At 47.7% G+C, this 57,671-nt stretch carries 48 protein-coding genes, 1 tRNA gene, 1 other RNA gene and 6 pseudogenes (2 of these 56 cut by a window edge); 29 read left to right on the top strand and 27 right to left on the bottom strand.

The window, feature by feature from the left end; genetic code table 11:
- From nuoI to K6J74_RS00505, 8 genes and pseudogenes are all read right to left on the bottom strand, one after another.
- Positions 1–406, bottom strand: a pseudogene (nuoI, locus tag K6J74_RS00540) (NADH-quinone oxidoreductase subunit NuoI) (its annotated part extends 245 nt beyond the left edge of the window); the annotation flags it as partial.
- Between the two features lie 4 nt (positions 407–410).
- Complete coding sequence (gene nuoH / locus K6J74_RS00535) at positions 411–1,403, bottom strand: NADH-quinone oxidoreductase subunit NuoH (RefSeq protein ID WP_221272009.1); 993 nt, start codon at positions 1,401–1,403, stop codon at positions 411–413.
- Positions 1,400–3,786 (bottom strand): annotated as a pseudogene (locus K6J74_RS00530) (NADH-quinone oxidoreductase subunit G). Before K6J74_RS00530 ends, nuoH begins: the two are co-directional and overlap by 4 nt.
- On the bottom strand, positions 3,774–4,028 hold the full coding sequence (locus tag K6J74_RS00525) for an NADH-ubiquinone oxidoreductase subunit E family protein (protein WP_221272008.1): 255 nt from the start codon (positions 4,026–4,028) through the stop codon (positions 3,774–3,776). The pseudogene K6J74_RS00530 and the gene K6J74_RS00525 overlap by 13 nt, the downstream one beginning before the upstream one ends.
- On the bottom strand, positions 4,025–5,254 hold the full coding sequence (nuoD, locus tag K6J74_RS00520) for an NADH dehydrogenase (quinone) subunit D (RefSeq protein WP_221272007.1): 1,230 nt from the start codon (positions 5,252–5,254) through the stop codon (positions 4,025–4,027). Before nuoD ends, K6J74_RS00525 begins: the two co-directional genes overlap by 4 nt.
- Positions 5,254–6,051, bottom strand: coding sequence for an NADH-quinone oxidoreductase subunit C (locus K6J74_RS00515; RefSeq protein WP_221272006.1), 798 nt, complete (start codon positions 6,049–6,051; stop codon positions 5,254–5,256). Before K6J74_RS00515 ends, nuoD begins: the two co-directional genes overlap by 1 nt.
- Positions 6,052–6,060: 9 nt before the next feature.
- Positions 6,061–6,570: a NuoB/complex I 20 kDa subunit family protein gene (locus tag K6J74_RS00510; RefSeq protein ID WP_221272005.1), complete on the bottom strand. Its 510-nt coding sequence runs from the start codon at positions 6,568–6,570 to the stop codon at positions 6,061–6,063.
- Entirely contained in the window at positions 6,552–6,944 is a 393-nt protein-coding gene (locus K6J74_RS00505; RefSeq protein ID WP_221272004.1) for an NAD(P)H-quinone oxidoreductase subunit 3, read from the bottom strand. Before K6J74_RS00505 ends, K6J74_RS00510 begins: the two co-directional genes overlap by 19 nt.
- Before the next feature lie 188 nt (positions 6,945–7,132).
- On the opposite strand from K6J74_RS00505, the gene K6J74_RS00500 reads away from it, so the two are divergent.
- From K6J74_RS00500 to K6J74_RS00475, 6 genes are all read left to right on the top strand, one after another.
- Positions 7,133–7,900 (top strand): PP-loop family protein, encoded by a 768-nt coding sequence (locus K6J74_RS00500; protein WP_221272003.1) that lies wholly within the window; start codon positions 7,133–7,135, stop codon positions 7,898–7,900.
- Entirely contained in the window at positions 7,901–9,082 is a 1,182-nt protein-coding gene (locus K6J74_RS00495) for a TerC/Alx family metal homeostasis membrane protein (RefSeq protein WP_221272002.1), read from the top strand.
- Positions 9,083–9,164: 82 nt separating this feature from the next.
- A complete protein-coding gene (locus K6J74_RS00490) occupies positions 9,165–9,911 on the top strand; it encodes an outer membrane protein (RefSeq protein ID WP_221272001.1) in 747 nt (248 codons plus the stop codon).
- 11 nt (positions 9,912–9,922) lie between these two features.
- A complete protein-coding gene (locus tag K6J74_RS00485; RefSeq protein WP_260321610.1) occupies positions 9,923–10,879 on the top strand; it encodes a catalase family peroxidase in 957 nt (318 codons plus the stop codon).
- On the top strand, positions 10,876–11,271 hold the full coding sequence (locus K6J74_RS00480) for a hypothetical protein (RefSeq protein ID WP_221271999.1): 396 nt from the start codon (positions 10,876–10,878) through the stop codon (positions 11,269–11,271). The genes K6J74_RS00485 and K6J74_RS00480 overlap by 4 nt, the downstream gene beginning before the upstream one ends.
- Positions 11,271–11,945 (top strand): RsmE family RNA methyltransferase, encoded by a 675-nt coding sequence (locus tag K6J74_RS00475; RefSeq protein ID WP_221272531.1) that lies wholly within the window; start codon positions 11,271–11,273, stop codon positions 11,943–11,945. Before K6J74_RS00480 ends, K6J74_RS00475 begins: the two co-directional genes overlap by 1 nt.
- A gap of 17 nt (positions 11,946–11,962) precedes the next feature.
- Here K6J74_RS00475 and K6J74_RS00470 read toward each other — a convergent pair whose 3' ends face one another.
- The 3 genes from K6J74_RS00470 to K6J74_RS00460 all read right to left on the bottom strand — a co-directional run bounded on the left by K6J74_RS00470 (position 11,963) and on the right by K6J74_RS00460 (position 14,981).
- Positions 11,963–13,348: a COG3014 family protein gene (locus K6J74_RS00470; protein WP_221271998.1), complete on the bottom strand. Its 1,386-nt coding sequence runs from the start codon at positions 13,346–13,348 to the stop codon at positions 11,963–11,965.
- Between the two features lie 65 nt (positions 13,349–13,413).
- Positions 13,414–14,760 (bottom strand): MFS transporter, encoded by a 1,347-nt coding sequence (locus K6J74_RS00465; RefSeq protein WP_221271997.1) that lies wholly within the window; start codon positions 14,758–14,760, stop codon positions 13,414–13,416.
- 23 nt (positions 14,761–14,783) lie between these two features.
- Positions 14,784–14,981, bottom strand: coding sequence for a hypothetical protein (locus tag K6J74_RS00460; protein WP_221271996.1), 198 nt, complete (start codon positions 14,979–14,981; stop codon positions 14,784–14,786).
- A gap of 81 nt (positions 14,982–15,062) precedes the next feature.
- Here K6J74_RS00460 and sppA point away from each other — a divergent pair, with 81 nt between their 5' ends.
- The 5 genes from sppA (at position 15,063) to K6J74_RS00435 (ending at position 21,298) form a co-directional block, all read left to right on the top strand.
- A complete protein-coding gene (gene sppA, locus K6J74_RS00455) occupies positions 15,063–15,923 on the top strand; it encodes a signal peptide peptidase SppA (RefSeq protein WP_221272530.1) in 861 nt (286 codons plus the stop codon).
- Between the two features lie 48 nt (positions 15,924–15,971).
- A complete protein-coding gene (locus K6J74_RS00450; RefSeq protein ID WP_221271995.1) occupies positions 15,972–16,409 on the top strand; it encodes a CopD family copper resistance protein in 438 nt (145 codons plus the stop codon).
- Positions 16,410–16,579: 170 nt separating this feature from the next.
- The gene (locus K6J74_RS00445; protein ID WP_221272529.1) at positions 16,580–17,947 is read left to right on the top strand and encodes an amino acid permease; all 1,368 of its coding nucleotides are present in this window, start codon (positions 16,580–16,582) and stop codon (positions 17,945–17,947) included.
- 49 nt (positions 17,948–17,996) lie between these two features.
- A complete protein-coding gene (locus K6J74_RS00440) occupies positions 17,997–19,424 on the top strand; it encodes a Do family serine endopeptidase (RefSeq protein ID WP_221271994.1) in 1,428 nt (475 codons plus the stop codon).
- A 5-nt stretch (positions 19,425–19,429) separates the two neighbouring features.
- On the top strand, positions 19,430–21,298 hold the full coding sequence (locus tag K6J74_RS00435; protein WP_221271993.1) for a motility associated factor glycosyltransferase family protein: 1,869 nt from the start codon (positions 19,430–19,432) through the stop codon (positions 21,296–21,298).
- A 323-nt stretch (positions 21,299–21,621) separates the two neighbouring features.
- On the opposite strand, the gene K6J74_RS00430 is transcribed toward K6J74_RS00435, so the two are convergent.
- The 3 genes from K6J74_RS00430 to rnpB all read right to left on the bottom strand — a co-directional run bounded on the left by K6J74_RS00430 (position 21,622) and on the right by rnpB (position 23,123).
- The gene (locus K6J74_RS00430; protein ID WP_221271992.1) at positions 21,622–21,945 is read right to left on the bottom strand and encodes a hypothetical protein; all 324 of its coding nucleotides are present in this window, start codon (positions 21,943–21,945) and stop codon (positions 21,622–21,624) included.
- Positions 21,945–22,796: a 16S rRNA (cytosine(1402)-N(4))-methyltransferase RsmH gene (gene rsmH, locus K6J74_RS00425; RefSeq protein WP_221271991.1), complete on the bottom strand. Its 852-nt coding sequence runs from the start codon at positions 22,794–22,796 to the stop codon at positions 21,945–21,947. Before rsmH ends, K6J74_RS00430 begins: the two co-directional genes overlap by 1 nt.
- A gap of 6 nt (positions 22,797–22,802) precedes the next feature.
- An RNA gene (gene rnpB, locus K6J74_RS00420) (RNase P RNA component class A) lies at positions 22,803–23,123 on the bottom strand.
- Between the two features lie 763 nt (positions 23,124–23,886).
- Here rnpB and K6J74_RS00415 point away from each other — a divergent pair.
- From K6J74_RS00415 to metK, 4 genes are all read left to right on the top strand, one after another.
- Positions 23,887–24,762, top strand: coding sequence for a HugZ family heme oxygenase (locus K6J74_RS00415; RefSeq protein ID WP_221271990.1), 876 nt, complete (start codon positions 23,887–23,889; stop codon positions 24,760–24,762).
- Positions 24,763–24,922: 160 nt separating this feature from the next.
- Positions 24,923–25,705 carry a 30S ribosomal protein S2 gene (gene rpsB, locus K6J74_RS00410; RefSeq protein WP_221271989.1) on the top strand — a complete coding sequence of 261 codons (783 nt, stop codon included), beginning with the start codon at positions 24,923–24,925 and terminating at the stop codon, positions 25,703–25,705.
- The gene (gene tsf, locus K6J74_RS00405; RefSeq protein WP_221271988.1) at positions 25,698–26,759 is read left to right on the top strand and encodes a translation elongation factor Ts; all 1,062 of its coding nucleotides are present in this window, start codon (positions 25,698–25,700) and stop codon (positions 26,757–26,759) included. The genes rpsB and tsf overlap by 8 nt, the downstream gene beginning before the upstream one ends.
- Before the next feature lie 34 nt (positions 26,760–26,793).
- Complete coding sequence (gene metK, locus K6J74_RS00400; RefSeq protein WP_221271987.1) at positions 26,794–27,942, top strand: methionine adenosyltransferase; 1,149 nt, start codon at positions 26,794–26,796, stop codon at positions 27,940–27,942.
- 24 nt (positions 27,943–27,966) lie between these two features.
- On the opposite strand, the gene K6J74_RS00395 is transcribed toward metK, so the two are convergent.
- The 4 genes and pseudogenes from K6J74_RS00395 to K6J74_RS00380 form a co-directional block, all read right to left on the bottom strand.
- Positions 27,967–28,042: transfer RNA gene (locus K6J74_RS00395), tRNA-Ala, on the bottom strand.
- 41 nt (positions 28,043–28,083) lie between these two features.
- On the bottom strand, positions 28,084–28,779 hold the full coding sequence (locus K6J74_RS00390; RefSeq protein WP_221271986.1) for a 1-acylglycerol-3-phosphate O-acyltransferase: 696 nt from the start codon (positions 28,777–28,779) through the stop codon (positions 28,084–28,086).
- Positions 28,769–29,794, bottom strand: a complete 1,026-nt coding sequence (locus K6J74_RS00385) for a hypothetical protein (RefSeq protein ID WP_260321609.1) — start codon at positions 29,792–29,794, stop codon at positions 28,769–28,771. The genes K6J74_RS00390 and K6J74_RS00385 overlap by 11 nt, the downstream gene beginning before the upstream one ends.
- A 72-nt stretch (positions 29,795–29,866) precedes the next feature.
- A pseudogene (locus K6J74_RS00380) lies at positions 29,867–31,246 on the bottom strand (S41 family peptidase).
- A gap of 370 nt (positions 31,247–31,616) precedes the next feature.
- Here K6J74_RS00380 and K6J74_RS00375 point away from each other — a divergent pair.
- From K6J74_RS00375 to K6J74_RS00350, 6 genes and pseudogenes are all read left to right on the top strand, one after another.
- Entirely contained in the window at positions 31,617–32,999 is a 1,383-nt protein-coding gene (locus K6J74_RS00375) for an outer membrane family protein (RefSeq protein ID WP_221272528.1), read from the top strand.
- Positions 33,000–33,349: 350 nt separating this feature from the next.
- Complete coding sequence (locus K6J74_RS00370) at positions 33,350–34,879, top strand: outer membrane family protein (protein WP_221271984.1); 1,530 nt, start codon at positions 33,350–33,352, stop codon at positions 34,877–34,879.
- A gap of 41 nt (positions 34,880–34,920) precedes the next feature.
- Positions 34,921–36,266: pseudogene (locus tag K6J74_RS08940) on the top strand (outer membrane family protein).
- Between the two features lie 108 nt (positions 36,267–36,374).
- Positions 36,375–37,859 (top strand): outer membrane family protein, encoded by a 1,485-nt coding sequence (locus K6J74_RS00360; RefSeq protein WP_221271983.1) that lies wholly within the window; start codon positions 36,375–36,377, stop codon positions 37,857–37,859.
- A 254-nt stretch (positions 37,860–38,113) separates the two neighbouring features.
- Complete coding sequence (locus K6J74_RS00355) at positions 38,114–39,775, top strand: outer membrane family protein (protein WP_260321607.1); 1,662 nt, start codon at positions 38,114–38,116, stop codon at positions 39,773–39,775.
- 143 nt (positions 39,776–39,918) lie between these two features.
- Complete coding sequence (locus K6J74_RS00350; RefSeq protein WP_260321738.1) at positions 39,919–41,289, top strand: outer membrane family protein; 1,371 nt, start codon at positions 39,919–39,921, stop codon at positions 41,287–41,289.
- Here K6J74_RS00350 and K6J74_RS00345 read toward each other — a convergent pair.
- Both K6J74_RS00345 and fliR read right to left on the bottom strand, forming a co-directional pair.
- Positions 41,286–42,452 carry a molybdopterin molybdotransferase MoeA gene (locus K6J74_RS00345; RefSeq protein ID WP_221271981.1) on the bottom strand — a complete coding sequence of 389 codons (1,167 nt, stop codon included), beginning with the start codon at positions 42,450–42,452 and terminating at the stop codon, positions 41,286–41,288. The genes K6J74_RS00350 and K6J74_RS00345 overlap by 4 nt on opposite strands.
- A gap of 9 nt (positions 42,453–42,461) precedes the next feature.
- Positions 42,462–43,229, bottom strand: coding sequence for a flagellar biosynthetic protein FliR (gene fliR / locus K6J74_RS00340; protein WP_221271980.1), 768 nt, complete (start codon positions 43,227–43,229; stop codon positions 42,462–42,464).
- 86 nt (positions 43,230–43,315) lie between these two features.
- Here fliR and K6J74_RS00335 point away from each other — a divergent pair, with 86 nt between their 5' ends.
- Complete coding sequence (locus K6J74_RS00335) at positions 43,316–44,077, top strand: DsbA family protein (RefSeq protein WP_221271979.1); 762 nt, start codon at positions 43,316–43,318, stop codon at positions 44,075–44,077.
- Here K6J74_RS00335 and K6J74_RS00330 read toward each other — a convergent pair whose 3' ends face one another.
- Both K6J74_RS00330 and K6J74_RS00325 read right to left on the bottom strand, forming a co-directional pair.
- Positions 44,078–45,415, bottom strand: a complete 1,338-nt coding sequence (locus K6J74_RS00330; RefSeq protein WP_221271978.1) for a Na+/H+ antiporter NhaC family protein — start codon at positions 45,413–45,415, stop codon at positions 44,078–44,080.
- Positions 45,408–45,959, bottom strand: coding sequence for a phosphorylase family protein (locus tag K6J74_RS00325; protein ID WP_221271977.1), 552 nt, complete (start codon positions 45,957–45,959; stop codon positions 45,408–45,410). Before K6J74_RS00325 ends, K6J74_RS00330 begins: the two co-directional genes overlap by 8 nt.
- Before the next feature lie 76 nt (positions 45,960–46,035).
- Between K6J74_RS00325 and rsmA the strand changes: the two genes are divergently transcribed.
- The 7 genes and pseudogenes from rsmA (at position 46,036) to K6J74_RS00290 (ending at position 53,814) form a co-directional block, all read left to right on the top strand.
- The gene (gene rsmA / locus K6J74_RS00320; RefSeq protein WP_221271976.1) at positions 46,036–46,920 is read left to right on the top strand and encodes a 16S rRNA (adenine(1518)-N(6)/adenine(1519)-N(6))-dimethyltransferase RsmA; all 885 of its coding nucleotides are present in this window, start codon (positions 46,036–46,038) and stop codon (positions 46,918–46,920) included.
- On the top strand, positions 46,901–48,919 hold the full coding sequence (locus tag K6J74_RS00315) for a ribonuclease J (protein WP_221271975.1): 2,019 nt from the start codon (positions 46,901–46,903) through the stop codon (positions 48,917–48,919). Before rsmA ends, K6J74_RS00315 begins: the two co-directional genes overlap by 20 nt.
- A gap of 59 nt (positions 48,920–48,978) precedes the next feature.
- Positions 48,979–49,944: a peptide-methionine (R)-S-oxide reductase MsrB gene (gene msrB, locus K6J74_RS00310; RefSeq protein WP_260321737.1), complete on the top strand. Its 966-nt coding sequence runs from the start codon at positions 48,979–48,981 to the stop codon at positions 49,942–49,944.
- Positions 49,944–50,906 carry a KpsF/GutQ family sugar-phosphate isomerase gene (locus tag K6J74_RS00305; RefSeq protein ID WP_221271973.1) on the top strand — a complete coding sequence of 321 codons (963 nt, stop codon included), beginning with the start codon at positions 49,944–49,946 and terminating at the stop codon, positions 50,904–50,906. The genes msrB and K6J74_RS00305 overlap by 1 nt, the downstream gene beginning before the upstream one ends.
- Position 50,907: 1 nt before the next feature.
- On the top strand, positions 50,908–51,147 hold the full coding sequence (locus K6J74_RS00300; RefSeq protein WP_221271972.1) for a DUF2443 family protein: 240 nt from the start codon (positions 50,908–50,910) through the stop codon (positions 51,145–51,147).
- A gap of 9 nt (positions 51,148–51,156) precedes the next feature.
- Positions 51,157–52,970, top strand: a pseudogene (glmS, locus tag K6J74_RS00295) (glutamine--fructose-6-phosphate transaminase (isomerizing)).
- On the top strand, positions 52,963–53,814 hold the full coding sequence (locus K6J74_RS00290) for a glycosyltransferase family 25 protein (RefSeq protein ID WP_221271971.1): 852 nt from the start codon (positions 52,963–52,965) through the stop codon (positions 53,812–53,814). Before glmS ends, K6J74_RS00290 begins: the two are co-directional and overlap by 8 nt.
- Here the strand turns inward: K6J74_RS00290 and K6J74_RS08280 are convergent.
- The 5 genes and pseudogenes from K6J74_RS08280 to K6J74_RS00270 all read right to left on the bottom strand — a co-directional run.
- Positions 53,811–53,960 carry a hypothetical protein gene (locus K6J74_RS08280; protein WP_260321606.1) on the bottom strand — a complete coding sequence of 50 codons (150 nt, stop codon included), beginning with the start codon at positions 53,958–53,960 and terminating at the stop codon, positions 53,811–53,813. The genes K6J74_RS00290 and K6J74_RS08280 overlap by 4 nt on opposite strands.
- Positions 53,957–54,511: a hypothetical protein gene (locus tag K6J74_RS00285; protein ID WP_260321605.1), complete on the bottom strand. Its 555-nt coding sequence runs from the start codon at positions 54,509–54,511 to the stop codon at positions 53,957–53,959. Before K6J74_RS00285 ends, K6J74_RS08280 begins: the two co-directional genes overlap by 4 nt.
- 15 nt (positions 54,512–54,526) lie before the next feature.
- The gene (locus K6J74_RS00280; protein WP_221271970.1) at positions 54,527–55,660 is read right to left on the bottom strand and encodes a methyl-accepting chemotaxis protein; all 1,134 of its coding nucleotides are present in this window, start codon (positions 55,658–55,660) and stop codon (positions 54,527–54,529) included.
- An 8-nt stretch (positions 55,661–55,668) separates the two neighbouring features.
- Positions 55,669–56,156 (bottom strand): annotated as a pseudogene (locus K6J74_RS00275) (PAS domain-containing protein).
- Between the two features lie 41 nt (positions 56,157–56,197).
- A protein-coding gene (locus K6J74_RS00270) for an ATP-dependent helicase (RefSeq protein ID WP_221271969.1) crosses the window boundary here: on the bottom strand, positions 56,198–57,671 show its 3' portion. Its footprint extends 521 nt past the window's final position; only the last 1,474 of its 1,995 coding nucleotides appear in the window; the start codon falls outside the window, past its right edge — the gene reads right to left on this strand; the stop codon is at positions 56,198–56,200.

Below are 57,671 nucleotides of genomic sequence, written 5' to 3'. Positions count from 1 at the left end.
CCATCACAATGGCAAGCTCGGGGCAAACCTCCGCACACAAGCCGCAATAAATGCAGCGTCCTAAATTGATGGTGTAGCTGTCTATGTATTTTCTCTCGTCCTCGCCCTTGTGGGTGATGATACGGATGCAATTACTCGTGCAAATCTTTTCACACAATCCACAGCCGATACACCGCTCACTGCCCGACTCCAAAAGCCTTTGTAGGTGATGCACTGCCCTATATCTAGGGCTTAAGGGCAACACCTCCATAGGGTAGTGTATGGTAACTTCTTTGCTGAAAAACTCTTTAATGGTGAGCCCCAAGCCCTTAAACAACTCTAGCCCAAAGCTGGTTTTGAGCGTGTCTAAGAGTTTGGGGCTTGGCTTCTTGGGGTCTAGCCACTTGTAGTTTTGTCCCACAAGCACCTCCTTAAAAAAGTAAAATGACTAGCCCAGTGGCTAGGATATTGACTAGGGCTAAAGGGAGCATGATCTTCCAACACAAACGCATGAGCTGGTCGGGGCGGACATGGGGGAAGGTCGCTCGCGCCCACATGGATAAAAACACAAAGAAACAGACTTTAATCAAAATTGCAATCCCCCCCGGGATAAAGCCCCACGCATTGTAACCCCCAAAGAAAATGAGAGAAATCACAAAGCAAAAGGCGAATAAATGGGCGTATTCGGCTAAGAAAAACATGCCCCAACGCAAGCCACTATACTCCGTGCAAAAGCCCGCCACGATCTCCGCCTCGTGCTCTAGTAAGTCGAAAGGGGTGCGGTTTAACTCGGCATAGCTAGAAATTAAGAATAAAAAGAAGGCTAAGGGCTGTTTAAACACTAACCAGTGCAACATGCCCCCCTCTTGGTATTGGTTGATTTCTACTAAAGAGAGCGAGCCTACTACCATAATAGGGGCTAAAATCGTTAAAGTACTCACCACTTCAAAGCTTAAAAGCTGTATGGTCGCCCTTGCCGCCCCGATTAAAGAATACTTGCTGTTAGACGCAAGCCCGGCTAAAAGGGGGGCGTAAATGCTCGCTGAGCCCACCGCTAAGAAAAACAAAAGCCCGACATTAATGTCGGAGATGATGGGCTTAATGGTGTGCCCGAAGACTTTAAAGTCGCCAAAGAAAGGGATGGGTGCCATGCTCACAAAGGCACTCACCATCGCAATCACGGGAGCGATAGAGAAAATCAAGCGGTTGGCATGTTGGGGGATAATGTCCTCTTTGGTGAAAAGCTTGATCGCATCGGCGATCACTTGTAACAGCCCAAAGGGGCCCACATAAGTAGGGCCTAAACGCCTTTGAAAATAAGCCAAGACTTTGCGTTCTAAATAAGTCCCAAACGCCCCTAGCCCAGAGAACACTAGCACCACCACTAAGATTTTAATGATGGTTTCTACAATTTCAGCACTCATGCACGCTCCCACTCTAAAGTTTCAAAGGGGCTAGCAAACACCCCTTCAGTGTCTAGGCTAGGGCTTGCCATAAACACGCTGCTTTTTAGGCTGTGATCGATATACACCTTGCCTGTGAGTGTATGCCCCTCTCTTTTTAGGCTAATGGTTGTGCCCTCCTCTAGCCCCAAACTCTCTAAATGTGCCTTAGAAGTGTAAATGCCCTCTTTGAGCTGTAGATTTTGGCTCTTTAGAGTGTGGGTGTTAAACTGCGTTTCGGCAAATTGCAAATAGGCGTTGAACTCTAGGGCACTTTCTAGGGGGGTTATGGCTTGGCTTTCTTCTGTGCTTTCTTTGGGGCTTGTGTTAAGTTTATAGCCCCTGTGGTTGCTCTTGTCATTGGCGTAAAAGTTTGTCAAATCATCATACGCCACGCCTAAAAAGCCCTTTTCTGTAGGCAATTCGTGGGTGTATTCGGCTAGCGTTTCGCCATAAAAGCCAAAATGCTGGGCAATGTCGGCAAAGTCTAGCCCCTCATAGGCTAAAGCGGGGCGTAAAGGTAACACCCGCCCCTCTAAATTTACCATGCTCGCCTCCATTTGGTTGAAGCTAGGCAAAATAAAATCCACGGGGCTTTGGGCGACTTTATTGCTATCCACGCAATCGCTATCGATCACAAAATCCCCTTTAGTCCGCACCCCCACACTAGGGCTAGCTTTGCTGTCCTTTTCTAAAGTGCAAAGCGACACAATGCCTAAAGCGTTGCTTGTGGGGGGGATTAAAAAGATTTTGAGTTTGTCTAATTTGCTTGCTTCTTGCAGCATTAAAGCGATGTTTTTAGCTTTGGGGTGGGCGTAAATCTCAGGCCCGATTAAAAGAGCTATGCTAGGGGCTTTTTCTATAAGGGCTTTGATTTTCTCATAGGTGGGGCTGTCTAATTTAACGCCCTCTAGCATGGCATACACGGGGGGTATGGGCTCGGCTTTTTTGGGCTCGGGCTTTGCTGCACCCTCTGCGACTTCTGTAGGCTCAGGCCCAGGCCCAGGCTCAGGCTCGATAATAGCACTCGCCTTTAAACTTTCTAAGCTCGGGCTATTAATGCCTAGAGCCATTAAAAACGCCCCTAAAATGATCTCCTCCGCCCCCACAGCGTGGCACACGCTCACCACGCTACGGCTGATTTTCTCTACCGCCATGTCCTCTAGGGGGTGGGCGTAAATAAGGCTCGTGCCTTTATTCACCTTTAAGGCGTTGGCGATGGCATATCTAAGTAGGGGGTTTTCATTTTTTAGCCTTGAGCCCAAACTTAGCACACAATTAGAGCTTTTTAAATCTTTTAAGTCGTGGGGCGTGGGGCTAAAAGTCTTTAAAAACTCTTGGTAAGCGTAAAGTTTATCGTTATGCAGGCTAAAACCACAAATTTGACGCATTTGCTCCAACAAATACGCCTCTTCATTTGTCATGTCCCCCCCGATATACACTGCCTTTGCCTCTTTAAACTTCTGCACCGCTTGCTCTATGTTGCGACTCCCCCCCCTTGAAGCGTGCAAATCAAAAGCAAAGCGTCCAGCCCCACAAATGGGGTTGTGGTAAAAGTCGTTGCCGACTCTAAAGATTTTTGCTCTTCGCCCAAAGTGTCAAAATGGCGGACTTGATAATCCAATAAGCACCCTGCCGCACAATGCATGCAAGTCGAATCGATGTGCTTTAACTCCCACGCATTGGCTTTGTAGCTAAAGTCCTTATAGACAATCGCCCCCACCGGGCACACGGCGATACACTCCCCACAATCATAGCAAGGCGTGTCGCCCACGAAGGCGATCATGCCCTTTTGTTTGCGGCTCCACACGCTAAAGGGGTCTTTAGGCATGCTCTCTTTGAATTTGTCGGGGGCGTGTAAATTCGCCTTGCTTGCCTTTAAATTGCTATCGCCTATGTTGTCGCTACAAGTGGTAACACAGCGTTCGCACATGATGCATAAATTCGGGTCGTAAGACGCTTGTGCCCAAAAGGCGAAGGGCTTTAAATTGTCCCTCACGCTAAAGGGTTGCCGATCCACTAGGGTGCGGTGTGTCATGTCTTGCAGTTCGCACTCCCCGCTTTTGTCGCACACCCCACACTCTAGGGGGTGATTGACATCGTAGGTTTGCATGATCATTTGGCGTTCTGCCACTAAAGTGGGCGTCATTGTGGCGACTTTGGTGTTGGCTTTGGGCTTGGTGTTGCACGCATACACCCTCTTGCCCTCCACCTCTACCATGCACATTTTGCAAGCCACCGTGGGCGAGCACCCGCTCAAATAGCAAATGGCAGGGATATACACCCCAGCACTTCGTGCCGCCTCTAGGACTGTCTGCCCCTCGCTAAATTCTACTTGTTGCCCGTCTATTTCTATGCTTGGCATGCATTTGCCCTTTTCACCACTAAAGTCCAATCCACCCGATTAAAACGCAATGAGTTCATCAAAATATCCCCCCGATCTCTAATCGCCTCTGCACTCTGCTCCACAATGCCAAAATCCACCACTTCAAACATGAAAATCGCCACCTCCCCGGGACGTACACTCTGATCTAAAATTGCCCCCATACGCTCAATCACAGCACTATTAGGCTCATTTCTTAAATGCCTCAAGTCAAAGCGTTTCATCGATCCACCTCCCCAAAGACGGCATTGCTTGAGCCAATGATCGTTACAGCGTCTGCTAGATACTGCCCCACTAAAATATCTTGCATCGAGCCTATGTGAAAAAAGCTCGGGGCACGGATTTTTAAGCGGTAGGGGTAGGGCTCGCCCTGTGAGTGGATAAAAAAGCCTAATTCGCCTTTGGGCGACTCGGTGGGGGCATACACCTCGCCTCTTGGCGGACGCATGCCTTGCGTTACTAGGACGAAGTGTTGCATTAAGGCGTAATTTTGGCTCATGATGTCCTCTTTGGGGGCGCTGAAGTATTGCGGGGCATGTGCCATTATGCTAGGCTCTGTGGGGGCGTACATGGGGATTAATTGCTCTAAAATGCGTAAGGACTCTAAAATCTCAAGCATGTAGAGTTGGTAGCGATCGTAACTATCCCCATAATTGCCTACGGGTATGTCAAAGTCTAGCTCAGGGTAAAGCTCATAGGGCTCTTCTTTACGCACATCATAGGCGATCCCAGTGCCCCTTAACATGATCCCACTCGCCCCCCACGATTTGGCTTGCTCTTTGGTGATTGTGCCGACATTTTCTAAGCGGGCTTTCCAAATGCGGTTGCTATCTAACAAGCCGCCCACAAGTTTATGCAAATCCCTCACTTCTTGCATGAATTTTTTAAGCCCCTCAAGCCAGTTAGGTGGCAAGTCTAAGGGCACGCCCCCGATCCTAATGGCATTATGCGTAAGCCTTGCCCCACAATAATCCTCCATCAAATCTAGCCCATATTCACGGGTTTTAAAGCAATACAAGAACACAGACATCGCCCCGACATCTAAGGCATGCACGCTTAAAAAGAAAATGTGCGAGATCACACGATTAAGCTCTAAAAGCAAAGTGCGGATCACTTGGGCACGCCTAGGGATTGTAACGCCTAAAAGCATCTCTACCGCATGGGCGAAAGCGTAGTTATTGCTCGTAGAAGAAGTGTAGTCTAGGCGGTCGGTGGTGGGCATATACTCGTTATAGGTCATGTTCTCGCCCAGCTTTTCACAGCCTCGATGCAAGTAGCCGATCTCGGGTGTGGCTTTGGTGATTTTCTCGCCCTCTAGCTCTAAAATGAGACGCAACTGCCCGTGTGAAGACGGGTGTTGGGGACCAAAGTTAATCACCATTTGCTTATCGTCTCTCTCAAACAAGACATTTTCAAATTGCGGTTTGAGTTTGGTGAAAATCTGTGCCATTAGGGGCGATCCTTTAACTCTGTGGGCTCTTGGCTGTGTAGGTCTTTGACGAACGCCGACTTTTCAAAGGCGTATTTGCCCGCCTTGTCCTCTAGGGGCAAGCCTTTTTCTTGCGTGTGCCCCACTTTAGAGAAGTTGAAGGTGTCCTTTTCATCTACCCTTGCACTATCCCTTTGCTCAGGACCTATGATTTCTCTATACTCTTTGCCAAAAATCTTATCCACCTCATACCATGCGGCATGTTCATCGCCTTTGAGCGGATAGGATTTTAAAAGGGGGTGTCCCACCCAATCATCGGGCATTAAAATGCGTTTTAAATGTTTATGCCCCTCAAAGACAATGCCAAACATGTCATATGCCTCCCTTTCGCTCCACACAGCCGAGCGGTATAAGTGGCTTAAAGTGGGGGGGTTGTCGCCTTTTTTCAACACCGCTTTTAGGCGTAATCGGCGTTTGGTGGCATAGCCGGGCAGGTAGGATAAAAACTGATAAAACAGCTCAAACTCCCCCCTTTTTTCTAAAAAGTCGATCGCACTCATTTCGCTTAAAGATTCATAGCCCAAATTCTTTAATCGTTCAGCGACTTTATCCACTTCGCTAACTTCGATCACAAACACCGCTGTGCCTAGCTCAATGAAGCTTGCTAGCACCTTGTGGTAGTAGCTGATATGGTTGTAAATCACTTCATAGGGCGAGCCGATAATGGCAACTTTGGGCGTTTTAGGCACGACATAGAAGCGATCGGAGTAATGGACTTGCTTTTGGATATTGGCGTTAGGGCGTTGTTTTCTAACCATATGAAGCCTTTAGACTAAGCGTTTCGTGTTGGTTTCAGGCAACGCCTTTTGGCGGCGGATTTTATCCTGCAGCACCATTAAGGCGTATTGCAGGGTTTCAGGGCGGGGGGCACAGCCGGGCAGGTAAATATCCACAGGGATCACCCGATCCACCCCCTGCACGGTGGCGTAAGTGTTAAACATCCCCCCCGTGTTGGCACAAGAGCCCATAGAGATCACCCATTTAGGCTCGGGCATTTGGTCGTAAAGCCGCCTTGTAAATTCGGCGTGCTTTTTGGTAAGCGTGCCAGCGATAATCATCACATCCGATTGTCTAGGCGAAGCCCTAAAGATCGTGCCAAAGCGATCAAAGTCAAAACGCGAACCCCCCGTTGCCATCATCTCAATCGCACAGCACGCCAGCCCATAAGTCAAAGGCCATAATGAGTTGCTACGCCCCCAATTCAACAACTTATCTAGCGTTGTCAAGGCAATGGGTAGCCCCCCGTTTTTTAAATAACTCACTGCATGCTGTGCCATTCTAGCGCTCCTCTCTTTAGGGCATAAACAAAGCCCACCACCAACAAGAAAATAAAACTTGCCATCTCAAAAAAGCCCAAAAAGCCCAATTCTTTAAAATCCAAAGCCCAAGGGAACATAAACACAATCTCCACATCAAAGAGGATGAACAACACCGCCATCGCATAGAATTGGTGGCTCAAGCGGTTTTGTTGCTTTAAAGCGAGCGGACCGCACTCATAGGCGGCAAGTTTTAACTTCTCGTTTTGCTTGCGCGCCAACTTGCGGCTGATGAACCTTTGTATCCGCAAAGTCCAATTAAAGACTAGAAAACTAAAGACTAGTAAAACAAACGCCCCAAAGTAGGGGTGCTCGGCGACATTTTCTACGCCCATCGTCATCTCCCACAAACTAAGATAAACCAAAGCATTAAACCCAACTATTAAACCCAACTATTAAAGCATATTTTCATTAATCCTAACTTTTGGCAAGAGGATAAATGGAGGTAAGTGTGTCGTTTTGTGCTATAATACCCCTTTCTTGCCCCATACTTTGCGGTGCAAACCATTGATAGGGACAGCCAATGTACACAATCAGTAAAAAAATCTTAAATGTCGTGGGGCGTACAAACGCCGCTTACAATCTCATCAGCGAAGGCGATAAAGTGCTTGTGGGGCTTAGTGGGGGCAAGGATTCGATTTTGCTCTCTTGCATTCTAGCACGCATGCAAGCGCATGCCCCCTTTGACTTCAGTTTTAAAGCCACCACCGTGCATTATGGGCTGAATGAAGATTTGGCGTGGCTTACTAAGCTCTGTGCTGAACAAAACATCCCCCATGAAATCCTACACACCAACATCGCCCAAACGATTAGAGAGAAACGGCGGGAGCAAAGCTCTTACTGCAGTTTCTGCTCGCGTATGCGCCGTGGGGTGCTTTATAATTACGCCTTAGAGAATGGCTTTAACAAACTTGCCATCGCCCACCATTTAGACGATGCTGTGGAGAGTTTTTTCATGAACTTCACTTACAACGGCAGTTTGCGTAGCATGCCCCCCATTTATAAGGCAGAAAATGGGCTATTTGTGATCCGCCCTTTAATCCACATAAGAGAACGCCAAAGCATCGACTTTGTCAAATCCCAAAACATCCCCACCGCCCCCGATTGCAACTGCCCGGCTAAACAACCCGACTCGGACAAGCCCCCCATTGCACGGCTTGCTACTAAGAATTTTTTAAAAGAAATGGAGCAGAACAACCCTCGTCTTTTTACATCGCTCAAAAACGCCTTTTGCAACTTGCACGCCAATAGCTTTAGCGATCACGCCTTTTTGGACGCACAGGGGGCGTAAATGGGGCTTGATTTAATCGTTTTCTTGCTTTTCATGGCTTTGGCGTTGTTGATTGACTTTAAGGCACACAGCCAAGACAAGGCTATGGGGCTAAAAAGTGCCATAGGGTGGTCGCTCTTTTGGGTCGCCACCGCCCTGCTCTTTGCTGCCTATTTGTATTGGCATGACGGCTCTGTTAGTATGTCGCTCTTTTTAACGGGCTATGTGTTAGAAAAAGCCTTGTCTGTGGATAATCTCTTTGTGATGATGGCGATTTTTGCGTGGTTTAAAGTACCCGAGATTTACCGCCATAGAGTGCTTTACTATGGCATCATCGGGGCGATCGTCTTTAGGCTCATTTTTGTGCTGGTGGGCAGTGGTCTTATGCACCTATCCGCCTATGTAGAAATTATCTTTGGCTTGCTGGTGGGCTATAGCTGTGTGGTGATGGTGAAAAACCAAGATAAAGAGGAGAGCGAGGGCGAAGAGGACTACTCCAAACACCTAGCCTACCGCCTTGTTTATAAGTTTTTCCCCGTCTATCCTAAGCTAGTCGGGCATGATTTTTTCATCAAAAAAGAGCAATTAAGCACTTTAGAACAAGATTTAAAGGGGCAGGAGGCAAGCGCGCTGCACCACCAAAGCGCCTTTGCCAAGGCTAAGATTATCGCCACGCCTTTGTTTTTATGCCTTGCGGTGATTGAACTTAGCGATGTGATGTTTGCCTTTGATAGTGTGCCGGCGGTGATTGCCGTGAGTAAAGAGCCCTTGATTATTTATAGTGCGATGATGTTTGCCATTTTGGGGCTTAGAAGTTTGTATTTTGTGCTTGAGGTGCTCAAAGGGCATTTGATCTACCTAGAAAAAAGCGTGATTGTGGTTTTAGCCTTCATCAGCTTAAAACTCATCTTAGCCGCCACCGATCAGCTCTTTGGCGTGGGTGTGGACATTAGCCCCACCATCAGCCTTTACATCGTGCTAGGCGTGCTGGGAGCGGGTGTGCTCTTGAGCCTATTCAAGGGCAAAGAAGAAAGTGTCCCTAACACCCAAAATAGCCCCGATCAATTTGAAGAGCCAAGCACCCAAGCACCCAAACAAGGAGTGGCGGACTTCATCAACGCAAGGCTCAACAACTGCGAGCACAAACTGCAAGAGCTCGAAGATCGGGTCAGCAGACTTGAAGGAGGGCAAAATAAGCCCTAAAATGGACTTAGTGGGTTAAAGTAGAGCCGATAGGGTTAAATTTTGCTAGAATAGTGTTCTTATTCCATAGTAAGGAGTTTGCTTGTTTAAAAAAGTGGTTTGCCAAATGGTGGGCTTTGGAGCTCTCTTGGGTTGCTTGCCTTTAGAGGCAGCTAAAGATGGTTGGTATGTGCAAGCGGGGGTGGATTACGCCCACGCAGCGGGGTCGAGCGCGACACGCACCCCTAACAGCACTTCTTCAAGTCCTTGGTCTGGAAATCTAGGTGGAGTAGACTTTGTGGGTGGTTACAAACAATTCTTTGGCAAAAAAAGGCATTGGGGTGTGCGCTACTATGGGCTCATCAATTTACAAGGCGGAGGTTTCTCACAAAAAACGGGGAATAAATACCCCACACAGGGACCCGTGGGGAATTTCTTCTATGGTGTGGGTATAGATGCGCTTTGGACTTTCTACCACAACAAGGGAAGTGAGTTTGGGGTCTTTGTGGGCATGGCAGTTGGAGGGAGCAGCTGGGCTTTAGGGGCAGGTAAGGCTAATGATGTATGCCAGACACGAGTGAATGGCGTTAATTGTGTGAGCACAAGCAATTTTTACTTCCAACAAGCCATTGGAAACCCAAGTGTCGTCTATTCTCCCACCTTTGTGCAGTGGATGTTTAACTTTGGGATGCGGGCTAACCTCGGGGCACATAATGGCATTGAAGTGGGCTTTAGAGTCCCTGCTATTAACGATCCCTATTACACACAAACCAAGGGCGACACCTCCACCTTCACCTATTCTTTTAGACGGGTGATTGATTTATACGCCAACTATGTCTATAACTTTTAAAAAGGAAAATGGTGCATAGGCTTGGGTGCGCTTTGTTGCCTTTAGTGTTGTTCTCTTGCGCCCATGCCGGGCAAATCTACAACGCCCAAAAGATCGCCGACTTGTTTTACAAGCTCAACGGCGATGCCAAAAACCCACACAAGAAAATCAACCACACCAAGGGCTTTTGTGCGCTGGGCGTGTTTATCCCCGATGAAAAAGCCAGCGCACGCCTAGATATTCCGCTTTTGGATAAAGCCAGTATCCCCACAGAAGTGCGCTATTCGCTAAGTGGGGGTAATTTGCATGCCAGCGATAAATCTAAGGGGCGGGGCATGGCTTTAAGGATGGGTAAAGATGATTGGGTGATGGTGATGACAAACGCCCCCATTAACTTTGCTAAAAACCCCGAAGAGTTTGGGCGTTACCTAGAAATCCGCATCCCTAAAAACGGGCATGTGGATCAAGAAAAGATCAAGAGGACAACACAAGAAGTGGCAAGTTTTAGAAACTTCGCCCACTATATGCAAGGCGTGGGCGTTACAGACAGCGTGGCGCACACGCGCTACTACTCTACGCATACTTTTTACTTCAAAGACAAACAGACCCAACGCTTCTTGCCCGCCCGTTTTAGTTTTGTGCCTGTGGCAGGGGTGCACGATTTAACCCACGCCGAGCTCAAACGCACCGGCAACGACTTTTTAGAAAGAGACTTTAAAGATAGGGTCGCCAAAGCCCCTATTGTCTATAACATGGTTTTAGAGCTCGCCAATAAAAACGATCCCACCAACGACACGACCAAGTTATGGCATGGCAAGCACGAGGAGATCAAAGTCGGGCAACTGAGGGTGCAAACCTACAAGGGGCATGGGTGCAATGGGGAGGTGTTTATGCCAAGCATGTTGCCTAGCGGGGTTGAGCCGCCCAAAGACCCGCTCTTTGAGTTGCGTAACGAGGTGTACTCCATCACCTTTTCTAAGCGGCAATGACGGGGTTGGCGTGGCAAAACGCCCTTAGTTTCCATGTCTTTTTAATGGCTTTGGGTCCCGTGCTGTTTGTCTTGAATCTTGCCTTTTTGTGGCTGGCTAAAAACTACGCCTCTTTAAACAAAAAACTTTATTTAATGATGCCCATGGTGTTTATGTGGGGGGCAATGGCCTTTTTTAGTGGGGTGTTTTTATTGGCAATGCAACACTTTAACTTCTCTTGGCGTGTGGGGTTTATGGGGCTTGTGCTGTGTGTAGTCTGTGGGGGTGAGGTTTTAAGGGTGCGTAAGCTTAAAATCGCGCGCACAAAAGAGCCGTTAATGCTTGCCTACATTAAATGGTGCAAGGGTTTGTATGGGCTAAACTTGCTCTTGTGCCTCTTGTTGTTCCTTTAATGCGCTTTATTTACCACCCACTAGCCGGAGCACCCACTCTAAGTCTAGAGGATAAGGCTTACACACACATTTACCTCAGCCGCCGCACTTTAGCTACAGAACAACTCGCTTTGCGTAATCTCAAAGACGACAATTTATATTTTTATAAACCCCTAAGCGTGCAAAAGCACAGCGCAAAACTAGAGCTCGTGAGCGCACAAGCCCAGCCTATGCGCCCCACACAAGGTGCGCATTTAATTTGGGCGATCATCAGCACCAAGAGTATAGAAAAAGTCCTGCCCTATTTAAACCAAATGGGGGTGCTAAAGATTAGCTTTTTTATGGCGCAGTTTAGCCAAAGAAGTGAGGGGCTAGACAAAGCCAAGCTAGAAAGGTTTGAAAGGATTTTGATCGCCTCTTGCGAGCAATGTGGACGCAGCGACTTAATGCCCCTAGAAGTGTTAACAGATTTAAAGAGTGCGCTAGAGATTTACCCAGAGGCGGGGGTTTTAGATTTAGGCGGGCACGCACAAAGTTTAGAGCCCCAAAAAGGGGTCATCATCGGTCCCGAGGGGGGCTTTAGCCAAACAGAAAGGGAGCTTTTTAAAGAAAGAAAGGTGCTTAGCCCTTCACACTTGGTTTTTACCAGTGAGGGAGCAGCACTTTTTAGTGCCACTCTAGCCCTTAAGCCATAGGCTTAAGTTCAAAAGGCTTAGAGGGAGAGGGATTTCACATTTAAATCGTTGGGGAAAGTGCGGACAAAGATGATGTTGTTGGTGTCGCCGCAAACTTGTCCGGCAGCAGCGGGCTTACCATTGCAAGGGGCGATGGTGAAGTCTTGATGCAAATTATCAATTTGGATGCTAAATTTATGTGCTTTGTTATCCACGCGCCCCAAATAGACCATGCTTGGAAATACATTAGAACCTCTTGTGTCAGCGGCAGTGCTGGCTTTATTGACACTACGCATCACTGACCCAAGACCGCTCGTGACAGCACCACCCACACCGGGGACAAATTGTCCGGCTGTTTCCATGCCTTTGCCCGCAGCTGTTTTTAAGATTGCTGAGCTAATGGCACGACCTCTAATGACGGGGAGGGTTGTTTGGAATTCTTTTTGCACAACAACATTGAAGTTAGAGAGCACGCCCATTTTTTCGCTTTTGCCATCTACTACAACGCTAAAGTTTGTGTGGAAAGCTTGCCCGTCTTTGAGTTTAGGCAACGCCAAGTTAATGGAGGGCATTTTAAATTCTCCCAAAGTGGGTTGCTTGCCATCTTCCACAATCACCCAAGTGAATTTTTCTTTGGTGTGGTCCATGAAGTTTTTAAGGTCTTCGCCCACAATTTTATTTTGGCTCACCCCATAGGCTTCTTTTAAGTCATCAATGCCCTTACTATCGCCTGTGCTAGCAAAGAACAACCCACTTACATAGTCAACTAAGGGGTTAATGAAACCGGTGTAGGTTTTAAATTGCGCCAAGTTTGAAAAGGTTTTGTCAAGTTCGCTCTGCCACCCAGCCGTGCCTGCAGTCAATTTACTAAACATTGCGCCATTTTTTTGTTTTGCCTTTTCCATTTCCTCTTGGGTTTTCTTGATTTGTTTTTTGTAGGCTTCTTTAATGCGGCGTTCTCTGTCAATGGTGCGGTTAAACTCGACTCTAGCGTCTTGTTTGTTGCCTAAGAACGCATAGTCTAGTGCCATGTAGTAGTTGGTGAGAGTCCACTCATACATGTGCCCTTCATAAGGCACATTGATGGCTGAACCCAAAGTGGCTGCTCCGGCTTTAGCAATGCCTTTTTCCATGCTTTTAAAGTTAGTGTCAAAGGTTTTGTTCGCCTTGTCTAGGGTGTCTAAAGAAGCTTTATACTGCCCCATCATAAAAGCATTGACCCCATCTTCTAAGTTCCACAAAGGCGCGTCTTTTTGTTTTTTATCCTCTTTCAAGGCAGCTTTAGACACTTGGTCGGCTTGTTGGTGGTTTTTGGCATAGTAAGCCTGTTGGAAGCGATCCAACTCCCCACGACTCGCTGTGTGCGCACACCCCAAAATCAAACCTGCCACAGCAACGCTACAAACACCATATAACTTACGCATAGAACCTCTTTTTCTTAAAATTAAAGGCTCCATTCTAGTGTAAATAACTTTAAAAAGCGCTAAGTTTATGTAGCCTTTCTAAACGCCACAGAGAGTTCTATAATTTCTTCCTCGTTGGTTTGCAAGGCGTCGTATTTAACGATGATTGTGTTTTGGCTCTCGTTGATATACCACTCCAAAATCCCCACTTGTGCCTCAATGGCTCCAAACTTTTTGCGATCGAAGGCATCTAGGGGAAAATAGACATTTTTTTGACGGCTAGGGTTGCTAAGCAGGCTCACAAGCCCTAGCCACAACACACACACCACGACTACAAGGATTGCCACTTTTTCTACGCCAAGGTATGTATAACCCATGCCCCCTAGCATCCCCCCCACAAATGAGCCCACATAGCCATAAGTTACAAACATGCCAAGCACCAGCCCCCTTTGGTGCGCTTTGGCAAATTTGCTAGCCAGTGATTGCATGATGGGCTCAAGCGTGCCAAAGCCGGCAAAAAAGCACATGATCCCTGCGATGAAAAGCCAAGTCGTGGGCGAATTTAAATGCCTATCAGCATAGGCTAAACAAGCATAGGCGATTAAAAATAAAAACACCCCACTTAACAGCACACCCTTAGCCTTGTGGAACTTCTCGGCGATGATCGCCGCAGGTGCCATGCTCACCATGCCTAAGAACGCCCCCGCTGTGTAGATTTTCCAAAGCACGCTTTTATCCATTTTAAACTCATGCACGAGAGCTAGGGGGATTAGAACAAAAATCAAAGTCATCAAGCACTTTTCAAAGAAAGAACAAGAGTTGATGATGAAAATATCCTTGTTTTTTAAAGCGTCTTGCAAGCGGGGTTTTTCTTTGAGGGTATAGACGATCTTGGGGGGTTCTGGGACTTTAAACGCCATTAAGAGCATGGAGGCTAGGCTCAAAAGGGCGGTTAGCATAAAGAGCCACTGCACCCCAAAGTGCATGCCAATGCTAGGTCCTATCACCATTGCCGCTGTGAAGCTAAAGAAAATCCCCGCCCCCATCATCGCCATCGCATGCGTGCGCTTTTCCTCCTCCACAAGGTCGGCGATCATCGCGCTTAGCACTCCACCCATTGCGCCCATGCCCTGGATCAAACGCCCCACCACGAGCATTTGGATATTGTGCGCCATAAAGCAAAGAAAAGAACCTATGGTGAAAACCCCCAAGCACCACAGCACGACCTTTTTACGGCTGTATTTGTCGCTTAAAATCCCAATGGGGGTTTGGCATAAAATTTGGGTGAGATACGCCCCCCCCACCGCCAAGCCCATCATCGCCGCCGAAGCCTTGAAACCCACCGCATACAAAGAGATCACGGGCAAGACGATGAATAGCCCTAAAAAACGCAAAGAGGACACAAACACGAGGGGGAGAATTTTTTGCAACATAAACGACCTTTTTGCCCGCTAGTCTAGCTTTTGGGCTTTAAAACTCCTTGGCATGCTTTTTTGTCGTGGTGTAACACGCAAGCTTCTTGCAATTTTTTAAAATCTTGCTCTTTTTGCACTTGGCGCATTTGGTAGCTATAGACCCCATAAAAAGCCAAACCTGCAACTACAATAAATAACAAATCGCCCCGCCTAACCTTGGGGCAAAACCTGCAAGCCATGGTGTTTCTTTTTGCTAGCCTTATAACACATTTTCATTTAAGGTAGTATAATAAGGACTTATCCTCTTTTTGGAGTTTTTCATGTGCGCCAAGTTGGCAAAGGTTTTCACCACCCCCCTAGATTTTATCACCCGTTATTTTAAAGCGATTGTGTTGCTTTTAATCGTGCTGTTCGTGCTGGCAAGCAGGACTGGCACACAGACCTCCCCACCCAATCTAGCTAAAATCTATCTCTACGGACCTATTTTTGAAAGCGAGAGTTTAAGGGCGCAGGTGCAACAAGTGCTGGCAAATCCTAGCGTTAAGGGCGTGCTGTTGTTGATAGACTCGCCGGGGGGGAGCATTAGCGCGAGTGTGGAGCTAAACGACATGATCGCTGAGCTTAGGCAAAAACTGCCGGTGGTGGCGTATGTGCAGGGGGTGATGGCAAGTGGGAGCTACTATGCGGGCATGGCGGCCAATGCGATTTATGCCAATCGGGGCGCGCTGGTGGGCTCTATTGGGGTGATCTTTAGCGGGGTGAATATCCAAGCCCTCATGGATAAATTAGGCATCAAATCTCAAGGGCTGGCTAAGGGGGCGTATAAAGAGGTCGGTACTTTCACGCGCGCTTGGACGGACAAAGAGAAGCAATATTTAGACAAACTTCTCACGCAAGAGTATCAAATGTTTGTGAGCGATGTGGCTAAAGCGCGTAAGTTAGACTCCAAAAACGCCCCCGAGTTTGCCGAGGGCAAGATTTTTAACGCCAAAGAAGCCCTGGATTTGCACCTTATTGACCACATAGGCACTTATAATCAAGCCATTCAAGCCTTGCAAGATTTAAGCCATGTCAAAACCCCCATTTGGCTGCAAAAAGACCGCTTTGAAAGGCTCTTGGATAAATTCTTACAATCGAGCACGCAAGTTTTGGGGCGGTATTTGGGCGTGGGGCTTCATTAGCCAAACTTAGGCTATAATGGGAGTTTTGATTTAGATTAAAGGTTACTCATGGCTGCGATTTACCCTTATGTCCTCATTGTCCACTTGTTTTGTGCGGTGATTTTCATCGGTTATTTGTTCTTTGATGTGGTGATTTTGCCCAATGTTAAAAAGCTTTACGGGGAAGAGGTTGCTAACAAAGCGGAGCAGGGGATCGGTCAGAGGGCGGTTAAAATCATGCCCATTTGTGTGTTGTTGCTTTTGATCACGGGGGGGATGATGGTGAGCCAATACATCGGGGGGGATAAGGGTTACTTTGAAACCCCCTTTCAAAAAGTTCTCATGTTAAAAATTTGCTTTGCATGTGGGATTTTTGCAATGGTGGGGATCGCTTTAACTTGTAAATTTTTAAACAAAAAAAACCCCATTGGAAACATCATCCACCCAGCCGTGTTAATTCTAGGCGCTCTCATCATTGTGTGCGCTAAACTCATGTGGTATGTCTGATGTGCCCTCTTTACACGGCTCTACCCCCCCATTATTTAAACTTGAGTGTGTGGCTTTCTTTCTTAAGGCGGTTTTAAAACGGCGTGGGCGGCGTTTTGAAGAGGGGGGCTGAAAGGAAGTTTGTGGAAAGCGAGCATTTAGAACGGGGCATTAAAGTGCGGCAATTATTGATGATTGCCTTAGGCGGAACAATCGGCACAGGGCTATTTGTCGGCACGGGGGGCAATATCGCCAATGCTGGACCTTTAGGGACATTGATCGCCTACATGGTGGGCGGGGTGATTGTTTATTCCATTATTCTGTCTTTGGGCGAGTTGGCTAGTGTCTATCCCACAACCGGGAGCTTTGGCGATTATGCCAGCCGTTTCATCGGACCGGCTACGGGGTATATGGTCTTTTGGATGTATTGGGTGGGTTGGGTCATCACGGTGGCGGTGGAATACATCGCCGTGGGGCTTCTCATGCAAAGATGGTTTCCCCATGTGCCCGTGTATTACTTTGTCATGGGCTGTATTGTGCTGATTTTTTTACTCAATGCCTTTTCGGTGCGGGTCTTTGCTGAGGGGGAGTTTTTCTTAGCGTCCATTAAAGTTTTAGCCGTCTTTATTTTCATTATCTTAGGGGTGGTGGGGATTGTTTACCAAAGTTATCTGCACGGCTTTAGCCATGTATGGGATCATTTTTACATCACTAAAGCTAACCCAAACCTAGGATTAGAGGCGGGGTTTTTCCCCAAGGGGCTTTCTGGGGTCTTTGGGGTGATTTTAGCCGTGATCTTTGCCTACACGGGCACAGAGATCGTGGGCGTGGCAGCAGGGGAAGCAAAAAACCCGAGTGTGGCGATGCCTAAAGCCATCAAGGCGACTTTGTGGCGCATTGTATTTTTCTTTTTAGGTTCGGTGATCGTGATCTCTGTTTTTTTGCCTATGACCGACTCGAGCATCGCCAAAAGCCCCTTTGTCAGCACCCTAGAGCGTATCCCTTTGCCCTTTTTTGGCACGGGGATTCCTTACACTGCCGATGTGATGAATTTTGTGATCATCACGGCGATTTTATCCACCGCTAATTCGGGGGTCTATGCCTCTAGCCGCATGGTTTATGGTTTGGCACAAAAAAAGATGTTTCCCCCCATTTTTGCCAAACTCAATAAACAAGGTACCCCCGTTTACGCGATGTATTTGTCTATGGGCTTTACGCTTCTTGGCATGCTCACCCAAGCCTATGCCCCTGAAAAGATCATCGAATCTTTAATTAACATCATCAGTTTTAGCGTGATCATTGTGTGGATCAGCGTGAGCGTGGCGCAGTATAATTTTAGAAAGCAGTTTGTGGCTTCGGGCAAATCCTTAGACGACTTGCCTTACCGCGCCCCCTTTTTGCCTTTGATCCAATTCATTGGCATTAGTGGGTCGCTTGTGGGGGTCGTGGGGGCGTATATGGACCCAGACCAGCGCATTGGGGCGTATTTAACCATTGGCTACACCCTTTTATGCTATTTGGGCTACTACCTGACTAAGGATAGATGGGGGCAGGCTTAAACAAAGTTTGGTTATACTAAATAGAAATACTTATTTTTAAAGGACAGCGATGAGGTTTATAGCATTAAGCGTGGCTTTGGCCGTGGGGCTGGGGGCGGGGTCAATCAAGATACAGACCATGCCTGAGGTGAAAAACCGCGTGGGCGCAGATCACAATGGGATCAACACGATCTATTCTTACCACAACTCCGTAAAAGAGGCGACCAAGGCAGTGGTGAATATCTCCACACAAAAAAAAATTAAAAGCAATTTCATGGGTGGAGGGATTTTCAACGATCCCTTTTTCCAACAATTCTTTGGCGATCTTTATAACTCTGTGCCTAAAGATCGCGTGGAGCGCGCGCTGGGCAGTGGGGTCATTATCTCTAAGGATGGCTACATTGTTACAAACAACCATGTCATCGATGGGGCGGATAAAATCTCTGTCACCATCCCCGGGAGCAATAAAGAGTATGTGGCAACTTTAGTGGGTAAGGACGCGGACAGCGATTTGGCGGTGATTAAAATCAATAAAGAAAATCTACCTACCATCCAGTTTGCCGATAGCGGTGATCTCATGGTGGGGGATTTGGTCTTTGCCATCGGTAACCCCTTTGGGGTGGGCGAAACCGTAACACAAGGGATCATCTCTGCGCTCAATAAAACCAGTATTGGGATCAACAATTACGAAAACTTTATCCAAACAGATGCGGCGATCAACCCGGGCAACTCAGGGGGTGCGCTCATTGATAGTCGGGGCGGGTTGGTTGGGATCAACACGGCGATTTTATCGCGCACGGGGGGTAACCACGGCGTGGGCTTTGCCATCCCCTCAAACACGGTAAAACACATCGCCGTCCAGCTCATCAAAACCGGCACCATCCACAGAGGTTATCTAGGCGTGGGTATCCAAGATGTGAGTAGCGAGTTGCAATCCAGCTATAACGGGCAAGAGGGGGCGGTGGTCATCAGCATTGAAAAAGACTCCCCTGCTAAAAAAGCGGGCTTGATGATTTGGGACTTGATCATGCAAGTCAATGGCAAAAAGGTGAAAAACTCCGCCGAGTTGCGTAATTTGATCGGCTCTATGGCGCCCAACCAACGCGTGACGATCAAATACATGCGCAACAAAAAAGAATACACCACGAGCCTAGTCCTCACCGAGCGCAAAAACCCCAATAGAAAAGAAACCAGCACCGCCCACGAGGGTGCACACGGGCAACTGAGCGGCCTTAAAGTAGAGACCCTAACCCCCAAATTGCGCAAAGAAGCCCGTATCCCTGAAGAAATCCATGGGGTTTTGGTGCAAGAGGTGAAAGACAACTCTAAAGCGCAAGATTTGGGCTTTAGAGCGGGCGATGTCATCATGCAAATTGAAAATGTGAGCGTGCGCAACATTGAGGACTTCAACCGCGCCTTGAGCCGTTACCGCAATGTCCCCAAACGCTTTTTGGTTTTTGATCCTAGCCGAGGATATAAACAAATTGTGGCAAAATAGCCCTAATGGAGGGGTTGATCACAGAAGAGAGGATGGGGGCGTGCTTTGAGAGGAATTTAGGGTTTTTTAAAGCCTACCTGCCTAAGCTCTATGCCACCCTTCTTAAACCCCCCACGCTCTATAACCTCTTAAGCGATCCGGGTGGGGTTAATATCATCAATTTAAACGACCATTCCTTGCTTTTTGCTTGCATAGAGGGGCAACACCAAATGTTATCCGTTGCCAAAGAGTGGGCAAAAGCCCCGCTTACAAATCCCAAATGGCGGCTAGATGATAACCAAATCACTCCCCTAAGTCCCCTTGAATCTCTGCCCTTAACCAACAAGGGTTGCCAAGCCCTTTTAAATCTAAGCCCCAATATAAAAACCTATCACTTGGGCGCAAACTTCTACCCCCCCACGATTTTTTATGGGCTAGCCGGCGGACTGGTGTTAGCCTTACTCTTAGAACAAGGGGCGTTTTTCCACGCCTTGTATTTATGTGAAGAACACCCCGATTTGTGGCGTATCAGTTGTTACTTCATCGATTACGCCCGCTTGTTTGAGGCAACCCCACCCAATGCGTGCGTTCTAAGTCTAGGCACAATGCAACCAAAAGTCTTGCAACATATCTTTATTTCTAAAAAAATCACCCATAGCTTTTTGCACCTAGAATTTGACCCCTATAAAAACGAGGACACCAAAGCCCAAGCCCAAAGTTTTTACGCCCATAAAAAAAGCGCACTTAGGGGGTGGGGCAGCTTTGAGGATGAAATGCTGGGCTTTACAAACACCTTAAAAAACCTACAAACAAACCCCCCGATCTTGCGCCCAAAACGCATTAAGCCCATAGACTTGCCTATTTGTATCGTGGGTAATGGTCCTAGCCTAGATGGCTTATTGCCCTTTTTAAAAGAGCATGGGGATAAAATGATAATTTTTAGCTGTGGGACGGCTTTAAAGGTGCTCAAAAAGGCGGGGGTATCTGTGGATTTTCAAATTGAAATTGAGCGCATTGACTATTTAAAAGAGGTTTTAGAAAGCGCACCACTGGAGGACACGCCCTTAATCTGCGGCAATATGCTAAATCCTAAGGCCCTAGCCTACGCTAAAGAGGCGTATATGTTCATGCGGGGGGGGAGTTGGAGTGCCTACCTTGATCCGCATTTAAGCGTGGAGTTTAGCGCGCCCTTTGTGGGCAATGCGGGGGCAGCACTTGCCAGCCTCTTTAGCCACACCCTGATTTTATGCGGACTGGATTGCGGCTACATTGAGGGGCAAGCCAAACACGCCAAAGGTTCATACTATGGCACAGAAAGCTCCTTTATCCCCCCAAATGCCCTAGAAGTGCGCTCGAATTTTGGTGACAGCAAAGTCTTTAGCGATGGCTTATTTCTGCTCTCAGCTAAACAAATGGAGCAGCTCTTTAAACAAGGCAAAAACCAAGTTTACAATCTCTCTAGTGGAGCTTTTATTGAGAACACCACCCCCCTAAGGGCGCAGGATTTAAAGCTCACGGGGGGCAAGAAAGACAGAGCCATTAGGCGCATTAAAAACGCCTTTAAGCCCCTGAAACTAAGCCCACCCATAGAGGGCTTCAACGCCTTTAAAGAGACTTTAGCAGAGCTTTTAAACACACCCATAAGCACCAAAAAGGAGCTCTACGCTTTGGTGGATCGAATCAATGCCTTTAGCGTAAAAACCACGCAAGAAAACCCCTTTGTGGGGATTTTGCTAGAGGGCTCACTCGCCCATTTGTGTTTGCACCTGCTCGTGGCGTGCTTACCCTTAAAACAAGCCGACTTGCCCGTCTTTTACGCCAAAGCCAAAGATATTATTTTAAACACTATAGATGAAATGCTAGACGCTTACAATGCAATGAACACATTTGTTTAAAACCATTTGTCCTTCTGTGCTAAGGTCGGTAATGTTGGAGTGCGAGAAAATGCCTATACTCTTGAGTTTGTTGGCTTTGTTTTTAGCGTGCTGTGCGCGCCAGAGTGTGCAGGTTGTGCTTGAACCAGAGCCCCCCGAGCAACACCCAAAACAACAAACGGCCTACACTTTGCAAAAAAACTATAAATCTTTGCCCTTAGAAAAAGCCCCCAAAAGATCAAAAGAACGCTCCTGTGCACGCCCAAAACAAAAAATCACAGGTTTGGGTAGACACCAGTACAGAAGCAAAATATGCCTAGATCTTTTGGACATCACTTGGTAGTTTATTGCATATTCTCAATGCTGTATTTGTAGCGTTGTTTTTCTAACTCGAGCTGCAAGCGGTTTTTCTCTTCTTGCAAAATCTCTTCTTGGCTTTGGAGTTTTTGGATCGAGCGGCTCATGTAGTAAATGTTGTTACTTAAGTAAATCTTAGGCACAAAGAGAAATAAAACAATAAAGAAAGTGGAGAAAACAGCGACTAAGGTGGGAGCAGATAACCCTTGTTGCTCTTCTTTGTTGTCAGCAAATAGGGCTTCTTTCTCTTTGTCTGTGGCACGCAGACGGCGTTCTTCGCTCTCAAGTTCTAAGGGCTTGGAGGACACCATCACAAAGCCTTAAAGTGAAAAGCCCGCATTTTGGCACTGCGCGCACGGGGGTTGTGTTGCACTTCAGTGGGGCTTGGGGTAATGGGCTTTTTAGTGAGCGTGTCGCCATAGATGTTGGCGTATTCTTTAAAGGCGTGCTTAACTTGCCTGTCTTCTAAAGAGTGAAAAGAGATGACACACATAAGCGTGTCTTGCAAGGTTTTAGAATACTCTAACAAAGCTTGTAGGTTTTGCATTTCGGTATTCACCTCCATACGGATCGCTTGAAAAACTAGAGTGGCGGGGTGCAACTTGCCCCTGTGGGTGTGCTTGGCTAAGAAGTTTGCTAAATCCTGCGCTGTATTGAAGGGCTGTTTGTGGCGTTGCTGCACGATGAGAGAGGCGATTTTTTTGTATTCTCGCACTTCGCCCACCTGCAACATCCGTTCTAACTCGTAAAGGCTATAATGATTCACCACCTTAAATGCGTCCAAACTCTGCTCCGTGTCCATGCGCATGTCTAAACTCGGAGCGTTAAAGCCAAAGCCCCTATTTGGGTTATCTAGTTGCAAAGAGCTCACCCCCAAATCCGCCAAAATGCCTTGTGGAGGGGGTAGGGTGGGTAGAATCTGGGCGAAGTTGCCTTGTTTGTGGGTAAAACGCTCAGCATAGGGGGTAAGTTTGTCAAGGGCTAAAGCCTGTGCCTCTTTATCTCTGTCAATGCCGACAATGTGTAAATTCGGGTAGGCTTGCAACAAGGCTAGGCTGTGCCCACCTAGACCCAAAGTGCAGTCGATTAAAATAGGTTGTGGCTTTTGGCTTAGGGGTTTAAAAAGAGCGACAACCTCTTCTAATAAAACACTTTGGTGCATGCAATCCTTTAAGCATGGGCATAAGCCGAGTTCTGTCGAGGGTGGTTATTTATCTTGGATGGGTTTTGCAACCCACCTCTTGCGAAGTGCCTCATCAAAGACTTTACCATACACTTCTTGCTACAGATTGGGTTTACCTAAGCCGACCCCAATTGCTTGGGGCGCGGTGGGCTCTTACCCCACCTTTTCACCCTTACTCTTAAAGAGCGGTTATTTTCTGTGGCACTTTCCCTTAGCTTGCGCTAGCCATCCGTTAAATGGAATCTCGTCTTATGTAGCTCGGACTTTCCTCTTTGGTTTGATCCAAAGCAACCACCGCCCATGCGACTTATATTCTAACTAAAAATTCCTAAGTGTTACCTTTACACTCTGTTATATCTGTCTTAATTATTAAACGAATCAGGCAAACCATAGATCAAGCGGAGCAAGCCAATAGGATGGCGGTGTGATGAAAATTTTAAGAATGATTTTTTACAGGCCACAAAAACCAACATCCTTCTTATGTGTCTCTAAATTTAGTCGCTATTTAGTCTTTATGCGTGGATATACTTGTTCTTATTGCCCCTAGTTTTAAATAGATTTTCCTATTTAGATCTAATCTAGACGCACTGCCTTATTTTTTGAAAAACTTTTGATAAGCCTTGTCTATCCTCTCTACTAACTTAGGTGGCATGCATCACAGCCAAAAGTGCTCATCATATGCACTACATGGCCAAATCTTGTTCTAAATCAATTTTATATAACTCTTTGAGCATCCAAAAAATACGCCTCTAGGTTAAGGAAATGGAAGATTATTGTAAAGTGATTTAGACTATTTGCCTACATTCCATTTTGTTTGTGGAATTGAATCTTAAGATTTTGAAATCAGGTTTGTAAGCTGCAACGAAAGCAGTTATCAGCTTTAGTTAGGAAAGTGCATATGATCCACTCAATAAGTGCAGTTGCTAACTCTATGCTCATTTTCTGTACCCATTTTAATGTGATTCTTAAAGTTTAGGTCTATACTTTCTCATTATTTTATAAAAATAAGATTTCATTAACTTTAGAGTGTTATAATGGCACGCCTTTTAACAACAACAAGGAGTTTTATATGGATTTGCAGTTTATCTTAAAACACATGAACGACAATCATGTCAAAGACATGGAAGCCTTGCTCGCTAAATTCGGGCAAATTAAGGACGCGGTGGATGTGCATTTAAAAAACGCCACAACAGAGTTTATTGAGATCGCCTACAAAATCAAAGAGGGGGCAGCAGAGCAAATCCAAAAAATCGACTACCCCGCTAGAGTGGCTGAAATGAAAGACATCAAAGATGCCATCATTGATCTGTGTAAGTCCATCCCACAAACCACCGACATCAAAGGGATCAAAGAGGATTTAGAGAAGTTTAGGGACAGCTTTAGCAGTGTGTGTATCGCCAGCCTTAGCCCTGAAAACGAGGTCATTTGCTCTTATAGCGCACTTCTCTTTGACGAACACCACGACCACAAACATTTTTACATTTATGTGAGTGAAGTTGCCGAGCACTTCAAAAGCCTAAAAGCCCACCCTGAAAATGTAGAAATCATGTTTTTAGAAGACGAGGCGAGTGCAAAATCGCCCATTTTACGCAAACGCTTACGCTACCGCACAAAATTGCACTTCATCGAGAGGGGCGAGGAGTTTGATAGAGTGTATGACAACTTCTTAGCCAAGCACGGCAAAGGTAGGGGGCCAGAAACCATCCGCCACATGCAAGACTTCCACTTGATTAAATTAGAGTTTGTCAAAGGGCGCCTTGTCAAAGGTTTTGGGCAGGCTTACGACATCGATGCGCATGGCAATATCTCTTATGTCGGGGCTAAGGGCAACCCCCACACAAGGGGCAACCCCCACGGCGCGCACCCGCATGGCGAACATCCTCAAGGAGCGCATCCGCATGGTCATCCGCACGGTGCACATCCACACGGACACCCCCACGCTTAAACCGCTTTAGTCTAGCCACCCCATGCCCCTTAGTGGGTGTGGCTTAATTTAAACTTTATTCTTTTCACGCTAGAATAGCCACTTGCTTTATGCAAAATCACACACGCCCCGCCTTAAAGTGTTTTTAGGGAGCGTGGCGGCAAACTTTAAGGAGTTAAGTATGATCACAATGAAGGATTTATTAGAGTGTGGGGTGCATTTCGGGCACCAAACACGGCGTTGGAACCCCAAAACAGCCCGTTTTATCTTTGGGGTGCGTAAGAACATCCACATCATCGACTTGCAAAAAACCTTGCGTTACTTCCGCTACACCTACAATATCGTGAGGGACGCGAGCGCAGAGGGCAAAACGATCATGTTTGTGGGTACCAAAAAACAAGCCAGCGATGCGCTCAAAGAATACGCCATGCAAGTCAATGTCCCCTATGTCAATTACCGCTGGCTAGGCGGCATGCTCACAAACTTTAGCACCATTAGAAAATCTGTACGTAAGCTAGAAATCATGGAGGAAATGGAGAGCAGCGGGCAGATCGACCTGCTCACCAAGAAAGAAAAGCTGATGATTTTACGCAAAAAAGAAAAGCTTGAAAAATATCTAGGTGGGGTACGCCACATGAAAAAAATGCCCGATATGATGTTCATCGTGGATGTGGTGAAGGAAAAAATCGCTGTGGCTGAGGCACGCCGTTTAGGTATTCCCATCATTGCCCCCTTAGACACAAATTGCGACCCCGATTTGGTGGATTACCCGATCCCGGGCAATGACGATGCGATCCGCTCCATCGGCCTTTTCTGTAAAGAAATGGCAGAGGCGATCACAGAGGGGCGTGAGCTTGTGGGACGCAGCGAGGAAGTGGCGGAAGATGTGGAGGCAGCTAGCGAGGTAGAGAAAGAGGAAATTTTGGAGGAAATTGCCCAAGAAGAGGGGGTAGAAAATGAGTAATGTTAGTGCCGCCCAAGTTAAACAGCTGAGGGAAATGACAGACGCACCTATGATGGATTGCAAAAAAGCCCTTGTGGAGTGCGGGGGAGATTTAGAAAAGGCTGTGGAATATTTGCGTGAAAAGGGCTTAAGCAAGGCGATCAAAAAAGCCGATCGTGTGGCAGCTGAGGGTGTGATCGCCCTTGCCGCGGACAGCACCCAAGCGACCATGCTAGAGATCAATAGTGAAACCGACTTTGTCGCCAAAAACGACCACTTTAAAGCCCTTGTAGCAAAATCTTTAGAGCTTGCCAAAGACAAACAACCCAAAGACACCAAAGAGTTATACCAACTGCAAATCGAGGGGCAGGCTTACGAGTCCTACTTGCACGCTGCGGTGGCTAAAATCGGGGAAAACATCGTGGTGCGCCGTTTGGCTTGCGTGCAAGCGGGGGCTAATGAAGTGCTCAATGGCTACTTGCATGCCAACCACCGCGTAGGTGCGATCATCAAAATCGCCCACAAAGACCCCAAAAACGCCGATAAATTGCGCGAATTAGCCCGCCATATCGCCATGCACGCCGCCGCCATGAAACCTGTTGTATTGGATTACAAAGCCTTTAACCCTGACTTCATTGCTAAGGAAAAATTAGCCTTAGTGGCAGAGATTGAAAAGGAAAATGAAGAGGCAAAGAGGCTAGGCAAGCCTTTAAAACACATCCCCACCTATGTAAGTAAAGCCGAACTGACAGAGGACATTTTAGCCAAGCAAGAGGAGGCTTACAAACAAGAGCTAAGGGATCAAGGCAAGCCTGAAAAAATCTTTGATAAAATCATCCCTGGCAAAATGGAGCGCTTCATCGCCGACAACACCCTACTAGACCAAAGGTTGACCTTGCTTGGGCAATTCTTTGTGATGGATGATAAAAAGACCATCCAACAAATCTTAGATGAGAGAAGCGCACAAATCAACGATGAAATCCGCATTGTGGAGTTTATCCGCTTTGAAGTGGGCGAGGGGATTGAAAAGAAAAGCGAGGATTTTGCGGCCGAAGTGGCGGCACAAATGAAATAACGCAAGCCATGCGATCAACTAATAAGGAGGACTTATGAGCTCTTATCTTTTTACCTCCGAGTCGGTTACAGAGGGACATCCGGACAAAATGGCGGATCAAATCAGCGATGCCGTCTTAGATTATATCATTGAGCGGGATAAAAACGCCCGCGTGGCGTGTGAAACCTTACTCGCCAATGGGTTTTGTATCATCACGGGCGAGCTCAAGACCAAGATTTATGCTCCCATGCAAGAGATCGCAAGGGGAGTTGTCAAAGACATCGGCTACACGGACGCGCTCTATGGCTTTGATTACCGCAGCGCAGCAGTGCTCAATGGGGTTGGCGAGCAAAGCCCGGACATTAATCAAGGCGTGGATCGCTTGGATGGCGAAGTGGGGGCGGGCGATCAGGGGATCATGTTTGGTTATGCTTGTAACGAAACCCCCCAACTCATGCCCCTAGCCGTTAGCCTTGCGCACGCCATCACTTTGGGGCTTGCCAACGCTAGAAAAAGCGCGACCTTGCCCTTTTTGCGCCCCGATGGCAAGGCGCAGGTTACGATCCGCTACGAGGGCCATGAGCCCGTGGGCATCGACACAATCGTGGTGTCTACCCAACACTCCCCCGAGATCGACCAAAAGCACCTACGCGAAGCGGTGATTGAAGAGATCGTGTATAAAGTCTTGCCTAAGGAGTTTTTAAACGACAACATCAAATACCACATCAACCCCACCGGTAAATTTGTCATCGGCGGGCCGCAAGGCGATGCAGGGCTTACGGGGCGTAAGATCATCGTGGATACTTACGGGGGTTCTTGCCCACACGGGGGTGGGGCGTTTAGCGGCAAAGATCCTTCTAAGGTGGATCGCAGCGCGGCTTACATGGCGCGCTACATCGCTAAAAATTTGGTGGCTAGCGGGGTGTGTAAGCGGGCGACTGTGCAACTCGCCTATGCGATCGGCATTGTGGACCCCGTGTCTGTCTACATCAACACCCACCACACAAGCATTTATACCCCCCAAGACCTTGAGGCGTGCGTGCGTGCGCTTTTTAAACTCACCCCAAAGGGGATCATTGAAAGTTTAGACCTCTTACGCCCCATTTACCGCCAAACGGCAGCTTACGGGCATTTTGGACGGGAAGGGTTTAGTTGGGAGCAAACCGACAAAGCCACAGCGATCGCTGACTTCTTGAGTAAATAACCAAAGTTTTTAGATTTTAGGGAGTGGTGGAGTGTAGGGGGATCGAACCCCTGACCTCAACGCTGCCAGCGTTGCGCTCTCCCAGCTGAGCTAACACCCCAAAATTCCGCATTCTAGCACAGATTTTATAAAAATGCAAGCCTAACCATTGAGTTCGTGGTAGTGTTTTTGATACTCGGCTTGCATGTCCTGCTCTAATTTGGTGTACCAATCCGTGCTTAAATCGGGGGTGAAGGCGGGCATGAGCACCATGCGTAAATGCGTAGCTTGCGATTCTATGGGCTTGGTGTTAAAAATCTTGCGGGTGTTGAGTAAGAGTATGGGCTGGATTTTTAAATGTAACTTCTCGGCTAAAACCTTAGCCCCCGGCTTAAAGGGCAAGAATTTTTCTAGCCCACGGCTTCTTGTCCCCTCGGGAAAGATCACCAAGGGGCGGTCTTGCTCTAGCTTTTCTTTGGCAATTTTAAGCAAAGAGGCTAATCCGCGCCGATCCTCTCTGTCGATTAAAATCATCTCAGGAGTTTTAAGTGCGTAGCCATAGTAGGGCATATCGCCCAGCTCTTTTTTGGCGACCCAGCAAATGTTGCGGGGGTGGTAAGCCTCTAGGCAAATGATGTCAATAATGCTTTGGTGGTTGAGCACAATCAAATCTGCGCTTAAATCAAACTCCCCGATTTTCTCTAAGGGGGAATGCACTAAAAAGAAAAAAGAGCGACACCATTTACGGGTTTGGCGGGAATTGTTGTGTTTACGGGTTAGAAAGTTCATTAAAATGATGAAACCTAGCCCCAAACCCACGACCAAGAGCGTATAAATGCCTCGGATTCTACTCCACATCTTCCTTCCTCACCCAACCGATTTTCTCATCATCTGTCATGATTTTATAGTATTTGGCATGCTCGCCTATGATTTTGACATGCAGGGCTTGCTTGGGGATCAAGAGCAAAGTTGAATTTTGCGTGGGTAAGATTTTAATCGTTGCATTAGCTCTTAAAACCCCTGTGCGGTAGGTGGAAAGGACATTCCACAGCAAAACCCCCATGAGCAAAATAGCCACGACCAATGCCGTGTTTTTATAACTTGTGAGAAAATAGCACACTATAACCACAAGCAACAAGCCCATTAAAAAGATGTTTGAAAAGAGCAGTAAATTGTTCTTAGGCTTTAGGTTGCTCTGTGTGCTCACACTTTCTTCAATGGGGATTAAAGAAAAATGCAATTCCTTAAATTGTGCCTCTTGCAAGGAAAAATAATTAAAAGACAAGCTTTGCATGCTCTTTGGCAAAATACAATAATAAACCCCACTGACATTATCCGTACCTGAATGGCTGCCCTCAAAGCCTTGTTTGAATTCGCCGGGGATTTTAAAATCTTCTAAATTTGCGCCTTTGGCTTGCAACTCAAAGACGAGAATATTGTGGGTGGTGTCGTATTCTTTGACCTTGTAGCCGGTAACGCTAAAGTTTGTTGCCACCACGCCCACATAATTAGGGTGTGCTGAGAGGTCAACCACTTGCAAAGGGATGGCGGGCGCACTGGATTTATCCAAATAATCTTGATCCTGCACGAAGGCACTCACTTTAAGAGCAGGGATCACCGCCTTTGTGCCTAAAACCTTGTAATTGTAAGTGGTGCTGTAGCTGTCCGTGCCCGAAGCGACCCAATTTGGGGTAAAGTTTAGGCGTTTGAGCTCTTTAGGGTCGGGTAGGTTTTCTAACTCTGCCCCTAAAAATTTGGCTTGAGAGAAGAGCATTAAGTTATATTGTACGCGGATTCTTTGCCCCACATACACGGGCTTGCTGGTCAAATCTTGTAAATTCACCACTTTGACATACACAACCTTCGCCCGCACTTCCTCGCTTTGCAAACCAACTAGGCAAAGTAAGAAGTATAAAAGGCAAGCTAGCCCCGCCCTCACAAGCGTCTACCTATGTGCGCTCTCTTTGTTAGGAGCGGTTAGGATGTCCCAAACTTTTAGGGTGTCTATGGCGGTTTTTAGCTGAATATCCGCATTGATGTCCTTTTGGGTGATGGGTTTGCTCTCTTTGTCCTCAACCTTTTTACCATGTTCGTGTTTTTTGTTCTCGGATTTGCTGTTTAGCGATTGTAATTCTTGCTGCAAGTGGTGTTTTAAATCCGCCTCTTTAATGCTGAACTTGCTTTCATCTTGGGGGACATTGCCCGGATACACCACAATGTCGGGCTTGATCCCCACGGCTTGGATCGTGCGCCCGCTGGGCAAATAGTAGCGGGCGATGGTGATCTTGATCGCCTCGTCCCTACCCACGGGGAAGGTGGTTTGCACGCTGCCTTTACCAAAGGTGCTTTCCCCAATGATGACCGCGCGTTTGTGATCTTGCAGAGCCCCTGAGACAATCTCGCTTGCGCTGGCTGTGCCCGCATTGACTAAAACGGCGATGGGCAAATTGGGGTAGGGGGCTTTGCCATCGGCGTGGTATTCAATGTCCTCGGCCTTCACCCGTCCTTTTTGCGACACGATGATGCCGTGCTTGATGAAGAGATTAGATAGATCGATGGCTTGGCTTAAAAGTCCTCCCGGATTGGAGCGCAAATCGAGCACAATGCCCTGTAAGTTTCTAGCCTTTCTTAGCTCGGTGAGCACCCCTTTAACCACATTGCGATCAAATGAATTGACCCGCACATACAAGAAGTGTGTCCCTTCGATTTTTGGCGTGCACGGATTTAATCTTAATGATGTCGCGCAACATTTTCACCACAATGGGTTTGGATTCATTCTTACGCACCAAAGTGAGCTCAATGGGGGTTTTAGGCTTGCCACGCATGAGATTAACGGCGTTGTCAATGCTCATGTTTAAAGTGCTCTCTTGGTTGATTTTTAAGATCACATCCCCGGCCTTAATCCCGGCTCTAAAGGCGGGGGTGTCATCCAAGGGAGCGATCACGGTGAGCGCACCATCGCGGATACCCACGGTGATGCCAAGCCCCCCAAATTCGCCCTCTGTTTGGGCTCTAAAATCGCGGAATTTCTTAGGCGTTAAGTAGGATGAGTGCGCGTCTAGGTTCGTCATCAAGCCATCGATGGCTTTATCCACAATGTCGTTAATGCTGACCTTGTCTACATAGTAGCGTTCAACTTGTTCCACCACATTGGAGAATTTTTTTAGGGCATTGAGCCGCTCTTGGGTTGTGGATCTGCTATTTTTTTTTTAAAGTTTTGGGTGTGGGGGGTATTTTGTGCCACTCCGTCCTGTGGCAAGTTATGCGCCACCAACCACACACTCAAAATAGAAGACACAAGCCCCGTTACAAAATACTTATTCATCATGCCCCTTATCTTTCAATTCACATCAAAAAGTGCCATTCTACCGAAAACTAGGCAATTTTACAATTAGTCCACACAAACCCCAAATCTTATAAACCAAAGTTTAAAGCCCTCTATGGGCTTAGTTACTTTGTGTAGCATCCCTTTGTTTTCTAGGGTTTTGGCATGGGCTTGGGGCAACTCTAACAGAGTTTCCAATTTATAATCCTAAATGTAGGACGACTTCTAATAGGGCTAAAAGAAGGTTTTTACTCGGTCTATTCGGATCAGCCAAGGAGACAATATGCAAGATAGACATGAACAACGACAAGGGCAACATTTAGGCATTAGATCGAACTTCTCCGTTCTAACCTATGTCTGTGGACCATTGATGTTTTTTGCAACCTCTATGGATGCATTCGAGTATAAATTTGGCGGGCGTGCCGAGCAGACCTCTCAAATTGGGTTCAACACGAGAGAGATCGACCGCAGGAGAGGGCTTTACCCCATGCAACAATACGCCACCGTGTCCGGGTATTTGGATTTAAGCATGAGCTTTTTGCCCAAGAAATCCGCCCATGTGCTGAAAGGTGGGATCGGGGGCATGGTCGGGGGCGTTTTCTACGACAGCACCAAAAACCTCGATCGGGGCAGCCAAATCTTCAACTATTTTGGTTACTACAATGGATATCTAGACGGCAACCACAACTCCATCGCCACCGATGACGACAACCTAAAGGACAGCTTCATTCGAAAAAACTCGCGTACCTACATTTGGAGCGATGCATTTTTGGAGTACCAATACAAGGATTACTTTGGCATCAAGGGTGGCCGCTACACCTCTACAATGCCCTACAGAAGTGGGAAAACCCAAGGCTTTGAGGTCTTTGGGCAATACAAACACGCCCGCTTGGTGTGGTTTAGCTCGTGGGGGCGTGCGATCGCCAGCGGTGGATTTCTAATCAACTGGTATGCCCCTAGAACCTCTTACAGCGGGGGCTATGTGAAAAACGCCCAAGGGGGTTGGACCCCTGTAGGCTACAAGCTCTCTTACGGTACACATGCTGTGAGACTCATTTACAACCAACATAAATTATTGGCGGAGTTCTTCTACTACTTCTCGCCCAAGACTTTCAACGCCCCGGGTTTTACGCTCGGCTGGGACACCAACCCTAATTTTGACGGCAAGGGTTTTAAATCAGACACCCACATCACCGCCATCTTCCCCGTGTATGAGCCTTGGATGGTCTTTGGTTCAACGGGGGCGGTGAAGTATAAATACGGCACGCCCATCACCCAAACCGGCCAAAGCCTCATCTTGCGCCAACGCTTTGACTACAATAACTTCTACCTTGTGGGGACTTTTTACAAGAACTTTGGCAACCCCAACACCTATGTGGGCAACATGGGTAACCCGGCTGGTGTGCTTTTGGGGGGTAATAGCATCTATGTGGGCACGGCGGGTACGGCTTTAAAAGCCAATGCTGTAACAGGGGCGATCGCCTATGGAGCCACGCATTTTAATAAAAAGTTCACATGGCGGATGCAATGGCAGTGGACAAGCGCACCCGTGGCATGGGAGGGCCGCTACATGCTCACCCTAGGCTACAACTTCAACCAATACCTCAAAGCAACGGTCGACCTTGCATACTATGGGGTGCACACCAACAAGGGCTACCAAGCCGGCTTGAACAATCAAATCTGTATAACTTATTGTAGCGGTGGCTATCAGGATAGAAGTGCCCTTTACACAAACATCATGGTTTCGTTTTAGACGGACAAGCAAAGGGGATACGGAGGTTTGAGATCGGGGGGGCTTAAGCAAATTTTTGCTATCCTTAGCGTACAAGGGTAAATATTCTTAGATATTTGCTTGAAAATTTTAGATTTGAGGAGAGTTGATGGATAAAATAACAATAACCTTGACAAAATCCCCACAAAGCCTTTCTTCTCTAATCATGGTCATTCTTTGCGGAAGGAGGATGATGCGCGCAATGCTCTTTTGCGCGAGGCGTACCTTCAGGGTAACACAATAACCCCACCGAGTTGGTCTCACAAGTTTCTATAACGAGGGTTCTTGGGTGTGCTCTATCCAAGGACTTCACGATAGCAAAAGGATTTAAAATGAAAAAAGTTGTGTTACTCTCTAAGAGTTTAGTGGCCTATTTGGGTCTTCTGTCCCAAGCTTCCTCCATGGATTGGAAACATTTTGACCTACGGCAATTAGAGCAGTTTGCCAAGTTCAAGGCCGGGGTCGAGTCGTTTTCTAAGATTGGGTTCAATAACAAACCTATCAACACCAATAAGGGCCTTTATCCGACAGAAACCTTTGTAACCATTGTGGGGTATTTACAAATGGATCTTCCCGAAATCATGCCCAAAGCTGCCCGGGCTAACGGACACCACATGTCGGGCAGTTTAGGGGGCTTTGGGGGAGGGTTGCTCTATGATGGCACCAAAGACACCATCAACCAAGTTACGGGCAAACCCTATGGGAGTATGGCGTGGAACTACTTTGGTTACTGGGGCGGGCTCGTGGGGCAAAAGCCTTGGGCGCAGTGCTGGTATGGGGCAGGGGGAGGAAGCCAAGCATCCTACGCAGGCAAAAGTGCAGCCCAGTTACAAGCCATGTCGAATGCCACAAGCATTGGGGGGGTAAACACGGCAGATTGTGTGCAAGGCTATGCCAATAATACCCGTAACTATGTGATCTACAACGCCTACATCGACTACTCCTACAAGAACATTTTTAGATTCAGGGGTGGGCGTTATGAATCACCAGCCGACTACATGAGTGGTTACACGCAAGGGCTGGACATGACCTTAAATTTAAACCATTTTAAGTTTTGGTGGTTTAGCTGCTTTGGACGGGGCTTTGCCTACAACGAGTGGCTGTATAACTTCTACTCTCCCAAAACCTACACCCTAGCCGATGGCAAGAAGATCAACCCCGGGGTGCACGCCTTTTACATCACTTGGGAGTATAAGGGCTTTAGTGTGGTGCCCTTTGTCTATTTTTCGCCCAACAACGAATACAGCCCATGCTTTACTTTGATGTATGACAGCAACCCCAAATTTAAAGGGATAGGCTGGCGCTCGCAAACCGACATCACGGTGTTAAACCCCTTTTATGCCAAACGCTTTTGGGACACCTACCAGTTTGGCATGATCTCACACAGAAACGCCCACAGCTTGATGATCAAACAGCGCTTTGACTACAACAACTACAACTTTGGGGGCGGAATTTACCAAAACTTTGGCAACGCCAACTGGATGATCGGCTACCACGGGAGCCGTCTAGGGTTTGACTTTTGGGACAACACGGTTTATGCCAACACCATTAACTCCCTCTCTTACATGATGGACTCCAACGCCTTCACCGCCTTTCTCTTTGGCGGGGGGGTGTATAAAAAATGGCTTTGGGGTTTGATCGGCCGTTTGACCTATGGTCCCCGTGCGGATGAACAGGTTTTTGCGTTTAACCTCGGTTACGAGTTTTCTAAGCGTTTTTATGCCGACATTAAAGTGGAATACTATAACCAAATCATGCGTCACGGCTATAAAATTGGTTGGAACGGACCTTTCTTACCCGATCAGCCTGCCACCGACCAAGACAGAAGCCATATTTTTACCGAGATTAAGGTGAAGCTCTGATCTCGTAGAATAAGACTTAAAACCCAATAGAGGTGAGATAGATGAGCCGTAGGGGCTTGCTCTTTTATGTGTGCTGTGTGGGTTCTATGGGGGCTTTTGATTATAAATTTAGCGGGACAAGTGAATCGGTCGCCAAGATCGGTTTTAACCACTCCCCCATCAACTCTAAAGAGGGCATTTTTCCCACAGAAAGTTTCATGACCCTAACCCTCAAAGCCCAAGTGGATGCGAGCTTGTGGGAAAACGAGAACAATAAAATCAGCGCAGGGTTAGGGGGGGGGCTGGGGGGGCTTGTTTACAACTCCACCAAAACCTTAATCGATCAGAGCACGGGACAGCTCTATGGATCTAAAATCTACTACTATTTTGGGCGTTGGTGGGGGTTTTTAGGCAACGCCCCTTGGAAAACATCAAATATTGAATCCACCCAGCACGCCCGCCCCTATGTGCTCTATAACGCTTTTTTGCGCTACGATTACCACCATGCCCTAACCATCATCGCCGGGCGTTACCTTTCCAAAACTATTTTTATGAGCGGTTACACCGAAGGCTTTGAGGCCTCCTATAAATTCCGCCCTTATTTTAAGTTGCGCTGGTTTAGCTCCTTTGGTAGGGCTTTGGCGGTGGGCGAGTTTATCCGCCCTTGGTATGCCCCCATCACGACTAAGAACAAGCAGGGCAAGGTGGTGGATTTGGGCATCCACGCTGTGGGCTTGAATTACGATACAAAACATTTTTCAGCGGTGGGCTTTGTGTATTTCTCGCCCAACACCTACACCACCCCGGGGTGAAACTCCACTACAACAGCAACCCCTCCTTTGCGGGGTTGGGCTTTAAATCCTTAACCGACATGACGGTGATTTTTCCCATTTACAGCCCACACCTCTACGATACATGGTATCGGGGCTCTATGCTGGGTAAGGGTGGGGTGAGTTTATACATCCGCCAACGCTTTGACTATAACCAATACAACTTTGGCGGGGGGTACTTCCAAAACTTCGGCAACGCCAATGCTCGAATCAACTGGTACGGAAGCCCCATTGGCATCGACTACCGCGACAACAGCGTTTACGGGGGGTTGATGGATAACATGATCTCACCCAATGCTGTAACAGGTTTTGTGTTTATGGGTGGAGTGCATAAAAAACTCTTTTGGGGGCTTGTGGGGCGTTTGACTTTCTCGCCTAGAGCCAATGAACAAAGCCTAGCATGGAACTTAGGGATCAAATGGAATCGTTATTTTTCAACGAACATTAAACTCGAATACAATGAAGTCGACACCCACAAGGGCTACAACATCGCCGAATGGTATACCAAAGACCCGAGTGCCCCCGCCACCCGCCAAGATAGAAGTTATCTAATGACCGCCATTAAGGCACAATTTTAGTAACATTTTGTAACATTTATAGGAGCTTCTGCACACTCTGTCTAAAAATGGGCATGACACCACTTAAATCTGTGCTAAAAGCTTAAAGACTAAATCCAAGGGGTTGCATTGATCACACGCAAACTAAGCCACATTCTCTATTCTTTGACTTTTTTAATAAACCCCCTCAAAGCCTTTGATTTTAAAATCACGGGGCGTTTAGACAGCTTTTCTAAAATAGGGTTTAACCACTCTAAAATCAACACTAAGTACGGCATTTACCCCACAGAGAGTTTTGTCGACATCGCCGGCTTTGCCCAAATGAAAGTGGGGCTGCTGCCCAAACACACCACAGACCACGAACTCAGTTTCAGCCTAGGCGGGGCGATGGCGGGCTTGCCCTACGACTCGACCAAGTATTTAAGGGATCAAGATGGGCAAATTTACGGCTCCGTGGTACACAACTTTATCGGGGGCTGGCATGGCTACTTTTTCAATAAATATTTGAGCCAATCAGTGGGGGCTTACCACGCCCGCCCCTATGTGCTCGACACCGCTTTTTTACAATACGACTACAAGCATAAGTTTGGCTTTAAAATCGGGCGTTATGAAGCCAACATTGACTTCATGAGCGGGTCAAACCAAGGCTTTGAGTTTTACTACCGCCCGATTAAAAATCTCAAATTTTGGTGGTGGAGCTCCTATGGGCGGGGCTTGGCGTTTAACTCTTGGATTTACCAGTTCTACGCTTCAACCCCCTATTTAAAACCCGGCGGGAATCCCAAAGACGATCGATCATGGATCAACTACGGCTGGCATGGCATCACCGCCACTTACGACTATAAAAAATTGAGTGCGCAGGCGTTCTTTTATTTTGCGCCTAAAACCTACAACGCCCCCGGCTTTAAGCTCATCTACGACACCAATAAAAACTTCCAACTTGTGGGCTTTCGCTCCCAAACCCTTTTCATGCTGACAATCCCCGTTTACGATTCGGGCTGGTATGACCCAAGCACAAAACAATACAGCATTTGGGATTCATTACAGCATGGTTCATATGTGGGTAAATACGGGGTAACTTTAAACATCCGCCAAGCCTTTTGGTGGAACCGCTTGGCGATCATCTTGGGGCTTTACCACACCTTTGGCAACTCCGATGCCCTCCTAGGCAGCCACACCATGCCCATGGGGAACAACACCTCCTATGTAAATAACTATGTGAGCTCAAGCATTGTCGGGTTTGACTTTTGGGACAACACAGCTTACGACGGGCTGGCTGACGCTCTCACCAACGCCAACACCACGACCATTTACGGCTCTGTGGGCAGCATTTATAAAAAGTTTGCATGGCACATTTTTGGACGCGTGAGTCTTGCCAACCGCAATGTGCAAGGGCACATCGGGCGCAGCAATGAATACTCCACAGCCCTAAGCTTAGACTACGCCTTCACCCGCTCGGTGTTCTTGCACTTTAAGCTCGAATACTACGGGGTGCAAATGCACCAGGGCTACCAAGTGGGCTACTTTGGCGCACCCCAGTGGAATAAACCCGACTATAGGGCGAATTACCAAGACAGAAGCCATATCATGACGAATGTCACTCTGAAGTTTTAGGCTTAGTATTAATAAAATACTTAAAGTAACATTCTATTTATTTACCAAATTTTTAAATTAAAATGCGTTTCTTTAAGAAAAAAAATACAAAAACTATATTAGAATGCACTTACACAATCGTAGTCTCGGGAGTAGCCCGGTTCTGGGGCCTTGCGGGTGTTCTGCGTAGTTCTCTAAATACCTAGGGTTACCAATCTGCGATTTGAAGGCAGCACTTAATGAATGAAGATAAAACGAAAAAAAGGTTACAAGGCATGAAGAAGAACGAAGACACTAGATGGAGTAAATTAGTAGAGGGGGTGCGTAAGTTGCGCAATGCGCTAACGCCCGCCTTGCTGGCTTCCTCCTCTTTGGGGGTTTGTGGGTTAGATGCGATCAGCTATGAAGTGCATGGCGATCTCATCAACTTCTCCAAGGTGGGGTTCAACAACTCCCCCATTAACCCGGTGAAGGGGCTTTACCCAACCGGTACTTTTGTGGAGTTGACGGGTAAATTAGAAAGCACCGTGCATTTAGGCAAGGGTTGGAGCTTTACCTTAGGCGGTGCGCTAGGGGGCATGCCCTACGATAACACTCGCTACGATAAATACGCTAGCGACATTAAAATACCGAAGTCTTGGGCGAATGCTTGTGGAAGTAACTATAACGGTCCGGACAGCGCAAACGGTTTCTGTGTGCCTTTCGATGACCCGAGTGCGCACCCCGTGCAAGGCTCTTACCAATACGCCATGCAGCACGGCGGCGTAGCTGACCCTAGGGGTATCGGTTATATGTTTATGGGTGAGTGGAACGGCTTGTTCCCCAACTACTACCCCGCCAGTGCCTACACCCCGGGGCAGTCGCGTAGGTATGAAATCTACAAGGCGAATGTCCAATACAAAAGCGATAAAATTTGGATCATCGCCGGGCGTTACGACACCACGCAAGTCAAAGACATCGACTGGTTCTACCAGTTGACCCAAGGTTTCTACGGCATGTTTAAACTCACGAATAAGCTGACCTTCCAAGTGTTCAGCTCCTGGGGCCGTGGTATTGCTGACGGGCAATGGATGTTCCCCATCTATCGTGAAAAACCTTGGGGCGAACACAAAGTCGGGGTGATCTACCAAGTGAACAAACACTTCTCCATCCACCCGCATGTGTGGTTTGCGCCTGAAGTGTTCACCGCTCCTGAGATCAAAATGTATTACGACACCAACCCCGAGTTTAGCGGTCGGGGCTTTCGCTCCCAGACCACTTTCTATGGCATGTATGTTTACCAATGGGACAACGCTATGTATGGTCGTTACGCCCCTGCGAGGTATAACACCTGGGATCCTTGGTTAGATGGCGGTAAATGGCGCGGGCTACAAGGTCCGGGCGGGGCGACCATTTTGATTAAAGAGCGCTTGGACTTCAATAACTACAATGTGGGCTTTGGTATCTACGATAACATCGGCAACCCGAACCCAAACATCGGTACTTATGGTAACCCCGTAGCGATCGATGGCGTCGAACAATGGACCGGTGGTATCTACTCACTAGGGTTTGCGTCTATCAACAACATCACCGACGCCGATGCTTTCACTGCTTATGTGAAAACCGGCGCGGTGTATGGCAAGTTTGACTGGGAGTTGGCAGAAAGGTACACCACCGCTCCTCGTGCGGATGGTCAGGCTCTAGCGTTGTATTTGGACTACCAATTTGGCAAACACATCAAAGCCGGGATCAAGCTCGAATGGTTCTTACAAGTCATCCGTGCGGGCTATAACCCAGGTGTGGGCTTCCTAAGCTACATGGGGCAACCTTTGAGCTTGAACACGGGTGCGTTCTCAGCTGCAGGCTTTTTCCAAGGTCCGCAAAACACGGGGGGCATTGCCCATACGGTTGTACAAGACCGTAGCCACTTGATGACCCACATCAGCTACAGCTTCTAGCCTTTGTTTTTACCTTAAGGGCTCTCTCCTTAAGGTATTCTTGTTATAATACCCCGCCTTAGTTTTCATAAATCTATCTCGAGCAGGTCGCCATGCAAGTTCAATTTAGAGGGAACCGCACCGCCCATAAGTGGCTTGTTCTTATGCTTCTTGTTTCAGAACGCATTTTGGCTTTTGATATGAGCATTAGTGGGAAACTGAGCAGTTACACGCTCTATGGCTTCAACAACAAAAAATACAACCCCTCCAAGTTCATTTACCCGACGGGCAGTTACACCTCGCTTTTAGCCGAAATGAATGTCAGCATGGACCTTTATAAGGGTTTGCACGCCGAAGTGGGGGGCATGCTCTCTGCCCTGCCCTACGACTCTACGGCGTATCAAGGCAACGACATCGCACCCGGGCAGCCGGGCGGTCCAGCGGTCAATGGGGGAAAAAATTATTATAACCACGATGGGGGGATATTTTGGGAATATATCGGGTGGTATGCCGGGCATAGCGGTTCAAATGTGCAACAACCCCGCTACGCCATGGTGCACAACGCCTACTTGAGCTACGACTACAAGGGGATTTTTGGCGTTAAGGGGGGGCGTTATGAGCTCTCCGATTACGACTGGTTCACCTCCTTTAGCCAAGGTGTAGAAGGGTATGTCAAATACAAGGACTATAAATTAAGGGTGCTCTACTCGGACGCTAGGGCTTCTGCGTCTAGCGACTGGTTCTGGCCCTTTGGGCGTTACTACACCAGCGGTAAGCCCTTAATGATCGCCGAGTTTAGATACCAAAAAGACCATTGGAAAGTCAACCCCTATTTTTATTCGATCTTTGGACGCATGAACGCTCCCGGGATCAACATCACCTACGACACCAACCCCCACTTTAGAAATAAGGGTTTCCGTTGGGTCGGCACTTTTGTAGGCTTCTTCCCCTTCTTTCCCCCCTCTGGGCGGGGTTATGACATCATCTTGTTCGGGCAAGAAACCATGGGCAAAGCCGGGCAAACCCTCTTTTTCCGCTCCCGCTTTTATTACAATAAATGGCAATTTGGCGGTAGTATTTACAAGAACATCGGCAATGCCAACGGCGACATCGGCATTTATGGCGACCCCTTGGGTTACAACATTTGGACCAACAGCATTTACGACGCCGAGATCAACAACATCGTCGGCAAAGACGCGCTCAATGGTTTTTTATACTTTGGCTCACGTTTCCATGGCATCACTTGGAAGGTGCTGGGGCGTTTAACCACCTCACCTAGAGCGAATGAACAAAGCGTGGCTTTGTTCTTAGGCTACTTTTTGAGCCGTTACAATTTGAAGTTCGACTTAAAATTAGAGTATTACAACAACATCACCAAAAAAGGCTATTGTCTTGGTTATGGCTTTGAGGGTTCTGATCAATGCGGTTCATGGGACACTGAGACCAATAGCTACGCCCCTCGCCTACCCCACAATGTGGATTCGGGCCGCAGCCATTTAATGTTCACCGTAACCTATGGTTTCCAGTTGCTCTAGGGCAAGAGCCACACCAACACCTCTTGCTCCCCCCCTTGCAAACAAGCCATAGCATTTGCGCCACTCAGCGCATCGATCGCCCCCGCCCCGTAGGCGTTGTCTTTGTAGGGCGTGAAGACCCCATTTTCTAGCTGTCCTAAAATTAAATACGTGCGTTGCCCCTTTAAATTTAAGGGGCTTTTGAGGCGTGCCTTAATGGGGGGTTCTTGTGTGTGGCTGCCGGCTTGTTTGCAAAGCACGGGGCGCACAAGGGCTAAAAAAGTCAGCACACAACTTAAGGGGTTGCCCGGCATGCCAAAGATGCGTGTTGTCCCCACACTGGCGCATAAAATAGGTTTACCCGGTTTGACATGCACCCCGTGGTAGTGGATTTTTGCGCCCAAGTGCGCCAAAGCCTCTTTAAAATGATCCTTATCGCCCACACTCACCCCGGCACTGCTAATGAGCACATCGTAAGCCAACGCCTCTTTTAAGCGTGCGCTTTGCTCTTGCAAATTGTCGGGCAAATGCCCTAAATGCGTGGCTTCAAAGCCCAAATTTTGTAGCATTGCCACCAATACAACCCCGTTTGTGTCGTAAATTTGGTGTGGCTTAGCAACACTGCCTAAAGGCACAACCTCATCGCCGCTGCTAAACACCCCTACTTTCAATTTTTTAAAAACGCTTAAAGTGGCTAGCCCTTGCGAGGCAAGCAAAGCCATGTGCCCCGTTTTTAGGCGTGTGCCCTTGCTTAAGAGTAAATCCCCGACTTTAATGTTTTCTCCCTCATAGCGGATATTTGCCCCCTTTTTAAAACCTAAAGGGGCTGTGGCGTGGGTTTCGTTGTAACTTTGCATTTTCTCCCAAGGCACGATAACATCCACCTCATCGGGCACGAGTGCACCGGTCATGATTTTTGCGCACGCCTTAGGGGGTAAGGTGTCTAGGGGGCTGCCTGCATAAAGAGTTTTAGCAATGGGTAGAGTTTGCCCCAAATCCTCTAGCCGCAAGCCAAAGCCATCCATGGCGGAGTTTGTGGCTTTTGGCAAAGGGTCTTTGGCGTGCAAATCTACTGCCAAAATACGCCCGTGTGCCTCTTGCAACGCCACTTCTTGCACTTCTAGGGGGATTTTGGGCAAATTTAACCCGATTTCTAAAGCTTTGGAAAATGCGATTAAATCCATGTTCTGCCTTTAAAATAATTTTGTGATCGCTTGGAATGCCTGTAACAATTCATCTTTAAAGCGGTGCATGATCGCGCCTAAAACCAAGATCAGCCCGATCAAGGCGATCGCAATTTTAAGGGGAAAACCCACTGCGAGCAAATTAAACTGCGGGTGGGTTTTCATGATCATGCCAAAGACAATGTCGCTAAACATCACGATCGCCAAAACAGGAAATGCCATGCTAAAGCCCACGACAAATAAATGCCCCAAGGCTTGCACACTCGCTTTAACGATGTGGTTAGAGAGCACAAAGCCCCCTAAGGGGACTTGCTCTAGGCTGTGTTGCACCCACAAGATCACCAAGTGGTGCATAGAGGTTTGGAGCATGGTTAAAATGGCTAAGAGTAGGACCACCTGCCCCACCACTGCCTTTTGCGCTCCTGAAACGGGGTCATAGGCACTTGCCATGGTAAGCCCCATGGAAAAGCTGATCGTGTCTGTGGCAAAGGCGATGGCGTTAAAGATGACATGCAAAAAGAAAGAGGCGCACAGCCCCAAAAATGCCTCTGCACAGCAAGCGATTAAAAAATCCTCAGCCCGCAAAAACACGGGACTAGGGGGCATGGAGGGATAAAAGACCAGAGTTAAAAAAAAGCTCAAAGCCCCACGCACAGACACCGGGATCAAATTATTGTCAAAAAAGGGAAAGAGCGCGACCACCCCACTTAAGCGCAAAAAGAGCAGTAAAAAACCCTGCACATGGCGATCGCTCATGTAGACTAACCAATCCAGCATAGGCGGCATTATAGCGCAGCAAGATTTTTATTAGGCTTTTAATGCTAGAATGGGCGGCTGAATTTTAATTTTATAAAGAGGAAGATATGCGTAGATTTTTCTGTGCTTTGAGTTTGTGTGTGGGGCTTGTGGGGGCGGTTGAGAGCAGGGTAGGGCAGGCTGTGGTGGATCTCATCGACAAACAAATCCATAAAAAAGTCAGCGTGCTAGAGGTTAAGTCCCTAAAGTCTAATAGGGAGTTTCAAGTGGTGGTGGTGGAAGACCCCGACACAAAATATAAAATCCCTTTGTTGGTGAATAAAAATGGGGATTTGGTATTAGGACTTACGAATATCTTTTTTAGCAAGAGCAAACAAGACACCGAGTTCGTGCAACAGATCTACCACGACACCCAAAGCTACAACTTTAAACAGCAAAATAGCGCAGCCCTAAATGCCCTTTTTGAAGGCTTGCCCCAAGGCTACACCATTGACTTAAAATCCACCACCCCCGGGGTGAAAAAGAATCTCTACATCATCTCTGACCCCATGTGTCCGCACTGCCACCACGAATTGGAGCAGATCGACAAACGCTTGAAAGAAGCCAATGTGCACATGGTCTTGGTGGGCTTTTTAGGGCATGAATCCACGCTCAAAGCCGCCGACATCTTAAAGCAAGTCAAAAAAGCCCACAACACGAGGGATAAAGTGGACTTGTTGCAAAAAGTTTACGCCACCGCCTACAAAGTGGCAGATGCCCCCGATGACAAAGTCCAAGAAGTGGAAAAGGTAACCAAAAAGGTCTTAGACACGGGGCTTATCAAGGGCGTGCCTTTCATTTACGAGTACCACAAAGTGAATAAAAAATAACTATTTGGGGGGCAGTCTTTTTAAAACCACTTGACTATACGCCCCCCAAAAAATATAAAGAAAAGTAAAAAGCCCTAGGAGCCCTTGATACCACAAAAACCCCGCCACTTCTAAAAACCCAACATGTTCTTTGGCAAAACTAAGCAAAATCAACATTTGCGCTCCATAGGGGATAATCCCTTGAAAAACGCACGAAAAAACATCTAAAATCACCGCACTTTCCCGCCGATCCACCCCAAATTTTAAACTGATTTTCTTGCTGATCGCCCCCACAATCACGATCGCCACGGTGTTGTTCGCCACTGCTAAATCCACAAGGCTCACCAACGCCGCAATGCCCACTTTCGCGCTCTTTGCGCCCTTAATACAACCCTCGATCTTAGAGATGATCCACGCCACCCCCCCCTCTTTATCCACCATGTAAGCAAGCCCGCCCGTAAGCAAAGAGAGCAAAAAAATCTCTTGCATGCTTGAAAAACCCTTATAAACTTCTTGCCCTAAAGAGAGCCAAGTAAAATGCCCCCCATAAAGCCCAATCCCGCCTGAAAGCGCGATCCCACTAAAGAGCACCAAAAAGACATTGACCCCCAAGAGTGCCAACACCAACACAAAGACATAGGGCAGGGTTTTGATGAGTTCATAGCTGTGGGCATGCACGGGCGTGGCGTGGGGGGGCTGCCCCCAAATCAAGAGCAAGATTAGGGTCAATACGCTCGCCGGTAGGGCAATGTAAAGGTTGATTTTAAACTTGTCCTGCATGCCGACATCTTGCGTGCGGGTGCTGGCGATCGTGGTGTCCGAGATGATGGACAAATTGTCCCCAAACATCGCCCCACCCATAAGAGCGGCTAGGACCAAGGCTAAGGACAAATGCCCTTCCTCAGCTAACCCTACGGCAATGGGGCCCAAGGCGACAATCGCCCCCACGCTCGTGCCAATCGCCAAAGAAATGAAGGACGCCATGGCAAAAATCCCGGCGGCTAGATATTGTGGGGGTATGTAGGTGATCCCCAAATTCACGGTCGCATCCACCCCCCCCATCGCCTTGCTCACCACCGCAAACGCCCCGGCAAGTAGGTAAATCACGCACATGGTCATGATGTTTTTATCCCCACAGCCACTTAAAAAGTCGTTGAACTTCTGCTCCAAGCTTCCTTTAAAGAGCATAAAGGCGGCCGCCACCCCCACCATCGCCGCCACAGGTCCGGGTAGTTTGTAAAAGCCCATTTTCACCCCGCTAAATTCTAAATAAAACCCTGTGCCTAGGTAAATCCCAATGAAGATCCCAAAGGGGATCAGGGCGTGAAAATGCGGTGTGTTTTCCGACTCGTTAGTCATTTTGTTCCTTTTTAAGTTGGTTGATGAGCCCTTCCAAACGCTCTTTAGCGCGCTCGTGGTTTGCTATAAAATCCCTATGGGCGTGGGCGTTGGTGTAGTTGGTAACACAAAACACCCCAAAACATGGCAGGCCATAACATTGTGCCACACTAAGCACGCCAAAAAACTCCATGTTTTCTAACAAAATACCCGCGTGGCACATGGCTTTAGAGAAGTCGGCGTCTGTGTGTATGTAGTTGCTGCTATTGACAAGGGCTATCGGTAAATCTAAAGTTGGTTGCGCTTGCGCTTGCACACCATTGTCTAGGGGGGTGTAGCTATGCTTTAATGTAAAACTCTCTTCAATTTGCGTAGCTTGGTGGCTGATAAAAAGACTTAAAAGGGGCATAGAAAAATCGTAACTGCCCGCTGTGCCGATAAAAATGATCTCTTTAGGCTTTTCAAGCAGACATAGGCGGCTTAAATTTAAAGTGCTTTGCACCAAACCCACGCCCACACTTTTAGCGCAAGCAAAACTCTCTGTGTTACCTGCACACACAAACATAAAACCCCTTTTTTTGCAAAGTCTAGCCCTTAAGCTAGCCCATGTTAAAATAGCTAAAAGTTTTTAAAGTGAAATTATGGCACTTTTGGGGCAGCATTTTTTGCACGACCCGCACTATTTAGAGCAGATCTTGCAATCCATCCCCCACGCCCACTTTGCCGATGCCGTGCAAGTTGTGGAAATAGGGGTTGGCTTGGGAGATTTGACAAGCCGACTGCTTAGCAGGTTAAAGCCACCCAAAAGTTTGTTAGCCTACGAGGTAGATACCCGTTTAGCCCAAAGGTTGAAACCGGTTTTAGGGGCATTGGCGGGGCGTTTGGACTTGGTTGTGGGCGATGTGATGCAAAACAAAGGGGTCAAGGATGGAGAGAAACAACAAATTGGAGGGCTTGGGGTCTTTCAGTGCGCTTTTTTGCACCCCAAGCCCTATTTTTTGGTTTCCAATTTGCCCTATTACATTGCCACGCCGATCCTCACAAGATGCCTTAAAGATGCGCTTTGCGTGGGGATGGTGGTGATGGTGCAAAAGGAAGTGGCGCTGAAATTTTGCGCCGCTGCAAATGAAAGCGACTACGGGGCTTTGAGCGTTTTAAGTGCCAGTGTGTGTCTTGAGCGCGCGTTGTTGTTTGAAGTCCCCCCTAAAGCCTTCAACCCCCCCCCAAAGGTACAATCTGCCGTGATGCGCCTACTCAAAGCCCCCACCAGCGAGGCAAAGCAAGAGTGCATGCCCCTTGCTTTCTTAGAGAGTGTGTTAAAAGCGTGCTTTCAGGCAAACCGCAAAACCCTTTTTAACAACCTTAAAAAAACCTACCCCGTGGCGCAAATCCAAGAGTTTTTCACCCAAAGCGGGCTGGAGCTTTCCACTCGCCCCCACCAAGTGGCACCCGCCCACTATGTCAGTTTGGCGCAATTCTTTCACAAAAAAATAAACAGGACAACACATGGAAAACAATCCCTTTAAAGACAATCCAGCAGAGGGCAATCACAAAAATAACCAAAACCCCCAAAACCATGAAAACCCCGCCCAAGAAGTCCGGGAGAATCAAGAAAGCCCCCAAGGTGGCAACGCCCCCCAAAACAATAAAAGGCTTCATAAAAACCGCTTTAATAACCGCATCAAACAAGGCAGGGAGGCGATCAACAACAACCCCCGCATGCAAGAGCAAAGCGGGGTGAAAAACATCACCAAAGCCAACGAGCGGGGTAATTTGGGCTTTCATAAAGAATTAAAACAGGGCGTGGAGGCAAACCATAAAATCCACATCAACCACCTAAACCCCCACTACAAACTAGATTTAAATGTCAAGGCACGGGTGAAAATCACGCCCCTTGGCGGTTTAGGCGAGATTGGGGGCAATATGATGGTGCTAGAAACCCTAAACCAGGCTATCATCATTGATGTTGGGATGAGCTTTCCTAGCGAGGACATGTATGGCGTGGATATTTTGATCCCCGATTTTAGCTACCTACACAGCATTAAAGATAAAATCGTGGGCGTTTTAATCACCCACGCCCACGAGGATCACATCGGGGCGGTGCCCTATCTTTTCAAGGAATTTCAATTCCCCCTTTATGGCACGCCTTTAAGTCTTGGCATGATTGGCAATAAATTTGATGAACATGGGCTAAAAAAATTCAAAAGCTACTTTAAAATCGTGCAAAAACGCCAGCCGATCCAAATCGGGGAGTTTGTCGTGGAGTGGATACACATCACCCACTCCATCATAGACGCAAGTGCCCTAGCGATCCAAACTAAGGTGGGGACCATCATCCACACGGGCGATTTTAAGATCGACCACACCCCCGTAGACAACATCCCCACCGACCTTTACCGCCTAGCGCACTATGGGGAGCAGGGGGTGATGCTCTTACTCAGTGATAGCACCAACTCTTACAAACCGGGCATTACGCCCAGTGAAAGCAGTGTGGGGCCCGTGTTTGAAAACCTCTTTAAAAACGCCAAGGGGCGGGTGATCATGAGCACCTTCTCCTCCAACATCCACCGCGTCTACCAAGCCATCCAACACGCCTTAAACCATAACCGCAAAGTCGCCGTGATCGGGCGTTCAATGGAGAAAAACCTAGACATCGCTAGAGAGCTAGGCTACATCCACCTGCCCTCAAAAACCTTCATTGAGGCGCACGAGGTGGAGAAACACCCCGACCATGAGGTGTTTATCGTCACGACCGGCTCGCAGGGCGAAACCATGAGCGCGCTTTATCGCATGGCAACCGATGAGCACCGCCACATCAGCATTAAGCCTAGCGATTTGATCATCATTTCGGCTAAGGCGATCCCGGGCAATGAGGCGAGCGTGTCGAGCATTTTAAATTTATTAATGAAAAAGGACGCGCAAGTCGTGCACCACGCCTTTGATGTGCATGTGAGCGGGCACGCCGCCCAAGAGGAGCAGAAATTAATGTTGCGCCTCATCAAGCCCAAATTCTTTTTACCCGTGCATGGCGAGTATAACCATGTCGCCAAACACAAGGAAACGGCGATCTCTTGCGGAATCCCTGAAAAGAACATTTACCTAATGGAGGATGGCGACCAAGTGGAGGTGAATCCTAACTTCATGCGCAAGACCAAGAGCATTAAGAGCGGAAAAAGCTATGTGGACAACACGAACAACACCAGTATTGCCGAAAAAATCGTGCAAGAGCGCCAAGAAATCGCCAGCGCTGGGCTACTAAGCGCGGTGCTCTTCATCTCCAAAGAGGGGCAGGATTTAATGCCCGCTTCTAAGCTCACAAGCCTTGGCATCGTAAACATGCAAGAGGAGAGGGCGTTTTTAAAAGAGCTGCACGGGTCGCTGAGCCTTCACATCAAAGCCTTGCGCCAAGACATTTTGGGCAACCACAAATACCTAGACGAAAGCGTCCGCAATTTCTTAAGAAAAGCCTTGTTTAGGCACACCAAAAAATACCCGGCGATTGTAAGCCATGTGTTTGTGAGCTGATGAGAGCGTGGGTTTTGGGCTTAGTGGCGGCGGCAAGCTTAAATGCGGCGGAGGTGAAAATGCACACAATTTATTTAGCCGGAGGGTGCTTTTGGGGTTTAGAGGCGTATATGGAGAGGATTTATGGGGTGAAGGACGCTCTAGTGGGCTATGCCAATGGCAAGAGCGATCAAACCAACTACCACGAATTACACAACACCGACCACGCCGAGACCGTGAAGGTGGAGTTTGACCCGTCTAAAATCAGCCTAGATAAACTCTTGCTCTATTACTTCAAGGTGATCGACCCCACGAGTTTAAATAAGCAGGGCAACGACATGGGGCGGCAGTACCGCACGGGCATTTACTACACCGACAAAGCCGATGAGCCCATCATTGCCAAAGCCCTAGCCCATTTACAAAGCCATTACAAAGAAAAAATAAGGATTGAGCTAGAGCCTTTAAAAAATTTCGTGGTGGCAGAGGAATACCACCAAGACTATTTAAAGAAAAACCCCGGGGGCTATTGCCACATTGACCTCAAAAAAGCCGATGAGGTCATCATCGACCCCAACGACTACCACAAACCTAGCCTTGAGCAGCTTAAAAAGCAGCTTACCGACTTGCAGTATAAGGTAACGCAAGAGAGCCACACCGAACGCCCCTTTGACAACGAATACGACAAGCTAGACAAGCCGGGGATTTATGTAGACATCACCACGGGCGAGCCCTTGTTTCTCTCCACCGATAAATTTGACAGCGGTTGCGGCTGGCCCGCTTTCTCTAAGCCCATTGAAAAGGAAGTCGTGAGCTATGCCAAGGACACCAGCCACAACCGCATCCGCACTGAGGTTAAAAGCCGTGTGGGGCACGCACACTTAGGGCATGTCTTTGAGGACGGACCTAAAGAGCTTGGGGGCTTGCGTTATTGTATCAACAGCGCGGCCTTAAAGTTTATCCCCCTAGAGGACATGGAAAAAGAGGGCTATGGGGCTTTGATTCCCGTGCTTAAAAAAGCCCTACTGAAAAAAGAGGTGCGTAAATAATGGACTACGCCCACCTTGCTGCACAGAGCCTAGATTTAGCCATTGAGGCGCTGCAAGATGCCAAGAGTGGCTTAAGCCACAGCACCCTAAAGCCCATTGTAGAGCTGCTGGGCAATGCCCCGCTTGTGGTGGTGATGGGGGTGGGTAAGAGCGCGCACATTGGACACAAAATCGCCGCCACGCTCACCAGCACTGGCACGAAGGCGGTGTTCTTGCACCCCACAGAAGCGGTGCACGGGGATATGGGCATTGTGGGCGAAAAAGACGCGATTTTAGCCATCAGCTATGGCGGTGAGAGTGTAGAACTCTTAGAAGCTCTGCGCTACATTAAATGCGCCGGCGTGGTGGCGATGAGCAAACATAAAAACAGCTCGCTTGCTAAGAGCGCAAGCCATCATTTAGAGCTAAAAATTAAAAAAGAGGCGTGCGGGTTTAACTTAGTCCCCACGACTTCCACCACCCTAAGCCTGGCTTTAGGCGATGTCTTGGCGGTGTGTTTGATGGCGTATAAGAACTTTAGCCAAGAGGACTTTGCCAAGAGCCATCCGGGCGGACTCTTGGGTAAAAAAATGCATTTAAGGGTGAAAGACATTTACCGCACCACCAATTTACCCTTAGTGGATGCCAATTGTTGCTTGCACGAGGCGCTCTTGGAGGCGACCGCAAAGGGGCTAGGCAATGCGCTTTTAGTGGATAGTGGGGGGCATTTAGTGGGGGTCTTAAGCGATGGGGACATTAGGCGCGCCCTTTTGCAGCCGGAAAACTTTGATTTAAACGCCCCGGCTAAAAACTACGCCACCTTAAAACCTAGGATCATCACCGACTTAGACATGCTCGTGGTGGAGGCACTAGAGCTCATTGAGCAAACCCAAATCTCGCTCTTAGTGGTGTGTGATAGTAAAAATCAAGTCTTGGGGGTTTTGCACCTACACACCTTACTTAGTCTAGGTTTAGGGAGCTAAAGTGTTTGAAAAATTAGAACTCATCATCAAGGACATTGAAAACGCCAAGGAAGAGGTAGAGCTTTTACTAAGGATCGCCCATTTGAGTTTGAGCGATTTTATTTTAATGAAGCGGGGGAGTTTGGACATCCCGCCCACTTTGGACATGGCGTTTTACACGCAAATTGGCGAAAGAGTGGAGGAACTCAAAGAGGCCATCAACGCCCTCAACAAATATAAACGAGAAATGTTGGTTTTTTAAAGGAATTTTATGTGCGGAATTGTGGGCTATTTAGGGCTTGCTGAGAAAAAAGAGCTGTTGATCCACGGCTTGGAGGAACTAGAATATCGGGGTTATGACAGCGCAGGGCTAGCGGTGCTTGAGGCTGACAAACCCCATTTGCACTTATTTAAAGTGAGCGGCAAGGTGCAAGCCCTGCAAGAGCGCACCCACAACTTCAAATCCAACGGGCTAGGCGTGGGCATTGCGCACACCCGTTGGGCAACCCATGGCAAGCCCACAGAAGCCAACGCCCACCCGCACGCCTACAAATCCTGCGCCATCGTGCACAATGGCATCATTGAAAACTTCGCCCCATTAAAAGCCCAGCTACAAGAAAAGGGGCATGTTTTTTCTAGCCAGACAGATAGCGAAGTGATCGCCCATTTATTTGAAGAGGCATTGAGTCAAGAAACGCATATCAGCGTTAAAACCGCCCTACAAGCCTTTAAAAGCACTATCACCCAGTTGGAGGGGGCATATGCGATCTTACTCATTTGCGACAAGTTGCCCACCTGCATTTTTACGCCAAACAAGGCTCGCCCCTACTCATCGCCACAGGTGAAAACGGGATTTATTTAGCCAGTGCGCCCAGTGCCCTAGTGGGCAAAGCTAGCCACATGGTGCGTTTAGCCGATGGGGTGGTGGGTGTGCTTGAGGCGGATAGACCCTTAAACCTAGAAAAGCTGGGCAAGCTAGATAGCGTCCCAACAGATAGCCAGCAGGGCGATAAAGAGGGCTTTAAAACCTATATGGAGAAAGAGATTTACGAGCAGGGCAGGGTTTTAACCCTGCTTGGGCGCTTAAGCCCCAAGGGCGTTAGCCTAGAGTTGCCCGAGGGCTTTTTAGAGGGGGTGAGCTGTCTTAGCATTTGTGCGTGCGGGACAAGTTACCACGCTGGACTCGTGGGTAAATACTTGATCGAAAGTTTAGCCGGGCTTAAGGTGCAGGTGGAGCTAGCCAGCGAATACCGCTACGCCCAGCCCGCCACGCTAAAGGGCGAGCTCTTCATCGCCATCTCGCAAAGCGGAGAGAGCGCAGACACCCTAGAGGCGTTAAAACTTGCCAAGACTCTAGGCTTAAAGACACTTGGCATTTGCAATACCCAAAGCTCGAGCATGGGTGCTTTGGTGGATGCCATGCTTTTAACGCATGCGGGGCTAGAACGCTCTGTGGCCTCCACGAAGGCCTTTGCCAGCCAAGTTTTGGTGCTGTGGCTTTTAGCCTTGCAACTTGCCAATTTAGGAGGGACTTTAGAGCCTCAAGAGGAGCAAGCCCACCTACAAGCCTTAAGCACAAGTTTAGACACCATGCAAGAGGCATTAAAGGCACACACCCAAATTAAGGACTTGAGCATCCAAATAGCCAAAAGGGATTTAAAAGGGTATTTTTTCATGGGGCGGGGGGTGTTTTACCCGCTTGTGCTTGAGGGCGCGCTCAAACTCAAAGAGATCGCCTATGTGCACGCACAAGGCTACGCCAGTGCCGAGATGAAACACGGGCCCATCGCCCTAGCCGATAGCACTCTTTTAAGCACGACTTTACTCCCACAAAACCTACTCTTTGCTAAGAATTTAAGCAATGTGGAGGAGCTCAGTGCCCGCGATTCTTTGATTTTCGCCCTAAGCCCCCTAGAGGTCGCCCCTGCCACCTTTTACTTAAGAACTCCACCCTATCCCCACTACATGAACGAGTTTTTTTACATGCTCGTGCTTTTGCAGCTCTTTGCCCTAGAAATGGCGCAACTAAAAGGGTTGGATGTAGATAAACCCCGCAATTTAGCTAAAAGTGTGACCGTTGAGTGAAAATATCCCTATTTATATTATCCATTTAGAAAACTCCGCTAGGGATATTGCCCCCCTACTGTGGCATTTAAACTATCTCTTGGAGAGAACTCCCCACAAGGGTTTTTCTATACAAGTGTTTAACGCTATCCACGGGCATAAGGACTTCTTAGCTAAGGGCATCACCTACACCCACACCCACGCCGTGTTTAACGATTTTAGCCCCCACCTGCCCGACTTTAAAGAGGGATTAAGTTTAATGCGCCTTGCCTTAAAAAGCCGTGTGAACTTCCAAAGCTTCGGGCAACTGGGGTGCTTTGCCAGCCATTATTTGTTGTGGCAAGAGTGCGTGAAACTGCAAAAGCCAATCATTGCGTTAGAAGACGATGTCCTACCCACTTTTGAGTTTTTTGAAAAGTGCGCTTTAGGGTTAGAGGGTCTCTACGCAAATAAAGCCCAAATGGTGCGGCTTTTTGCCCCTTACTTTAAACGCCACTGCTTGACAAAGTCTAAGGGATACCACTTTGATCAGCTCTTTAGTCCTATGGGGGGCATGGGGACACAGGGGTATATCTTAAGCCCGCTTGGGGCGCAAAAGCTCATCGATCGTTGCCCCGAGCAATGGATTTTACCCGTAGACACCTACATCGATGCCTACTACACACATGAGGTTTCTTGCTTAACTTTTAAAAATCCTGCCCTATTTGTGGATGAGCTCGTTTCACAAATCCCACACGCCAGCACGGACTATTTTAAGGGTAAGCTTAAGTTTTTTTCTCATCTCATGCGGGCGTGCAACTATGTACTCAAGTGCCGTCTCTTTGTGCAACACTTGCTCTTTTCATTTTTAGCCCGCAAGGCCTAACAGCCAATGCTTAGGCGGGCAGAGAGCATGAAGTCCTCTTTGGCTGGGGTGCCTTGGGTTTTAAAGCGGGTGGGGACGGGGCTGGGGTAAAAGTCTAAATGCTGTATGTGGCATTGTTTATTGAATTGTTTACTAAGCCAGCTCACTTGTTCTTGGGCTTTTTAATCAAGTCTTGGCGCAAGACACTCCAATCCACCTCTTCTATTTGGGGGTAAAGGGCAGGGGTGCTTGGTAAAATGAGCCCAGTTTTTGACACCACTTGAGAGATTTTGTCTTTTAGATCATCGTAGGCTTTGAGCTTGTCTGCAGGGATTTTACAATCCATCACACCTTGCAAGTTGTAGCCGTTTAAATTTTGTTTAGGTCCAAAGCTGTAGTAGGGGTGCAAGCTGTAGGTGGCTTGTTGGCATAAATGACTCTTTTGGGCTAAATCGTTGATCTCTTTAAAACTCTCTTTGATCGCCTTGTCCTGCTCAGGGCTTAAGGTTTGGCTCTTTAAGAGCTCTTGGCTCGCGCTAAAGATAAAATGCGCGCTATAAGCTTTAGGGGTTAAAGCTTGCGTGCTTTTGATCTGTAAAGCGATGCTACTCTCTTGGTTCTTTTGGTGTTTGCCTAAAACAAAGCGTTCAAAACTAAGCCCACCGATAAAAACCCCCAAAAATACCGCAATTACAAATGCATTTTTGACATATCTCATCGTTACCCTTTGTTTTTAAGAGATTTGGATTTCATCCAACTTTTTAAGCCTTGCGCTCATTTGCTCCACCTCATCTAAATTGTAGTGCTCTTTGATGTGCCCGATCACCTCTTTGACAAGAAGCAAGCTTTGCTTAGGGACTTTGTCTAGGGCGATGTCCGTCTTGTTGGTCAACACGCTGCGATAGACATGCATTTTTAATACAATCCACTCAATATGGTGCATCACATGGTTTAAACCTATTTCAAGCTCTTGGTTATTGTCTATGCTTCTATGGCTATCATCTACGAACGCCTCCAACACCTTTAAAAACTCCTCAAAATGTGCGTTGATGCCCGTGCTCAAGCGTTGCACCTCCACGAAAGCGGCGACCACTTTATTGATCTCTTCTTCAAAACTACTAAAACTGCTTTTAATGTTGTTGACCTCTTTGGTTACCCTCTCGGCTAATTTACGGATCTCATCAGCCACCACCGCAAAACCTCTGCCCTGCTCTCCGCTTCTGGCTGCCTCAATGGCGGCGTTGAGTGAAAGTAAATTTGTCTGATCGGCAATGTCACTAATCACATTTGTAACCTGCATGATGAATTCCATGTTGCTTTTGAGTTCATCCATCACGGCATTTGTATTCGCACAGCTCGCATTGAGATCGTCTAAGTCTGTATGTATGCCGTGGATTTTATCTTGGCTTTTTAAAGAATTTGCCTCGATGTTTTGGGCTAACTCTTTATTTTCCAAGCATTGCTTAACACGCTCAGATAATTCACCAAGCACCTCTAAAATGCCCTTGGCTCCCCCACCCATCTCTGCTAAACGCAACACAATTTCGCTATTATTAGCTTTTATGATCCCATCGACATGGGACTTAGCATGCGTGGCGTATTGTTTAAAAATCCCCCGATAGCCCTCTTCAAAAACATTTCGATAATCCTTGCCCTCCTTAGCCGCCTGCACGCATGCATTCATTTCCCTAAACACCGATTCGACTTGGTCTAAGAAATCGTTTAAATCGTGCATGATCTGGCTATAAGGACCTGCCTCATCGATCTCTGTCATGCGGCACTCCAAATAGCCGTCTCTAATTTGGGCGGCGAATTTTTGGATTTTAGCTAAAGAAACATCCGGGCTAGTGCTGAACCACTTAAGCATGTGCATCCTCATAGGCGTTGGAGTTGGTTGACCCATTGTTCATAATTACATTCTTGCTTGAGCAAAAACTCTTCAAAAACCCGCTCACTCTCAGCAACCCCACTCTTTTTCTCGGCTTCTAACAAACGGGCATAAAGGGGGATGACAATCTCTAGGGCTTTTTTATTGGGGGCACGCCGCACAGAGTAATAGCCAATGATGTTGTGTTGCTCATCGATGGAAGCAGTGATGTTGGCAAAAACCCAATAAAAATGCCCGTCAAAGGTTTTATTTTTAACATAGGAAAAGATTTCTTTTTGTTTGGTGATGGTTTCCCACATGAGCTTAAAGATCAAAGCGGGCATGTCAGGGTGGCGGACAATATTATGCGGTTTGTGTAAAATATCTCTCTCATGGCAATTCAAAATTTCTAAAAAGGTTTATTAGCGTAGGTGATGTTGCTCTTTGTGTCTGTTTTGGTTACCAAAAAATAATTCTTGTCAACAAACTTTTCCATGATCTCCCTTTGGCACTCCAACCCCTTGATTGTATCTAAAATTAATAATCTTTATCTTTAGAATTTATCAGCCCCCCCTCGATTAAAAAGCGCGAAGGTTCATAAGCGGTCTTTTTCATTTTATCCTCTTTGGCGTAGGACAAATATAAATGATCTCTAGCGCGGGTTACCGCCACATAAAACAGCCGCCGCTCTTCCTCCAAGCTCCCACTTTGTTTGGCTAGCTTGAGGTTAGGAAAGCGCCCCTCCATCAGATCGATCACATACACCGTGTCAAACTCCAGCCCCTTGCTCGCATGCACGCTTAAAAGCTGCACCCCACTGCCGCTTGCCATCTCTTTAGAGCCTAAGACCATTGCGTGCAAGAAGTCGCGCAAACCTTTATAACTTGTGGCAAGCTGCACCAATAAATCCACCCTTTGTTTGATCTTATCTAATGCGCTCTCGCATAGTTTTTCATCCACGCGCCCATCTTTAAGTTTCGCCCGCTCTCTGGCTAGGCTTTGGGTGATGTTGTCAAACCACGCCGACCTAGCAATATGGGTTAGGCTATGGGCGGGCAACTTAGGGCTATAAGTTTTGCAAAGGGTGTAGAGTTGGTCTAAAAAAGTGGCGGCGGCTTGGCTGAGTTTGGGGTGGGTGAGTAGGGGGTGGTTTTTAAACGCAGGGCTCACTTGGTGGGTGGGGGTGGCTGGGGGCAGAATGGATTCAAACAAGCCCATTTGGGGGCGTTTAGCCTGCGGGTAGGGGTTTTTGTTGTTGGGCTTTAACAAGCCTTGTAGGCTATTGCCATCGCCTAAAATTTGCAGGGCTAAATAAAGGTCTTTGGCTAGAGCGTTACCAATCCCGCTGCCATGGCTTAAAACCTGCATGGTCGCCATCATGTCCTTAGAGTAGCTCAAAAAAGCGCAAGTGTCCAAGAGTAATTTCACTTCCTTGGTGTCAAAAAACCCCACCCCCCCCTTGCGCCTTGAGGGCACGCCAAGCTCCCTTAGTGCCGCCTCGCACCCTTCAGCACTGGAGTTATTTCTAAATAAAATCGCTGTGTCTTCAAACCCCCCCCGCCTAGCGATGTGTGCCGCAATGCCCTTGTATTGCTCAAACAGCTCGCCATATTGCAAAAGGGTCGGGGTGGAGGGGTTAGCCGCTTTCACCACCTCCAATTGCTTGGGGTAAATGCGGGGGTTGTTGGCGATGACTTTATTGGCAAGGCTTAAAATCGCACGGCTGGATCGGTAGTTTTTCTGCAAGGTGAAGACTTGAGCTTGTTTGTACTTCGTGGCGAAATTGCTAATAATAGAAATGTCCGCCCCATTGAAGGCGTAAATGCTTTGGTCGTAATCGCCTACGCAAAAAAGGCTTTGGGGGCGCAACGCGTCTAAAACCGCGTCTTGCAAGGGGTTAGTGTCTTGGTATTCATCGCACAGCACTTCTACAAAGGCAGGGGGCTTTTGCGCCATGGTTTCCTTGTAGCGCAGCAACAAGTCGTTGTAGTCTACATAGTTTTGTTCTCTC

It is taken from the genome of Helicobacter sp. NHP19-012, assembly GCF_019703325.1.
In the GTDB taxonomy this organism is placed as follows: domain Bacteria; phylum Campylobacterota; class Campylobacteria; order Campylobacterales; family Helicobacteraceae; genus Helicobacter; species Helicobacter gastrofelis.
This window is presented reverse-complemented; position numbering and strand designations above follow the sequence as displayed.

Excerpts from the sequence above, each read along its gene's own strand:
- rsmA (WP_221271976.1), top strand. The coding sequence starts at position 46,036 with ATGGCACTTTTGGGGCAGCATTTTTTGCACGACCCGCACTATTTAGAG.
- K6J74_RS00500 (WP_221272003.1), top strand. The coding sequence starts at position 7,133 with ATGTACACAATCAGTAAAAAAATCTTAAATGTCGTGGGGCGTACAAAC.
- K6J74_RS00375 (WP_221272528.1), top strand. The coding sequence starts at position 31,617 with ATGTTTTTTGCAACCTCTATGGATGCATTCGAGTATAAATTTGGCGGG.
- tsf (WP_221271988.1), top strand. The coding sequence starts at position 25,698 with ATGAGTAATGTTAGTGCCGCCCAAGTTAAACAGCTGAGGGAAATGACA.
- K6J74_RS00350 (WP_260321738.1), top strand. The coding sequence starts at position 39,919 with ATGCTTCTTGTTTCAGAACGCATTTTGGCTTTTGATATGAGCATTAGT.
- rpsB (WP_221271989.1), top strand. The coding sequence starts at position 24,923 with ATGATCACAATGAAGGATTTATTAGAGTGTGGGGTGCATTTCGGGCAC.
- nuoH (WP_221272009.1), bottom strand. The coding sequence starts at position 1,403 with ATGAGTGCTGAAATTGTAGAAACCATCATTAAAATCTTAGTGGTGGTG.
- K6J74_RS00430 (WP_221271992.1), bottom strand. The coding sequence starts at position 21,945 with ATGGTGTCCTCCAAGCCCTTAGAACTTGAGAGCGAAGAACGCCGTCTG.
- K6J74_RS00480 (WP_221271999.1), top strand. The coding sequence starts at position 10,876 with ATGACGGGGTTGGCGTGGCAAAACGCCCTTAGTTTCCATGTCTTTTTA.
- K6J74_RS00510 (WP_221272005.1), bottom strand. The coding sequence starts at position 6,570 with ATGGCACAGCATGCAGTGAGTTATTTAAAAAACGGGGGGCTACCCATT.
- K6J74_RS00370 (WP_221271984.1), top strand. The coding sequence starts at position 33,350 with ATGAAAAAAGTTGTGTTACTCTCTAAGAGTTTAGTGGCCTATTTGGGT.
- K6J74_RS00505 (WP_221272004.1), bottom strand. The coding sequence starts at position 6,944 with ATGGGCGTAGAAAATGTCGCCGAGCACCCCTACTTTGGGGCGTTTGTT.
- msrB (WP_260321737.1), top strand. The coding sequence starts at position 48,979 with ATGCACACAATTTATTTAGCCGGAGGGTGCTTTTGGGGTTTAGAGGCG.
- rsmH (WP_221271991.1), bottom strand. The coding sequence starts at position 22,796 with ATGCACCAAAGTGTTTTATTAGAAGAGGTTGTCGCTCTTTTTAAACCC.
- K6J74_RS00460 (WP_221271996.1), bottom strand. The coding sequence starts at position 14,981 with ATGGCTTGCAGGTTTTGCCCCAAGGTTAGGCGGGGCGATTTGTTATTT.
- K6J74_RS00525 (WP_221272008.1), bottom strand. The coding sequence starts at position 4,028 with ATGAAACGCTTTGACTTGAGGCATTTAAGAAATGAGCCTAATAGTGCT.
- K6J74_RS00440 (WP_221271994.1), top strand. The coding sequence starts at position 17,997 with ATGAGGTTTATAGCATTAAGCGTGGCTTTGGCCGTGGGGCTGGGGGCG.
- K6J74_RS00325 (WP_221271977.1), bottom strand. The coding sequence starts at position 45,959 with ATGTTTGTGTGTGCAGGTAACACAGAGAGTTTTGCTTGCGCTAAAAGT.
- fliR (WP_221271980.1), bottom strand. The coding sequence starts at position 43,229 with ATGCTGGATTGGTTAGTCTACATGAGCGATCGCCATGTGCAGGGTTTT.
- K6J74_RS00450 (WP_221271995.1), top strand. The coding sequence starts at position 15,972 with ATGGCTGCGATTTACCCTTATGTCCTCATTGTCCACTTGTTTTGTGCG.
- K6J74_RS00475 (WP_221272531.1), top strand. The coding sequence starts at position 11,271 with ATGCGCTTTATTTACCACCCACTAGCCGGAGCACCCACTCTAAGTCTA.
- K6J74_RS00330 (WP_221271978.1), bottom strand. The coding sequence starts at position 45,415 with ATGACTAACGAGTCGGAAAACACACCGCATTTTCACGCCCTGATCCCC.
- K6J74_RS00470 (WP_221271998.1), bottom strand. The coding sequence starts at position 13,348 with ATGCGTAAGTTATATGGTGTTTGTAGCGTTGCTGTGGCAGGTTTGATT.
- K6J74_RS00390 (WP_221271986.1), bottom strand. The coding sequence starts at position 28,779 with ATGTGGAGTAGAATCCGAGGCATTTATACGCTCTTGGTCGTGGGTTTG.
- K6J74_RS00280 (WP_221271970.1), bottom strand. The coding sequence starts at position 55,660 with ATGCTTAAGTGGTTCAGCACTAGCCCGGATGTTTCTTTAGCTAAAATC.
- K6J74_RS00345 (WP_221271981.1), bottom strand. The coding sequence starts at position 42,452 with ATGGATTTAATCGCATTTTCCAAAGCTTTAGAAATCGGGTTAAATTTG.
- K6J74_RS00335 (WP_221271979.1), top strand. The coding sequence starts at position 43,316 with ATGCGTAGATTTTTCTGTGCTTTGAGTTTGTGTGTGGGGCTTGTGGGG.
- K6J74_RS00285 (WP_260321605.1), bottom strand. The coding sequence starts at position 54,511 with ATGAGATATGTCAAAAATGCATTTGTAATTGCGGTATTTTTGGGGGTT.
- K6J74_RS00435 (WP_221271993.1), top strand. The coding sequence starts at position 19,430 with ATGGAGGGGTTGATCACAGAAGAGAGGATGGGGGCGTGCTTTGAGAGG.
- K6J74_RS00415 (WP_221271990.1), top strand. The coding sequence starts at position 23,887 with ATGGATTTGCAGTTTATCTTAAAACACATGAACGACAATCATGTCAAA.
- K6J74_RS00355 (WP_260321607.1), top strand. The coding sequence starts at position 38,114 with ATGAAGAAGAACGAAGACACTAGATGGAGTAAATTAGTAGAGGGGGTG.
- K6J74_RS00465 (WP_221271997.1), bottom strand. The coding sequence starts at position 14,760 with ATGTTGCAAAAAATTCTCCCCCTCGTGTTTGTGTCCTCTTTGCGTTTT.
- metK (WP_221271987.1), top strand. The coding sequence starts at position 26,794 with ATGAGCTCTTATCTTTTTACCTCCGAGTCGGTTACAGAGGGACATCCG.
- nuoD (WP_221272007.1), bottom strand. The coding sequence starts at position 5,254 with ATGGCACAGATTTTCACCAAACTCAAACCGCAATTTGAAAATGTCTTG.
- K6J74_RS00495 (WP_221272002.1), top strand. The coding sequence starts at position 7,901 with ATGGGGCTTGATTTAATCGTTTTCTTGCTTTTCATGGCTTTGGCGTTG.
- K6J74_RS00515 (WP_221272006.1), bottom strand. The coding sequence starts at position 6,051 with ATGGTTAGAAAACAACGCCCTAACGCCAATATCCAAAAGCAAGTCCAT.
- K6J74_RS00305 (WP_221271973.1), top strand. The coding sequence starts at position 49,944 with ATGGACTACGCCCACCTTGCTGCACAGAGCCTAGATTTAGCCATTGAG.
- sppA (WP_221272530.1), top strand. The coding sequence starts at position 15,063 with ATGTGCGCCAAGTTGGCAAAGGTTTTCACCACCCCCCTAGATTTTATC.
- K6J74_RS00445 (WP_221272529.1), top strand. The coding sequence starts at position 16,580 with ATGATTGCCTTAGGCGGAACAATCGGCACAGGGCTATTTGTCGGCACG.
- K6J74_RS00315 (WP_221271975.1), top strand. The coding sequence starts at position 46,901 with ATGGAAAACAATCCCTTTAAAGACAATCCAGCAGAGGGCAATCACAAA.